This window comes from Nonomuraea rosea (assembly GCF_039539705.1).
Lineage (GTDB): Bacteria > Actinomycetota > Actinomycetes > Streptosporangiales > Streptosporangiaceae > Nonomuraea > Nonomuraea rosea.
Window position 1 is genome coordinate 1 of the sequence record NZ_BAABDQ010000014.1, and the last position, 56,736, is coordinate 56,736.

Below are 56,736 nucleotides of genomic sequence, written 5' to 3' on the forward strand. Positions count from 1 at the left end.
AGCGCGTTCGCAACCTCACCCCTGGTGAGGGCCTGAACGCCGCCACCGGCGAGTACGTCAACATGTTCGAAGCCGGCATCCTCGACCCGGCCAAGGTGACGCGCTCGGCGCTGCAGAACGCCGCTTCCATCGCGGCGCTCTTCCTCACCACCGAGGCCGTCATCGCCGAGAAGCCCGAGAAGAACCCCGCTGCTCCGGCCATGCCGGGCGGCGGCGACATGGACTTCTAGGTCTTTTCTACGCCGTTGACACGAAGGGCGGCCCGGTTTTCCGGGTCGCCCTTGTTTTCGTTTCCGAGCCATTACGTTTCATAATTGATCCGCTACTTGGAGTGAGGAAAGGTGGGGGCCACACACCTCTCACCCAAAGGAGTAGTGGATGTTTTCCCGCACCAAGCGCATTTTCGGCATCGCCGCATTGACCATGGTCGCCGCGGGTGCCGCGACGGCCGTGGCCGCCCCCGCGCACGCCGGCGATGAATATTCGTTCGAATTGCAGCTGCTGCGCGAGCTGGAAGGCCCGTTCTGCCTGCCCAGCAGCGGCATCGGGATTCCGATCGTGGACGCGGTGCTCCCGCAGCTCATGGCGTGCGCCAGCGCGTCGTTCCTCGACTGAGTCACGCGGGCCCCGATTCGGCGGCGCCCTGCCCTCAGTGAGTGGGGCGCCTTTCGCCGGTCATTTCACCCGGGTTCTTTCCTTTGTGCCGCCCGGGTACTTTCACGTGGCCTTTTGCCGGGAGGGCGTGCCGCGCGCACGCCCTCCGGCTTGGACCGCGGAATCCGGGGCGTCAGACGCCGTAGTAGGCGACGATGTGGCCGCGGGCGAGCGTGTTGGCGGTGATGTTGAAGCCCACCACCGCCGGGCTCGCGCCGCCGTCCACGCCCAGCTTGTCGACGCCCAGCGCGTGGACGGTGAAGACGTAGCGGTGCGGGTCGCCGGGTGGCGGGGCCGCGCCGCCGTACTCCTTGGTCCCGTAGTCGTTGCGCGCGTGCACCGCGCCCGCGGGCAGGCCCTTGAAGTCGGGGGCCGTGCCCGCGCCCGCGGGCAGCTCCGTCACGGAGGCCGGGAGGTCGAACAGCACCCAGTGCCAGAACCCGCTGCCCGTGGGGGCGTCGGGGTCGTAGCAGGTGACGGCGTAGCCGCGGGTCCCGGCGGGCGCGCCGGACCAGCGGAGCTGGGGTGAGCGGTTCTGGCCCTTCATCCCCCAGTCGTTGAAGACGTGCAGGTCGCTGAGCGTCTGGCCGTCCTGGATGTCGTCACTCTCGACCACGAGCGCGGGGACCGACGGCAGGTGTTCATGTGGCAGCGGGGCTGGCACGGCATCCTCCTAGGTTGAGAGCATCTTCCGCCATCCTAGAAGCGGCCGTGCCCGCCGCCCCGTCAGAGCGCGAGCTGGGGTGGCAGCGCCTTGTCGTGCAGCACCGTGAGCGAGGTGACGGCTCGGGTCAGCACCACGTACAGCCTGGCCAGGCCCCTGGGTTCGGCGGCCACGATGTCCGCGGGCTCGACCACCACGACGTGGTCGTACTCCAGGCCCTTGGCCAGGGTCGCGGGGACGATCAGCAGGCGGTGGTCCTCGGCGGAGTCCGGGTCGAGCACGGCGTGGGGGAGGCCGGTCAGTGACCTGGAGACGTCCTCGACCATCGCGTCGGGGACGATGACGCCGATCGAGCCCTCCTTCGTGAGGGCCTCCCTGGCGGCGTCCGCGACGGCGCCGCCGCCGCGGACGGTGAGGGAGCCGAGGCCGGGGCGCAGAGACCGCGGCGCGGCCAGGTCGGGCGCGATGGAGGGCAGCAGGCGGGCGGCGAAGTCGAGGACCTCCCTCGGGACGCGGAAGCCGAGCGTCAGCTCCGTCACCTCCCCTTCGCGCTGCCCCAGGTGCTTGAGCACCGACGTCCACGAGCTGGTCGACCACGGGGTGGTGCCCTGGGCCAGGTCGCCGAGCACGGTGGCCGAGCCGTTGCGGCAGCGCCGGCCGAGCGCTCTGAGCTGCATCTCGGACAGGTCCTGGGCCTCGTCCACCACCAGGTGGCCGATGGAGGGGGTGCGCTCCATCAGGTCGTGGAGCTCGTCGAGGAGCGCGGCGTCCGCGGCGCTCCACTTCGCGGACTTCCAGCCCCGGTACGGCTTCCGCCAAAGCAGCATTTCTTGCTCTTCGGGCGACAAATCGGATTTGGCGGCCTTAGCGAGAAATTCCGGATCTGCGAGGAGGCGGAACAGGACCTGCTCGGGCGTCAGCTTGGGCCAGACCGCGTCCACGAGCTGCTTGACCGGCTTCGACCTGGCCACCGCGTCCTGAACCCGGTCGTCGGGCGACTCGCCGCGCTGCTCCATGCGTACGAGCACCATGTGGGCCAGCCGCTGCGCCAGCGCGGCCCGTCCCGGGTTGTACCGCGTGGTGCCGCGCAGCGAGGCCACGATCTCGCGCACCTCGTAGTCGGCGACCCGGAAGCGGTAGGCGCCCTTGGTGAACACCACGCCCTCCTCCGGCTTGACGATGTGCAGCCAGAGCGCGCGTTCGAGCACCGCGGCCATCCTGGCGTCGCCCTTCGCCGCCGCGACCATCGGGTCCTCGGGGGTGGCGTGCTCGCCGAGCAGCCCGGCCATGGTCGTCTGGTCGACCTTGATCTCGCCGAGCGCGGGCAGGACCGAGGAGATGTAGGACAGGAAGGCCCGGTTGGGCCCGACGATCATGACGCCGGACCTGGCCAGCCGCTCCCGGTGGGTGAACAGCAGATAGGCCGCCCGGTGCAGGCCCACAGCGGTCTTCCCGGTGCCGGGGGCGCCCTGCACGCAGACCGTCTGGGTCAGGGTGGAGCGGACGATCTCGTCCTGGTCGGGCTGGATCGTGGCGACGATGTCACGCATCGGGCCCGTGCGCGGTCGCTCGATCTCCTCGGTGAGGATCTTCGAGGGGCCGATCTCGCCGCCCTCGGCGAGCGGCTCGTCCTCGAACGCGGTCAGCGCGCCGCCGTGGTAGCCGAAGCGGCGCCGGCGTACGACGCCCATGGGGTCGCCGGGACTGGCCTGGTAGAACGCCCGGGACACCGGCGCGCGCCAGTCGATGACCAGCGGCCGGCTGGTGCCGTCGTGCACGTGGCGGCGGCCGACGTAGATCGTGCCGGGCAGGTCATCGCCACCTACGCGGTCGAGACGCCCGAAGAACAATGGCGTGTCCGGATGGTCGGCCAGCGCGGCCACCCGCTGGTCGAGCAGCGACTGGAGGATCTGCTGCGACACCCAGTCGCCCGCCGCGTCCGAGGACAGCGACTGGGCGTGGGCGCGCATGGCCTTGAGCGCGGCCCTGGACTCGGCCAGGTGGGCCTGCTCGGCGGAGAGCACGTCGGTGGGCACGTCGGGGGGTATGTCGGGGGCCAGTTGGTGTGCGGGCATGCGGAAATGCCTCCCATGGTGGAAAACGGAGGTGGTCAAGGCAGCGAATCAGCCAGCTTAACGGCGACTCCCGCATGCTTCCAAAACATTTATCGGTGGCCGCGCGGGTAGGGATAGGAGATGGCGCGGATCCAGGTCCAGTTCTCGCCGATCATCCCGACGATCGCGAGCTTCCTGCTGGCGGCGCTGTGGGGGTTGTCGGTGTTCGCGGGGTGGGGGCTGGAGGCGTTCTGCGCCGGCGGGGAGTCTGCCACCACGTGCTCGCAGCGGCTCGGCACGGTCTCCACGGTGTCGGGGCTGTTCGCCGCGCTCGCCGCCTGCAGCACGGCCGCCGCCTGGCTGCTGCCGTGGTCGCGGAACGACTCACGGACGTTCGGGCGGCTCATGGGCGCGGGCGTCGTCTCCTGGATCGTCGCCGAGGGCGTGCTGTTCCTCGGCGGCCTGCTCGTGCGCTGAGCACCGTAACGAACCCGGCGGAGTGCGCTTAGGTAACGAAGCTGTGAATCCCGAAAAATTGGGGCATTTCAGGTGGGTTTGTCGGATCATGGGGGTATGTCGCAGGCGGCGTGATAGTACGCAGGTGAGGGGGGTGGTTCGAATGTCTTCGGCCCGCGGAGTCTCGTGGACGTGACACAGCGACAATGCCTGGCCGCTCGGGCGAGCGGCCGGGCATTACTTCTCTTCAGACCCCGCCCAGCACGTCGTCGGCGTCGATGATCTGGTACGCGTACCCCTGCTCGGCCAGGAACCGCTGCCGGTGCGCCGCGAACTCCTGATCCACCGTGTCCCTGCTGACCACCGAGTAGAACCGGGCGCCCCCGCCGTCGGCCTTGGGCCGTAGCACCCGCCCGAGCCGCTGGGCCTCCTCCTGACGCGAGCCGAACGTCCCCGACACCTGGATCGCGACCGCCGCCTCCGGCAGGTCGATGGAGAAGTTGGCCACCTTCGACACCACCAGCACCTGGATCTCCTTGTCGCGGAAGGCCTGGTAGAGGCGCTCGCGCTCCTTGACCCTGGTCTCGCCCTTGATGACCGGCGCGTTGAGGTGCTCGCCGAGCTCGTCGAGCTGGTCGATGTACTGGCCGATGACCAGCACCTGCTCGCCCAGATGGCGGCGGACCAGCGCCTCGGTCACCACGGTCTTGGACGGCGTGGTGGCGCAGTAGCGGTAGCGCTCCTCCGACTCGGCCATCGCGTACGCCAGCCGCTCCTGATCCGTCAGCGTGACGCGTACTTCGACGCAGTCGGCGGGCGCGATCCAGCCCTGGTTCTCCATCTCCTTCCACGGCGCGTCGTAGCGCTTGGGACCGATCAGCGAGAACACGTCGCCTTCGCGCCCGTCCTCGCGCACCAGCGTCGCGGTGAGCCCGACCCGCCTGCGGGCCTGCAGGTCGGCGGTCATCCTGAAGATCGGCGCGGGCAGCAGGTGGACCTCGTCGTAGACGATCAGGCCCCAGTCGCGGGCGTCGAACAGCTCCAGATGGCTGTAGACGCCCTTCCGCCTGGTGGTCATCACCTGGTAGGTGGCGATGGTGACCGGGCGGATCTCCTTCTTCGTGCCGGAGTATTCGCCGATCTCGTCCTCGGTCAGCGTCGTGCGCTTGAGCAGCTCGGTCTTCCACTGGTGGGCGGAGACCGTGTTCGTCACCAGGATCAGCGTGGTGGCCCCGGCGCGCGCCATGGCCGCCGCGCCGACGATGGTCTTGCCCGCGCCACAGGGGAGCACGACCACGCCGGAGCCGCCGTACCAGAAGGCGTCGGCCGCCTCCTTCTGGTAGGAGCGCAGCGTCCAGCCGTCCTCCAGCAGCTTGATCGGATGCTGCTCGCCGTCCACGTAGCCGGCCAGGTCTTCGGCGGGCCAGCCCAGCTTGAGCAGGGCCTGCTTGACGTTGCCGCGGTCGCTCGGGTGCACGACGACCGAGTCGGGGGTCAGGCGCTCGCCCAGCATCGGCTGGATCTTCTTGGAGCGCAGCACCTCTTCGAGCACCGCGCGGTCGGTGGAGGTCAGGACCAGGCCGTTGGCCGGGTCCTTCTCCAGCCGCAACCGGCCGTAGCGGGCCATGGTCTCGGCGATGTCGACGAGCAGCGCGTGCGGCACCGGGTAGCGGCTGAAGCCGATCAGCGAGTCGACGACCTGCTCGGCGTCGTGTCCCGCGGCGCGGGCGTTCCACAGCGCCAGCGGGGTGACGCGGTAGGTGTGCACGTGTTCTGGAGCACGCTCGAGCTCGGCGAACGGCGCGATCGCCTTACGGCACGCGTCCGCTTTCTCGTGGTCGACCTCAAGCAGCAACGTCTTGTCCGACTGGACGATCAACGGTCCATCGCTCACTGGCATGTCTCCGTGGGGTTTCGGGGCCTGGCGCAACAGGACCATCGTCTCCTGATCCCGGCTCGGCCGCTCCGAGTGTCCAACAACGGACACGCCTGGATTAGTCCGTAGCGAGGTCAGGAGGCAATCGGCGGCTCAGTCGTCGAAGTAGCCGTTGAACCCCAGGAAGAGGAAGGTGCCGACGGTCAGCACGAAACCGAGCCCGAACAGGATCCAGCTCCAGAGCACCATCGTGCGGGCGCTCCGCGGCTCGGTGCGTGCCTTGCTCAGCGCCAGGCCGGCCAGGATCGCGCCGCCGATGCCCAGGATGTTGCAGCAGGAGACGATCGAGAGGAGGTTGAGCACGAGCGAGACGATCGCGTTGGCGCTGGGACCCTCGTTGCGCGGGGGCGGCGGATAGCCGTAGCCGTAGCCGTACTGCGGGGGTGGTTGCTGACCGTAGGGAGCCCCATAAGGTTGGTACGGATATCCCGGCGGATCTTCCTGACTCATGTTCACCTCCAGACACGTCAACACTTATCACGGAATCGACATGCGTCCGCCCGAGAGCAGGATCTCGCGACGGCCCCCCTGCTGTCAGCCCAATCGGGTCCGCAGCGCCTTCCTGTCGAGCTTGAGCACGCTCGTCACCGGCACCGAGTCGACGAACCGCACCTCGCGCGGATACTTCACCCGGCCGACCCGGTCGCGGGCCCACTCGATCAGGTCCTCGGCCGTCGCCGTGCCACCCTGCCTGAGCTGGACGAACGCCACGACCTCCTCGCCCACCCGCGGGTCCGGCCGGCCCACGACGCCCGAGATGACCACGTCGGGGTGCTGGTTGAGCGCGTCCTCGACGTCGCGCGGGAAGACGTTGAAGCCGCCGCGGATGATCAGGTCCTTCTTCCTGTCCACGATGAAGAGGTAGCCGTCGTCGTCCACGCAGCCGATGTCGCCGGTCCGCAGCTCGCCGCCGATCAGCGCGGTGCCCTCGGGGTCGGGCTCCTGCTCGCCCCAGTAGCCGAGCATCAGCGACTCGCCCGAGACGCAGATCTCCCCGACGTCGCCCATCTCCATCGCCTCGCCTGAGCTGTCGCGGATGGTGATCGAGTAGCCGGGCAGCGGCAGGCCGACGCTGCCGATCCGGCGCCGGCCCGGCGGGTTGAACGTGGTGACCGCGCTGGTCTCGGTCAGGCCGTAGCCCTCCAGGACCTGCACGCCCGGCATCCTGCGCTCGAACTCCGCCAGCGTCTCCCTGCCCAGCGGCGCCGCCCCGCAGGTGAGGTAGGCCAGGTCGGGCAGCGGGTGCGATTCGAGCGGTTCCGCGAGGAGCAGCTGGATCATGGAGGGCACGACGCTGCCGTACTCGACGTGCTGCTCGGCGGCCAGCTTCAGGAACGCCTCCGGCTCGAACCAGCGCATCAGCACCGCCTGCTGCGGCTCGACCGTGTGCATGGCGGCGACCGAGACGATCAGGCCGTATGCGTGCGAGAGCGGTACGGGGACCAGCGCCCGGTTCTTCCCTTCCTGGTGGGACATGTCGTAGGCGTCCTTGGCCACCCGCCACAGGCCGCCGTGGCTCAGCATGACGCCCTTGGCCTTGCCCGTGGTGCCGCCGGTGTACATGAGGGCGGCCAGGTCGCCCGCGTCCCTGCTGACGGGCCCGCGTTCGGCGGCCTGCTCCAGCTCGGCGGTGTCCACGAAGACGGGCAGTCCGGCCGCGGCGGCGCGGACGGTGCCGGCCAGCTCGGGTGAGGTGACGATCGCGGACGCGCCGCTGTCGGCGAGGATGTGCCGAAGCTCGTCCGCCCCCACCAGGAACACCACCGGCGTCACCACCGCGCCCGCGGCCCACAGCGCCTGGTAGATGAGCGGCACCTCGGGAGAGTTCGCCATCATCACGACCACGCGGTCGCCCGGCCCTATCCCCGCGGCGGCGAATCCGCCGCACATCCGGCGGGCCCGTTCGGCGAGTGCGTGACTGCGGTGCCAGACGCCTTCGTAGAACACCGAGTCGTAGTCGTCGAACCGGCTCCAGGACTCCTCGGCCAGCAGGCCCAGCGTTTGCTCGGTCACATGCACAACCTGATGCGATCGAGGTTGCGCAGTCAAGCCTTGGGGGCGCGAAGTCGCCCTTGACTAGTCATTGTGGACGGTGCTCTCATACACGGTAAATAGGCATTAATCTCCCTCTATGGCCATTCGCGTTTTCTCTCTGGCCTAGATCGTGTAATGGTGGGAGATCTAGTGGCCATCGGGCCTGCCGGGAGCAATGGAGAGCATGATCGACATGTCCGCGTCAGCGGCGTCGGCCGCGAACTTCCTGAGAAATGCCAGGTCGGGACGGCATTATGACGCTCTGTAATGGCTCGGTATTAAGCGAAGAAACTCGTTGTTCGTCGATATTTTCTGTAGAAAAGTTTCCAGTTAAGACCGAGGTGACTTCGTGACCGACACGCCTGAACCGGGCGAGATCGACCTCGACGACATAACGCTCAGTCAGAGCGTCATAACGGTGAACGAACGGCTGCGCGCGGTGGCCGTACCGATCCCGAGAGACCTCAACAGGCGGGAGGCCGACACGCTGCTGCGCTCGTACCTGGAGCCGGGCTGTTTTCCTGAGGCGGTGCGCCGGCTGAGCATGCGCCACCTGCTCGTCCTCGTGGGCGCGGAGGAGGTCGGCAAGCGATTAGGGGCCATCGCGCTGCTCTCCAGGATGTCGCTGGCCGAGGGCACGATCACGGTCCTGTCCCCGGCCGGGACCGCCGCCGACCTGCTGTCCAGGACCGAGTACGAGCCGGGGCGGGCCTATCTGCTGCACGACTGGATCGCCGAGAGCACCGATCGGATCGAGCTGGTCAACCTGGCGCGCAAGCTGGCCGAGCTGGGGTCGTACCTGGTCGTCACCAGGAACGGCGTGCCGTCGCAGGCCGTCGAGGTGGAGCACCCGTGGGCCGCGCCCGATCCGGGGGAGCTGTTCGACCTGTGCCTCAGGACGTTCCCGCTGCGGGCGGGGCGGGGCGGCGACGAGCTCGGCCGTGCGCGGTACCTGGCGCTCAGCCTGACGACGCCCGCCGAGGTGGTGCGCCTGGCCGCGCGCATGTCGCCAAGCGACCCGTCGGCCGGTGATTGGGGCGGCGGTCCGGTGGACGAGGAGGTCGCCGCCTGGTTCGACACGAAGCCGCCCATGCGGGAGGTGCTGGTCGTGGCGGCGCTGGCGTTCCTGCACGGGCTGGCCGAGCCGGACTTCGAGGTGCGGCTCGGGCGGCTGGAGCGGCTCTGCCATGAGAGCGGGCGCCGGCCCTACGGCGGCTCGCTGATCGCGGCCTCCGGAGAGGTCGCCGGGCTCCGCGTGCCGCGTCATCGCGGACAGGTGCTGGGGGAGCTGGTCGGACGGTACGGGTTCTGGCTCTGGCAGCCGCTGCGCGAATGGGTGCGTTCGCTGGCGGGCGAAGGGCCGGAGATCCAGGTACGGGCGGCCGAAGGGGTGGCGTTGCTGGCGGCGTACTCGGTGAAGGAGGTCCAGCACGAGTTCCTGGAGGTCTGGGCGCGCGGGACCGCGGCCGAGCGGGTGGCGGCAGCGCACGTGCTGTCGTACATGTGCGCCGACGAGGCTCTTGCTCCCGGGGCGCTCAGGCTGGCGCTGGAGTGGACGGCCGATCCCGGGCACGTCCGGGCGACGGCGGCGGCCGTGGCGCTGGGCGGCGGGCTCGCCCTCCGGTTCCCCGCCGACTCGGTGCGGGCGTTGTGGCGGCTCGGGGCCGGTACCGGCCCTGCGGCCACGGTGGCGGCGCGGTCGCTGGCGCTGCTGCTCAGGCAGGCGGGCGAACGCGACGACGACCGCTCCCGCGAGCTGACCGCCCTCGCGGCCGCACTCCGCACGGAGTGACCGGCCCGGGGGTCAGAGGCCGGCGACGCCGGTGATGCGGTGGAGGGCGAAGCGGTGGACGGCGGCCCTGGTCTCGTCGTACGCGGTCAGGTAGCCGCCCTCCATCCTGGCCGGCTCCAGGATGCGCGAGGTCGCGTTGCCCTGCGAGTCGAGGTAGCCGATCCACACGCGTATGCCCTGCTTGATCGCGTCCTGGAGGGCCGAGATCGTGGCGGTGGCGGGCCCGCGCGGCACCTGGCCGCCGGGCGCGGCGGAGGGCTCGCGCCGGCTCAGGTGCGCCGCGTCCCCCGCCCGCAGCGCGCGCACGGCCGCGGTGATCACCTCAGGATCGAGGCCGTTGGCCGACGAGGCGACCCGGGCCGGGGCCGGCCCTTCGGTACGGCGGCTGTCGAGCTGCGAGATGATCACGTCGCCGTCGAGCGACTCGGCGACGGGGGCGTACCCCATGGCCCGCAGCGAGTCGACCAGCGCCGCCCTGGAGGAGCGGGAGGCGATGACGGTGGGAGCCAGCCTGCGCAGCCGCAGCGCGGCCGCGCGCCGGTCGGCGGTGATCTGGTCGAGGAGCGCGGGGTCGTCGCAGCGGATGTACGCGCTGGCCGTCCCGACCCGGATGCGGCCGTGCCGCCTGGCCACATCGGTCACCAGGTACGACAGCGCCTGCGGCACCGGCGTGGCCGAATGGCGGGCCAGCATCGAGACCAGCTCCTCGCCACCGTGCCCCGCGTCGAGCGCGCGCCGGATCGAGCCCTCGCTGAACCGGTAGACCGTGGCCCCGCCCTTCGACTCCACATCGGCGGTGAGCGTCATCCAGCGGTTGAGCTCGCTCGTGAGCGGCCCCGGCGCGACGGCCGTGAGGTCGGCCTGGAGCAGCACGTGATCGACGGGCTCCGGCAGCAGCGGCGCGAGCACCCGCGCGGCGTCGGAGCCGTCGATCAGCGCCCGTCCGTGCCCCGACAGCGCGCCCAGCCCGGTCACGCCGATCTGCTCGGCCTCCCGCAACGCGAACTCGGTGAGCTGCTCGCGCAGCGGCCCCCGCCTGCGGGGCTGCTCCCAGGCGAGCCGCCCGAGCACGGAGTCGCGATCGGGCGCGAGGCCGGGCGCCGCGGCGAGCACGCTCAGCGTGGCCGCCCTGACGCCGGGCGCGGACGCGCGGCGCAGGTCGGCGTGCAGGGCGTTGAGCGGCCTGTCGCGCTCGTCCCGCTCGCCGACCAGCCCCGGCAGCCGGTCCATGTGCAGCCACGTGACCGCCAGCGTCACCCAGCGCTCGGCGGTCGCCCTGACCCGCCACAGGTCGTAGCCGGAGGTCGGCAGCCATTCGCCGTCCACGCCGCCGCCCGCAGCGATCAGCCCGGCGGCGTGCGCCACCTCGACGACCAGCGCCGCCACCCACTCGGGCAGGTCCAGGTCGGTCGCCGTACGTTTCAGATCGCGTACGCCCAGCCCGCCGGTACGCAGCACGCCGGGCGGCTCGGCGCTCCACCGCTCGCACAGCTCCTCGACCGACCTGACGAACGAGAACGCCTGCCCCGCCGCCGTCCGGTCGGCCAGGTCGCGGTCACGCGAAGCGCCTTCGAGCGGCGGCGGCACGGCCATGAGGTCGCGGTGCACCCGGCCGCCGCGCAGGTGGAGCCCCACCTCGCGGGGCAGGGCCACGCTTTCCTCACCGGTGGCCGCCAGCAGCCCGCGGGCGAGCAGCTCTTCGATGGGCGAGCGCGCGGACGCCACGCGTACCTCACGCCTGGCGTTGGGCACCCGCCCGGTCGGCGGGCCCCAGACGAGCTGGTCGAGCGCGCCCCTGGCCTCGGCGGAGACCGCCTCGATCAGCGCGGCGGGCTCGGTCAGCGCGGTCGCCAGCCGTTCCTTGCCGGAGCCCTGGGTGCCCGGGGCGATGTCGTCGGCCATCTCGTCGAGCAGCTCGGGAGCGTGATGCCGGAACACGTCGACCGCCTTCGGGCCCAGCCCGGCCGGGTCCTCCAGCACCTTGCGCACGCCGGGGCCCAGGTCGAGCGCGTCGTCGGGCCCGTAGACCAGCGCCAGCTCGGCCAGCCTGCCGAGCGCCGCCGTCAGCGCCGGGTCGGGGTCGCCGGCCCGCGGCGTACGGCTGCGCCCATTCCGCCCATTCCGGGCTGAGGACGTGGCGGCCCGGGGGGCGTCGGCTGCGGGCGTGCCGGTCCGCGGCGCGGCGCCCGGTGGCGTGCCGCCGGGGCCGTCGGTCGCGAGGGCCGCGCCGATGAGGTCGCTCAGCGCCTGCTTCGACACCGGCCCGTCCTGTACGGCCAGCGTCTCGACGACGGCCAGCGTGAACCGGTCGAGCCGGTCGAGCACCCTGCCGATCGCCGAAGGACTACCCGCTCGCGACGCGAGGCCCTCCAGGTGCGCGGGCACCGGAGTGATCAGCTCGGGACGCGCGGCGACGAGCGCCCGCAGCTGTTCGTCGGTGCGCCCCCTGATCCACTCCGTGAACTCCATCGTTGCCATGGTATGTCCACCCTGATTGGGGCAGCATTGCTAGGCGTGATAGAGCGCGCGGACCAGCTGGTGCTCAACTACGTCTCCAAGGCGGCGGACGCGGCCCACGGCGTGCTCAGGGCCGACCAGCGGCTCGATTTCGCCAGGCGGCTGCGGGCCAGGATCGAGGACGAGCGGCAGGGGAGCCAGAACGCGCGCCAGGTGTCGAAGGTGCTGGCCAGGTTCGGCGACCCGGTCGCGCTGGTCGAGCGGGAGGCGCGCCGGCTGGCCGACGCGGCCGCGACCGCCCGGCGCGACGCCGGTGAGACGAGCCCCGATGCCGCTCCTTCCGGTGGCGAGGGCGACGGCAGGAAAGGCGCGGGGCCGCAGGGCCGGGGCGCGACGCTGCGCTTCCCCGCCATCGCCGACGACCGGGGCGCGCCGCCCGCCATCGCCGACGACCGGGGCGTGCCGCCCGCCATCGCCGACGACCGGGGCGCGCCGCCCGGCGTCGGCGACGACGGGGGCGCGCCGCCCGGCGTCCAGGCGCACCGCAAGATAGCCCGGCAACGGGTCAACCGGCCGCAGGGACGTGCCCTGCCGTTCGCGGGCCTGCGCAGGGCTGCCATGTCCAGCGCGAACCCGATGGCCACCGGCGGCAGGGACGCCAGGACCATCGTCAAGGAGCATCCGCGCGACACGGCCGCACTGGTGTTGTTGCTGGTGGCGGCGCTGCTGGTGCCGTTCGACCTGCCGCCCGTGGCGATCTTCGAGGTCCCGGTGCTGGTGTGGGCGGCGGGCGGCGCACTGGTGCTGCTCAGCAGCAGCTGGAGCGTGCGCGACAGGCTGCTCGGGGCCGGCGCGCCGCTGCTCGGCTACTCGGTGGGCGGGGTGGTCATCGGCGGGTTGCGGGTGGGGACCGAGCAGGGGGTTCAGGCGTTCTTCACGCAGTTCTTCGACGTCAGCGGGACGATGTTCATGATCGGGACCGGGCTGGGCGTGGTCTGGCTGGCCTACCGGCTGCTCGACCGCAGCTGACGGGCGTGAGACTCGCTGACGGGCCTGAGACTCGGCTGATGGGCGTGAGGCTCAGCTGACGGGCGTGAGGCTCAGCTGATGGGCCTGAGGCTCAGCTGACGGCGCGCGGCTCAGCTGACGGGCGCCGGGCTGGGCAGGAGGCCGACGGCCAGGCGCACCCACGCGGCGACGAACTGGTCCTTCTCCGCATGTCCCGGCAGCTCGCCCACGGTCTCCTGGAAGAGCCGGTAGTGCACGACGGAGCCGCCGAGCACCGCCGCGATGCCCGTCCAGTCGAGCTTGGCGTCGTTGTACTCCGGCTGCGCCTGGAACCAGGTGACGATCGCGTCGAACATGGGCTGCAGCAGCCCCTCGCGTACGACGGCGACCAGCTCGGGGAACTGGCTCAGGTCACGGAAGAAGACCCGGGTCAGCTCGGACTCCTCGCGTACTTTGGCCAGGCCGGCGCGGCACAGGTGGGACAGGCGCTCCTCCAGGTCCACGGAGGTCTCCATGCTGCTCAGCTCGGCCAGGCTGCCGGCGACCTGGCTCCTGGTACGGGTGGCGTGCTCGTTGATCGCCGCGGCGAGCACCTCGTACTTGGACTTGAAGTGCCTGTAGAGCCCTCCCGCGCCGGGGGAGAGCCCTGAGGCGGCCTCGATCTCGGCCACGGACGTGGCCGAGTAGCCACGCTCGGCGAACAGCCGCAGAGCCTCGTCGATGATCCGCTCACGGGTCGATCTGGTCATATCTATCCTGATACCTCCGTAAGGAGCGTAGTCGTTGAGGCCGACCGCGTTGGGCGGCCCTCCTCAACTGGCGGAATCTTACGGAGCGGCGCGCCGGATGAGGCCCGCCAGGGCGGAGCCCGCGATCAGCCAGACGATCGCGGCGAGCCCGTAGTTGACCAGCGTCGTCCACCGGGGGTCGGCGAGCTGGAACAGGTTCGCCAGCCCCAGGGACAACCAGGAGGCCAGCGACTCGACGAACTGGTACCAGATGTTGGCCGGGTTCGCCCGGAACACCGAGAAGAGCGCGTAGAGCACCACGGTCAGCGCGGCCACCCTGGAGGCGACCTTCACCGCGTAGGCGAGCGCGGAGACGATCCGGTGCCACGTCGTCACCGGGGCGCCGCCCGGCCTGGCCGGCCTGTGGGGCCGGGGTGGAGCGGAGGACGCCACGAGCCGGTCTCCGGCCTGTGGCGGTCTGGGGGTCTCGGCCATCGGCCGCTCCTCTCCGATAAGTAATTCCTTTCTTCCCATTCCTGCGGTCGCAGAACAAGGGCCGTTACGCGGGGTAGAGCACTGTTTGGCATCCTGCACATGTGACGACTTCCGTGGGATTCGACCTTGACATGACTTTGGCGGACACGCGATCGGGGATCGCGGCTGTTTACGACGAGCTGTCCGTGCGTTTGGGCGTGCGCATGGATAGCGCGGCTATCGTGCGAAGGCTGGGGCCGCCGCTGGAGATGGAGCTGGCGAACTGGCTGCCGGCTGAGGAGGTCGCCGCGGCCGCTGACCTTTATCGAGAGATATATCCGGAGATGGGGGTTCCGGTTCACACGGCCATGGCGGGCGCGTACGAGGCGATCGAGGCCGTACGCGCCGGCGGCGGCCGGGTCATCGTGGTCACCGGCAAGAACGTCCGTGACGCGATCGGCACGGTCAAGGTGCTGGGGCTCACCGTGGACGAGGTGGTCGGCTCGGTGTTCGGGGCGGCCAAAGGATCGGCACTCGCGCGCTTCGGCGCGGCGGCTTATGTTGGTGACCATGTCGCGGACATCGAGGCGGCGCGCGCGGGCGGCGCCGTGAGCGTGACGGTCGCGACCGGCCCCTACACGGTGGGAGAGCTGCGTGATCACGGAGCCGATGTGACGCTGGGGGACCTCACCGAATTCGCCACCTGGTTCGCCGATTGGCGCAGACGTGACGAACTCGAATAATTGCCCGCCTTTTACCCGGTCGCCCTGGCGCTCTGCGGGGCATAACCTACATCCATCCATCATCATTTCGACTGTTTGAACGAGGTCCCCTGTGCCGAGTGGCAAGGTCAAGTGGTACGACGCCGACAAGGGTTTCGGCTTCCTCACCCGTGACGACGGCGGTGAGGTCTTCGTGCATTCCTCCGCGCTCCCCACTGGCGCAGGCCCGCTCAAGCCCGGCCAGAAGGTGGAGTTCGGTGTGGCCGAGGGCCGCCGCGGCCAGCAGGCCCTGTCGGTGCGGATCCTGGACCAGCCGCCCACGCTGGCCAAGCCCAAGCCGAAGGCCAAGCGCAAGAAGCCGGACGAGATGGTGGTCATCGTCGAGGACCTGATCAAGCTGCTCGACGACGTCTCGACCTCCTACCAGCGGGGCAAGCATCCCGACGCGGCGCACGCCAAGAAGATCGCGCAGGTGCTCAGGGCCGTCGCGGACGACCTCGACGCCTGAGCCGCCCGCGCCCGCCGCCGGTCAGGCGTTGGGGTTGGTCAGCGGCTTGGTCGGATCGATCTTGTCCGCCCGCGGCTCACCGGCCCGATGATCGGTGCGGCGGCCGGCTCGATCGTCGGCCCAATCGTCGGTGCGGCGGCCGGCTCGATCGTCGGCCCAATCGTCGGTGGGGTCGTCCGCCCAGTCGGCCCGGTCGGCGGCGTAGTGAGCGGTCGTCGCCTCGGCCGGCTGCGCGTCAGGCCGGGCGGGCCGATCATTGGGCCGATCATTGGGCCGATCATCCGGCCGCCGGCCGTCGGGCCGATTACCCGGCCGCTCCGCCGGCCGGCCGGCCGCTTCCGCGCGTTGCGCGCGCAGCTCGGCGTCGGTCGCGCGGACGCGTTTCCGCCTGGCGACCAGCAGCCAGAGGAGTGCGACGGTCAGCACGACCGACAGCGTGACCAGCCCGGCCGCGCTGCTCTGGGTGAGTGAGAGCACCAGCCCGACCAGCCCGCCGAACACCCACGCGAGCTGCAGCATCGCCTCGACCACGCCGAACGTGGACGAGCGCACCTCCTCGCCGATCTCCCGCTGCACGATGGAGTCGAGCGCGAGCTTGCCCAGCTCCTGCGCGAAGGCCGTGACCAGCGAGATCGCCAGGGCGGCCCACAGCCCGAAGAAGACCGCGGTCACGATGCTGGTCAGGCTGGTCACCGCCAGCGTCACGAGCACGATGAGCTGCGGCGAGCGGTTGCGCGTCCAGTTCGCGACGGCAGCGCCGGCCAGGCCGCCCACCCCGGCCGCGGCCGCGAGCAGCGCGATCGTCTTGGGGATGTCGAAGAACGGGTCCTGCGCCCACGGCTCCGTCACCGCCAGCCACGGCACGGCCTTGTCCTGGACCAGGAACAGCAGGAAGAACAGCAGGAACCCGGAGAAGATCCGGATGGCCACGTTCGCCCAGACGGCCTCGGCGACCGTGGGGCCCACCTTGAGCAGCGTCCGCCAGCGGGGCGGCCCGCCCTCCTCCTCCAGCTCGGGGGAGTCGACGTGCCGCGGCAGGCGTACGGCGACGACGCCGAGCAGCAGGAAGGCCACCATCGCGACCCGCAGCACGGTGGCGCTGCCCAGCCAGGCGGTCAGCCCGGCGCCGACCGGCACCCCGACGCCGGCGGCCACCAGCGTGAACAGCGCGACCCGCGCGTTCGCGGACACCAGCGTGATGTCGGCGGGCAGCACGTTCGGCATGATCGCCGCCCGCGACACGTTGAACGCCTTCGACAGCACCAGCACGCCCAACGCCCCGATGAACAGCGTCGGCAGGTCGCCCGGCCCCACCGCGGCCGCCATCGCGAAGCACAGCAGGCCCCGCCCGAACAGCGTGCCCGCCATCACGTAGCGGCGCCCCGACCTGAGCCGGTCGAGGATCGGCCCCACGAACGGCGCCAGCAACCCGAACGGCAGCATCGTGATGACCAGGTAAAGGGCCACGGAGCCGCGCGCCTCGCCGACGGGCACGCCGAAGAACACCGTGCTCGCCAGCGCCACCGTGACCATCGCGTCGCTCGCGCTGTTGCCCGCCGACAGCTCGATCAGGCGGCCGAGCCCGGTGCGGCCCGCGCCGTTGGCGTACGTGAGGCGCCGTGTGGCCTTTCCTACCTTTTGCGCGCCTTTTGCGGTGGCCTTGCTCGCCCGGGCGGTGCCGCTCGCCGTGGCCTTGCTCGCGCGCGCGGTCGCACGGCTCGCGCCGGCGACTCCGCGCCCGACGCGCCGCGAAATCTCGCGCGCTCGCTCCCAGGCTCCCTCCACGCCTACCAGTCTTACCCGATTCATGTGCTATCTCAGCGCCGGATCGGTGGTTGTGGGACTTCCGGGTCCGGCCATGGGTGAGAATGAAGTGTGAGCGAACAGCACCTTTCGGCGGAGGCGGCCCGATGAGCCGCACCAGGGCCCGCGTCTCCGCTCCCGACCAGGCCTGTGCCGCCGCGGTCGATCTGGCGCGCGCCGCGGCCGAGGAGCTGGCGCGGCCGGGCGAGCCCGGAGACCACCTCGGCTACGAAGCCGAGGGCGACCGCATCGTCACCCACTACTTCGTCTGTCTCGACCGGGCCTATCGCGGCTGGCGCTGGGCCATCACCGTCACGCGTGCCTCGCGTGCGAAGAAGGTCACGGTCAGCGAGGCCGTCCTGCTGCCCGGCGCGGGAGCGTTGCTGGCGCCCGAGTGGCTGCCGTGGAGCGAACGGCTGCGCCCCGGCGACCTCGGCGTGGGCGACCTGCTGCCGACTTCGGACGACGACGACAGGCTGGCGCCAGGTTTCACCGAGACCGACGAAGACTCCGACCGCCAGATGGTTTTCGAATACGGCCTGGGCCGAGCACGTGTGCTCTCGGCCATCGGCAGAGACCTGGCTGCCAGACGCTGGCACGCGGGCGAGCACGGGCCGCACACTCCGATCGCACACGCCGCTCCCGCGCAGTGCTCCACCTGCGGCTTCTACTGGTTGCTTTCGGGTGAGCTCCGGCTGTCGTTCGGGGTGTGCGCCAACGAGTACGCGCCGGACGACGGGAAGGTCGTCGCCGCCGACCACGGCTGCGGCGCTCATTCCGAGGCCGCCGTGCTGCCGCCGACGGTGGAGCAGGCCATCCCCATCCTCGATGACCTCGGGTTCGACCTGATCGAGGAAGAGGCGGGCTCGGTCGACGAAACCGCCTCGGAGGAGCTCGGCCACTCCTGATCGTGAGAGCCTGACCGGGAGTGTCGGTGAAGGCCGCTAACCTACGGTGGCCCCCTACCCTCAACCAGGATCGTGATCGATGACCGCAAGCTTTGGCTGTGACCGGATGCGAGCCGCCGTCCTCGCCGCGTGGACGGCCTCACCGGCCAGGTTCCGTGAGGATGCCAACGCCGAAGAGGACTTCGCGCTCGGCGGCTACCGCGACCGGCTGATCGTCGAGCTCGCGCAGAACGCCGCCGACGCGGCGCTCCGCGCGGGTGTGCCGGGCGCGCTGCGGCTCTCGCTCCAGGGCGACGTGCTGACGGCCGCCAACACCGGCGCCGCGCTCGACGCCACCGGCGTGGAGGGCCTGTCCACGCTGCGCGTCTCGGGCAAGCGGGACGAGATCGGCGCGGCGGGCCGGTTCGGAGTGGGATTCGCGGCGGTCGTCTCCGTCTGCGACGAGCCTGCCATCGGCTCGCGCGAGAGCGGCGCGGTCCGCTGGTCGCGCACCGAGACCACGGCCGCGGTGGCGGAGATCCCATCGCTCGCGGGCGAGCTGGCCGGCCGCTCGGGTCACGTGCCGCTGCTGCGGCTGCCGTTCGACGCGCCGCCGCTCGACATCCCCGACGGGTTCGACACGCTCGTCCGTCTGCCGCTGCGCGACCAGGGCGTGGTCACGGTGGTCCGCCGCCTGCTGGCCGAGACCAGCCCCGCGCTGCTGCTCGGGCTGCCCGCGCTGGAGGCCATCGAGATCGAGCTCGACGGCTCGATCCGCACGGTGGAGGCCGACGGCTGGCACGTGGTGTCGGAGTCCGGCGAGTTCACTCCCGAGGAGGTGGCCGCGCTCTTCGCCGACCGGCCCACCGAGGAGCGGGCCCGCCCCTACTGGGCGCTGCGCTGGGCGGTGCCCGTCACGGGCACGGGCGAGCCGGGGCCGCTGCCCGCCGCCGTGCCGCCCGTCGTGCACGCGCCCACGCCCAGCGACGAGCCGCTCGACCTGCCCGCGCTGCTGATCGCCTCGTTCCCGATGGCCACCGACCGGCGCCACGTCGCCAAGGGGCCGCTGGCCGACTTCCTGGTCGAACGGGTGGCCGACGCCTACGTCCGGCTGCTCGGGGAGCTGCCGCGCACCTCCAAGCTGCTCGACCTGGTGCCCTCCCTCATGGGCAAGGGCGAGCTCGACGCCCGGATCCGCCGCGCGGTGCTGGCCAGGCTGCCGGCGATGCCGCTGCTCCCGGCGCTGTCCGCGCCCACCCCCGCCGTGCAGACGCCGTCGTTCGCCGACGCGGAGGTCTACGAGCCCGACGCGGAGTGGCAGGTCGAGCACCCGGCACGCGAGCCGGGGAGCGACGGATGGGTGGTCGCCGGCCGCGAGGCCGCGGTGATCCCGTCGGCGTCGGGCGAGCTGCTCGCGACGGTCGCCGACTTCGTCCCCGGGCTGCTGCCCGCCGGGTGGCCCGCCAGGCATCCCGCCATGGTCGCGCTCGGCGTGCGCAAAGTGGAGCTGGCCGACGTGGTCGACCTGCTGTCGGGCGAGGCCGTAGAGGCCCGTGAGCCCTCGTGGTGGCGCGCTCTCTACGCGGTGCTGCCCGTGGACGACCCCGAGTCGCTGGGCGCGCTGCCGGTGCCGCTGACCGACGGCCGCGTGGTGCGCGGGCCGCGCGGGACGCTGATCCTCACCGACGGCGGCGCCGACCTCGATCTGACGCCGCTCGGGCTGCGCATCGTGCATCCGGAGGCCGCCGATCCCGCGCTGCTCAGGCTGGGCGCGGCCGAGGCCACGCCCAGGACCGTGCTCGACGACCCGCTGACCAAGGCCGCCGTCGCGCAGTCGCTCGACAATCCCGACCCCGAGCCCGTGGCTCGGGCCGTGCTCTCCCTGGTGGAGGCGTCGGGGCTGGCGCCCGGCGAGGCGCCGTGGCTGGCCGAGCTGGCCCTGCGCGGCGCCGACGGCGAGCTCTACCCGGCCGGTGAGCTGATGCTGGCCGACGGGGCGCTGGCCGGGCTGCTGGAGCCCGGCACGCATCTCGGGGTGGCCGCCGCCGAGCTGACGGAGACCTACGGCTCCCGAGTGCTGGCCGCGGCGGGGGTGCTCGACGGGTTCGCCGTGGTGCACGAGTCCGACGTGCTGCTCGACCAGGATGATTGCGAGCACGACCTCGACGGCGAGGACGACTGGCTCGACCACGTTCTCGACCTGCTGCCCGAGCTGGCGGTGCCGCCGCTGGTGCCGGAGTTCCTGGCCGTGCGCGACCTGGAGCTGGTGGCCGGCTGGCCGGCCGCGCTCACGCTGCTGACCAGGCCGCCGCTGCGGGCCGCGCTGCACCCGCTGCGCGTGGACGGGGTGGAGGTGCCCTCCTACACGGCCTGGTGGCTGGCCAACCATCCGGTGCTCGACGGCCGCAAGCCGCTGGAGCTGCGCCTCCCCGGCGCCGATCCGCTGCTCCAGGGCCTCTACGCCGACGCGCCCGCAGGGCTCGACGAGGCGGCGCTGTCGATGCTCGGCGTCCGCACCACGCTGGCCGAGCTGCTGGCCTCGCACGGCGGGCCGGAGGAGCTCCTGGACCTGATGGCCGATCCGTCGGTCACGGTGGACCGGGCCCAGCTGCGCGCCCTGTGGATCGCGCTGGGCGCCGTCGAGCCCTCCAGGGTCGCGCCGCCTTCCCGGGTGCGCGCGGTGCTCGGCGGCTCGATCGTGGTGGCCGCGGCCGAGGACGCCGTGGTGGTCGAGGCGCCCGACCTGCTGCAGCTCGTCACCGACCGGCCCCTGGTGCTGGCCCCCTACGACCTGGCCGAGTCGCTGTCGGAGCTGCTCGACCTGCCGCTGGCCGGTGAGCTCACCTCGGGCGAGGTCACCTCGCAGGGAGAGGTCCGGGACGTGCCCCCCGCGGTGCGGTCGCTGCTGCCCGCCGCGCCCGCGACGTACGTGGAGCACGAGAAGCTGCTGGTCGACGGGGTGGAGTGCGCGTGGCGCTTCTTCGAGGGGGCGGTCCACTGCACCGGCGTCGACGGGCTGGCCAGAGGGCTGGCCTGGGCCACGGGGCAGTGGAACGACCGGCTCGCGGTGGCCGCGCTGCTGCGTGACCCGGACGCGGTGCCGCTCCTGCTGGCGGAGGCCGACCTGTCCTGACGCACTGTCCTGGGAGGCGCCCCCGCGGCGCCTCCCAGGTCCGCACGCGCGGGGTCAGGCGGTGCAGCTGGTGCCCTTGGCGGGCACCTTCCCCTTGAGCACGTACGCGTCCACCGTGTTCATGACGCACCCGTTGCCGCTCAGGTACGCCCCATGGCCCTCACCCTCATAGGTGACCAGGACGCCCGTCTTGAGCTGGTCCGTGAGCTTCGTGGCCCACTGGTACGGCGTCGCCGGGTCGCCCTTGCCGCCGATCACCACGATCGGCGCGGACCCCGTGGCGTCGATGCGCCTGGCCGCGTCGTCCCCCTTCACCGGCCAGTGGACGCAGGGCCGGCCCGAGCCGTCGACCGACAGGATCGGGAAGATCCGCTTCACCCGGTCGTTGACCGCGGCGCCCTCGGCGGCGGTCGGGCGTTCGGCGTAGTCCGCGCAGTTGATCGCATGCAGGCTCGTCATCATCGTCGAGTACGTCCCGTCGGGCTTGCGCCCGGTGTAGGCGTCGGCCAGGGCGAGCAGCGTGGCGCCGTTCCCCTTGATCGCCGCGGCGGCGCCCTTTTCGAGCACCGGCCAGGTCGACTTGGCGTACAGCGGGGTGATGACGGCGAGCTGGCCCAGGCCGTAGGTCAGCTCGCGGTCGCCGACCTTGAGCGGCTTCGTCTTCAGCCCGTTGAGCAGCGTCTCGACCGTTTGCTCGACGGCGGCGGGGTCGGCTCCCAGCTCACAGCTCTGCGCCACGCAGTCCTTGGCGAACGCCTCGAAGGCGTGGTCGAACCCCGTCGCCTGGATCACCGCCCGCTCCTCGAAGGTGACCGTCGGGTCGAAGGCGCCGTCCAGGACGAAGCGGCCGACGTTCTTGGGGAAGTGGGTGGCGTACACACCGCCGAGGTGGGTGCCGTACGAGATGCCGAAGTAGTTGAGCCGCGCGTCCCCGAGTGCGGCCCTGATCAGGTCGAGGTCCTTGGCGGCGTTCACGGTGCCGACGTACGGCAGGACCTTGCCCGAGTCCCGCTCGCAGGCCGCCGCGAACTCCTTGGCCGCCTTGTCCCCGGGGGACACGCCGCCGGAATCGAGCAGCTTTTCCAGCTGGCCGCCGCACTTGACGCCGGCGCTGCGGTCGACGCCGCGCGGGTCGAAGCCGACCAGGTCGTAACGGCTGCCCAGGCCCGCGAACGCGGGGGCCGCCAGCGCCAGGGTGTCCACGCCCGACGCGCCGGGGCCGCCGAAGTTGAAGACCAGCGAGCCGAGTCGGTCGCCGGTGGCCTTGACGCGGATGAGCGCGAGATCGATCTTCGCCCCGCCGGGCTTGGCGTGGTCGAGCGGCACCTGGACCGTGCCGCACTCCGTGCCGGGGGCGGGGGAGGCGGGCTTGCCGTCCGGGTTGGTCAGGTCGGTGCACTGCCTCCAGGTGACGCTCCCCGTCTCCGCTCCGGTGTCGCGCCGGCCTGGGGCGCCGCAGGCGGAGAGGGCCACGGCGCCGAGGAGCAGGGTCACAAGGGGCTTCTTCATGCTTATAAGCATGGTTGGCGGGGCCTATGCCGATGTAGTGGGCGGAAACACCACTTCCAGGTGACTTCGGCGAACGGCCGGGGATGACGAATGTCAGCTCGCGCGCAGGACGCGCGTCAACCCCGCGGCCGGCGGACGAACCACATGCCGAACAGGCCGAACCCGACCCCGGTCACGCAGGTCCAGATCCACCACGTGTTCTCCGGAGCGGGACGGAAGATCAGCAGGACGACCAGAGCGACGGCCCACAGGGCGGTGCCCGCGCCGACTGCGGCCGTGTCGTTGGTCTTGATCGGCTCGGGGTCGGGATGCCACTGCTGCTTCACGTTGTCCAGCCTAGCTTCCAATCGGGTCTCGATCTCATCACCGACTCTTTTCGCAGTTCACCGCGACTGTCACTGTTCGCGTCGTGAGTGACACACGTAACGCGATAGACAATTTCTTCGCAATCTCCGCACGAGGCTCAACAGTCTCCCGTGAAGTACGGGGCGGGCTGGCCACGTTCTTCACCATGGCGTACATCGTGGTGCTGAACCCGATCATCATTGCCAACGGCACCGACGTGGAAGGCCAGGTCATCGGTGACGGCACGACGCCCAACGTGGCGCTCGTGGCGGCCGGGACCGCGTTCGTGGCCGGTGTGCTGACGATCCTCATGGGGGTCGTCGCCCGTGTGCCCTTCGCGATGGCGGCCGGTCTTGGGCTGAACGCCTTCGTCACCTTCACCGTCGCCAGAGTGATGTCGTGGGAGGAGGCCATGGGCCTGGTCTTCCTCGAAGGCGTCATCATCGCGGTCCTGGTGCTGACCGGGCTCAGGACGGCCGTGTTCCATGCCATCCCGGCCCAGCTCAAGACCGCCATCAGCGTCGGCATCGGGCTGTTCATCGCGCTGATCGGCTTCGTGGACGCGGGCTTCGTGCGCCGCGTCGCCGCCGGCCCGCCGCTGGAGATGGGCATCGCCGGCACTCTGACCTCGTGGCCCATCTTCGTGTTCGTGGTGGGCCTGCTCGCCACGGCGGCGATGGTCGCGCGCAAGGTCAAGGGCGCGATCCTGATCGGCATCGTGGGCACCACGGTGCTGGCGATCATCGTGGAGTCGCTCGCCAAGTCCGGCGCGGTCTCGGCCAAGAACCCCGGCGGCTGGCAGCTGAACGTTCCCACCGTGCCCGAGACGATCTTCGGCTTCCACAATCCGCTGGTCCTGTTCACGGAGTTCGACCCGTTCGGTGCCTTCAGCCGGGTCTCGGTGCTGCTGGCGGTGCTGCTCGTCTTCACGCTGCTGATCACGGACTTCTTCGACACCATGGGCACGATCGTGGGCGTCGGCCGCCAGGCGAACCTGATCCAGGAGGACGGGACGCTGCCGCGTACCAGGGAGATCCTGCTCGTCGACTCGATCGGCGCGGCGGCGGGCGGCGCGGGCTCCGTGTCCTCGAACACCACCTACATCGAGTCGGCCGCCGGTGTCGGCGAGGGCGCGCGCACCGGGCTGGCCAGCGTCGTCACCGGGCTGCTGTTCCTGGTGGCGATCTTCTTCGCGCCGCTCGTCACGGTCGTGCCGTACGAGGCGGCGGCGCCGGCGCTGATCGTCGTCGGGTTCCTGATGATGACCGCGATCCGCGACATCGACTGGAACGACTACGAGATCGCCATCCCGGCGTTCCTCACCATCGTGGTCATGCCGTTCACGTACTCGATCTCGAACGGGATCGGCGCCGGCTTCATCACCTACGTGCTGATCAAGGCGGTCCGCGGCAAGGTTCGCGAGATCCACCCGCTGCTGTGGGGCGTGACGATCTTGTTCGTCGTCTACTTCGCGATCGGCCCGATCCGGGCCCTGTTCGGAGTCTGAGTACGCAGGCCGGGGCCGCTCCGCGCGCGTGGGGCGGCTCCGAGGTACCAAGGTGTGAGATGCCTCATTTGGGGAAATATCCTGCCTTCACCTATAGTTAGCAAAGGTAATGACTCATGCTAACCAAAACCCAGCCCAAGATGGACCTGCGCAGCGACGCAGGCCTGGCTTCAGCCCTGCGCGTGTCGATGGCAAGGCTGACCAGGCGCCTACGACGACAGGCGGCAGCGCACTCGCTGACTCCCACGCAGTTCGCGACGCTCGCCGCGGTGGAACGGCATTCCGGGATAACCCCCGGCGAATTGGCCGAGCTCGAGAAGGTGCAGCCCCCCTCGATGACGCGCGTGATCGCCAAGCTCGAGGAACGCGGCCTGGTCGCGCGCACCCCGCATCCGACCGACCGGCGGCAGGTGGCCGTGAACGTGACCGAGGCCGCTCAGAAGTTGCTGAAGGAGGAGCGGCGCCGCAAGGAAGCGTGGCTGAGCCAGCAGCTGAAGGGGCTCTCGCCGGACGAGAGGTCGATACTCAGGCAGGCGGCGCCGATCCTGGAGAAGCTCAGCAGGATATAGAGCCCGAAGAACCCAGGACCGGGATGTTCCGGTCACTCAGGGTGCACAACTATCGCATGTTCGCAGCCGGTGGCACCGTCTCCAACGTCGGCACCTGGCTGCAGCGCACCGCCCAGGACTGGCTGGTGCTCGACCTGACCCACGGCAGCGCGGCGGCGCTCGGAACGGCGACCGCGCTGCAGTTCCTGCCGATGCTGCTGTTCGGGATGTTCGGCGGCGTGCTCGCCGACCGCTACCCCAAGCGCCCCATCCTCATCGGCGCCCAGGTGCTGATGGCCACGCTGGCGCTCACCATCGGCGTGCTGACGATGACCGGCTCGGCCCAGGTCTGGCACGTGTACGTGATGGCGTTCCTGCTCGGCATGATCTCCTGCGTGGAGGTGCCGACGCGGCAGGCGTTCGTGGTCGAGATGGTCGGCCGCCAGGACCTGCCCAACGCGATCGCACTGAACAGCTCCATCTTCAACCTGGCCCGCGTGGTCGGCCCGGCGCTCGCCGGACTGCTGATCTACGTGTTCGGCGGCACCGGACCGATCTTCCTGATCAACGCGCTGACGTTCGGCGGAGTGATCTCCAGCCTGATCTTCATGCGGAAGTCCGAGCTGAACACCGCCGCGCCGGTGCCCAGGGCCAAGGGCCAGCTCCGCGAGGGTCTGCGTTACGTGATCCAGCGCGAAGAGCTGCTCATGCCCGTGCTGCTGATCGGGTTCGTGTCGATGTTCTCGCAGTCGTTCTCGATGTCGATCGCGCTCATGGCGCGTGAGGTGTTCAAGGCGGGGGCCTCCTCGTTCGGGCTGGCCTCCAGCATGTTCGCGGTGGGAGCGCTCGGTGGGGCGCTGCTCGCGGCGCGCCGGGCCCGGTTGTCGCGGAAGGTGCTGATCGCGGGGGCGATCGGGTTCGGGCTGTTCCAGATCGCCACCGGGCTGGCCCCGTTCTATCCCGTTTACCTGCTGCTGCTGATCCCGACCGGGATCGCGCTGATCACGATCAACACGGCCGCGAACGCCAGCGTCCAGATCGCCACCTCCCCGGACATGCGGGGCCGGGTCATGGGCATCTACATGCTGGTGTTCACCGGCGGGGCTCCCGTGGGGGCGCCGCTGATCGGCTGGCTGTCGGAGCTGGGCGGGCCGCGGGCGGGCGTGATCCTGTCCGGCGTGCTGGTCCTGGTCGGGACCGGGCTGGCGATCCTGGTGACGCGGCTGATCACGGCCAGAGTGGGCAGATCGGTGCTCGCGGTGGCATGAGTCTGTACGGCGCCGCTCCCGGGCCCCTCCAGGGGGCGGCGGCCGCTCGGGGGAGAATCGGGTGCCATGAGGCTTTTCGCGGCTCTGGTGCCGCCTGAGGACGTGCTGGACGAGATCTCACACGCGATCGCCCCGCACGTCGGGCAGGTCCCGGGGCTGCGCTGGCCCGACCGGGCCACCTGGCACATCACACTGGCCTTCTTCGGCGAGGTGCCCGAGACGGTGCTGCCCGAGCTGGAAGTTCGCCTGGCCCGCGCCGTACGCCGCCACCGCGTCCTCGACCTGGCCTTCGCCGGTTTCGGGGCCTTCTCGTCCGCCCGCAGGGCCAGAGTCCTCTGGGCCGGCGTCACCGGCGATTCGATGATCAGGCTGGCCGAATCGGTCCAGGCGGGCGGGCGGCGGGCCGGAGCCGTGCAGACGGATGACAAACGCTTCCACCCGCACCTGACGCTGGCCCGCGCCAAAGCCGAGACGGACCTCCGCCCGCTGGTGGAGTCGCTGTCCGAGTTCAGCGGCTCGCCGTGGCGGGCGGAAAGTGTCCGTCTTGTCCGCAGTCACATGGGGCCTCAGATGAGGTACGAGTCACTCGCGGAATGGGCGCTGGCACCCTCCGGGCAGGGCTAGGCTCCAGGTCGTGGATCGCCCTCGCTCCTGGCTGCTGCCCGTCGTGCTCGGCCTGCTCCTGCTGATCGTCGTGCTCGGCGCCCTGCTGACCTGAGCCTGAGCCTGAGCCGCCCAGGCCCTAGGACCCGAGACGCAGGACGGCCTGCTACCAGGCGTAGTCCTCGGGCGCGGTGCGGTGGCCGGGGAAGATCTCGTCCAGGCGGGCCAGGGCGGCCTCGTCCAGCTTGATCTCCAGGACGCGCATGGTCCCGTCGACCTGCTCCATCGTGCGCGGGCCGATGATCGGCGCGGTGACCGCACGCTGCTTGAGCAGCCAGGCCAGGGCGACGTTCGCCGGGTCCTCGCCGAGCTCGTCGCAGAACTTCTCGTACTGCTCGATCTTGTCGCGGTGCTTGTCGAGCTGCTTGACCATGTGCTCGGCGGCCGAGCGGCCCTTGTCGATCTTGCGCAGCACGCCGCCGAGCAGGCCGCCGGCCAGCGGGCTCCACGGGATCACGCCGATGCCGTAGTCCTCGCACGCGGGCAGCACTTCCAGCTCGGGTGCGCGGGTGAGCAGGTTGTAGTGGGACTGCTCGCTGACCAGCCCGGTGAAGTTGCGCCGGGCTGCGGTCTCCTGGGCCTTGGCGATGTGCCAGCCCGCGAAGTTCGACGAGCCGACGTAGAGGATCTTGCCCTGCTGGCGCAGGACCTCCATCGCCTCCCAGAACTCGTCGAACGGGGTGTTCCTGTCGACGTGGTGTGCCTGATAGATGTCGATGTAGTCGGTCTGCAGCCGCTTCAGCGAGGCGTCGGCGGCCCTGCGGATGTTGAGCGCGGACAGCTTGCTCTCGTTGGGCCAGTCGCCCATGTCACCGTAGACCTTGGTCGCGATGACCGTCCGCTCCCGGCGCCCGCCGCCCTGGGCGAACCACCGGCCGAGAATGTTCTCTGTGATGCCCTCGCCTTTCTGGCCGCCATAGACATTCGCGCTGTCGAAGAAGTTCAGCCCCAGCTCGTGAGCCCTGTCCATGATCGCGAAGGAGTCTTCCTCCGTGGTCCGCGGGCCGAAGTTCATGGTGCCGAGGCAGAGCGGACTCACCTGGAGGCCGCTGCGTCCGAGGTTGACGTATTCCATGACTCAACCCTAAATACCTGGAGTGCACTCCAGGCCAGCGACTAATTCCAGGAGGCGGAATCGCACGGCGGCGCGTGGGGCATGATGGCGGCGTGGGGGATGTCGTGATCAGAGTGCTCGCCGTCGTGGCGGCGAGCTGTCTACTGACCGCCGCGCCGGCCTATGCGGCGGCGCCGGATGACGGGACGGAGAAGCTTTTCACCTTCAAGGATCCGGCGATCACCGAGTCGAGCGGGCTGGGCGTGTCGCCGACCCATCAGGGCGTCTATTACACGCACAACGACAGCGCGGCCACGCCGACCTTCTACGCCGTGGACGCGCGGGGGCGCACGCGGGCGACGTTCCAGGTGCAGGGGGCGCAGGCGCGCGACTGGGAGGCGATGGCGGTCACCAAGGACCCGGCGACGGGCCGGGGCGTGCTGTGGTTCGCCGACATCGGCGACAACCTGGACGGGGCCTGGCCGAACGTCTCCATCTACAAGGTGATGGAGCCGCAGACGCTCAGGAACGCGGCGCTGCCCGCGACCCGCTACCGGTTCCGCTACGCCGACGGCGGACGCAACGCCGAAGGCCTCATGATCAACCCGCGGACCGGCCGCCTGTACGTGGTGTCCAAGGAGTTCGCGGCAGGCGTCTACGCCGCGCCGAAGAAGCTGCGCTCCGACAAGACGAACGTCCTGCGCAAGGTCGCCTCCGCCCCGCTCATGGCCACGGACGCCGCCTACGCGCCCGACGGCTCCTCGTACGTCATCCGCACCTACTTCTCCGCCACCCTCTACAAGCCCTCCGGCGAGACGATCACGAGGGTGTCGATGCCGGAGCTGAAGCAGGCCGAGTCGATCACGTACACGCCCGACGGCCGGGCCCTGCTCGCGGGTTCTGAAGGGCCGAAGAGCCCGGTGTACCGGGTCCCGGTTCCCGAAAGCGCCCTGCCTGCCGCCACGCCGAGCCCGTCGGCCCCGTCGTCGTCATTGTCGTCGGCGTCCAGCGACGGGACGGCGGCGACGACGGCCGCCGCCGAAACGGACGGTGACGGGTTAGCGCTCAAGGACGTCCTCATCTGGCTGGCCGCCGCCGCGATGGCGGTCGGCGTGATCACCTTCCTGGCCCGCCGTACCCGCTGAGCCGGGCGTCGCCGCCTCAGCGGAAGTTGCGCATGGTCGCCGTGAACATGTCGCCGCGCAGGGCCTGCTCGACGACGGCGATGGAACGGGTCAGGCGGACCAGGCGCGGGCCCTCCTCGCGATAGACGTCGAGCACCGCCTCGACGGCATGCGGAGGGAGATGACCTTTGAGATCCACCGCGGCGCTCCGGTATCCCGCCCTGGCGGCCTCGACCGCCGTGTTCGCGTGGGCGACGGCCATCCTGGCCAGGGCGATCGGATGGCGTCTCAGCACTTCGTAGGCCCTGTAGTCGGGGGGCACGGTGTCGAGCAGCCAGGCCACGGCCGAGGTCTCCCAATCGGGCACGCTGGGTGGGCGGACCTCGGGCGGCCACTCCGGCGGCAGATACATGAGTCCATCGTACTCACGTTCGATTCCGAGGTCATGAGGCCGCCCCGCCACGTTCGGCAACAGGGCGCCGCCCGCCTCACGCCGGCACCCGTACCGTCACTGCTGGTGTGACGCCCGGCCGCTCTGCGCAGCAGTCGCCCGCAGGCGCAGCGCGGAGACCAGGAAGAGGATGCCGCCGACGACGGCGTAGCCGGCGAGGATCATCAGCGTGGGGGCCTCGGCCGAGGCCATGACGATGAAGGAGCTTCCGGCCAGGACGGAGCCGGCGCCGCTGAGGATGAGCGCGATCTGGCCGCCCATGCCGCGGCGCAGCACCGCGACGACGAGCTGGAGCAGCCCCGCGACGACGGCCCAGGCTCCCCAGACCCGCAGCGCCGCGGGAACGCCGGACTGGGCCGCCACCGCCAGCCCGACGGCGGCCAGGGTGCTGGTCAGGATGGTGCCGTACACGCCGAAGCGGGCGGGAGCGGCAGCCGTGACGCGTGACTCCACGATCGCGGCGGCGACATCGACCGCGGGATAGACGACGAGCAGGACGGCCGCGGCGACGCCCGGGCCGGGCATGGTGAACGCGAGCAGGGCCGCCCAGACCACGGCGAAGCCGAACCGGGCGAAGTAGAGCCGGCGAAGCGTCAACTCAGGAGTCATTGCTTTTCCTCATCATCAGGACCGGTCGCGCTAGGGATCGGCTTCTGGGAGACAGAACGTTCTGTCTCCATCGGATGACATGGTAGACAGACCGTTCTGTTAACGTCAAGGCATGGTGTCCGAGCATCCAGCGTCCTCAACCTCTCTGTCCGGTCCTCGCGCAGACGTCCCGGCCGGCCGATCGCCCGCCCGCGAGCGGCTGCTGCAGACCGCGACCAGGCTGTTCTACGGGCAGGGCATCCAGTCGGTCGGTGTCGATCGGCTGGTGGCGGAGTCCGAGGTGACCAAGGCGACCTTCTACCGCCACTTCTCCAGCAAGGACGACCTCGTCCGTGCCTACATCGAGCGGCTCGACCAGGAGATCCGCGCCGCCGCCGACGTTCTGGCCCGTCAGGTCGGCGACCCGGCGGACGTGCTCACCGCACTCGTCGCCCAGATCGGTCACCAGGTGTGCACCCCGGGATTTCGCGGGTGCGCCTTCATCAGTGCCGCGGTCGAGTTCCCCGATCCCGAGCACCCGGTCCGCCGCGCCGTGGCCGGGCATCGGCGCTGGTTCCGCGACCTCCTGACCCGGCTGCTGCGCGACACCGGTCACCCGCAGCCGGAGGCGGCGGCGCAGACCCTGGTCATGGTCCGCGACGGCGCCATGATGGGCGGCTATCTGGACGATCCCGCCCAGCTGCCGGCCGGTCTCCGTGCCGCCATCGACACCCTGCTGCCGACCGGCTCGCCCTGACTTACGGGACGTGCGTTATGGCATCGTACTCATGTTCGATTCGTCCGGATATGGCGGGGACGGCCGCTAAGTCGGAAAATCGACGTGTGACGGAGAAGATCGGGATCGTGGGCGCGGGCATCGTGGGGCTGGCCGTGGCGCGCGAACTGGCCCAGTCCAGAGGCGCCGAAGTGACCGTGCTGGAGAAGGAGGGCCGCGTCGGCGCCCACCAGACCGGGCACAACAGCGGCGTCGTGCACGCGGGCATCTACTACCCGCCGGGCTCGCTCAAGGCCAGGCTCTGCCGCGAGGGCGTGGCGCTGCTCAAGGCGTACTGCGCCGCGCATGCGCTGCCCTACGAGGAGGTCGGCAAGCTGGTCGTGGCCAGTACCAGCGCGGAGCGGCCGCTGCTGAGCGCGCTGGCCGAGCGGGCGCGCGCCAACGGCGTGCCGGACATCGCCGAGCTGGACGGCCTGGGCCTGCGCGAGATCGAGCCGCACGCGGTCGGCGTCGGCGCGATCCACTCGCCGCACACCGCCATCGCCGACTTCCCCGCCGTCGCACGCAGGCTCGCGCTCGACGTGGCCGAGCTGGGCGGGTCCGTACGCCTCTCACACCCCGTACGCGCCATCAAGGAGCGCCCAGGAGGCGTGGCGGTGCTGGCGGGCCGGCGCAGGTTCACCTTCGACCGCCTGGTCGTGTGCGGCGGCCTGAGCACCGACACGTTGGCGAAGATGGCGGGATATCCGGGAGATGTCAGGATCGTCCCGTTCAGGGGTGAGTACTACGGGCTCAACGGATCGGCCAGAGACCTCGTCCGCGGCCTGATCTATCCGGTGCCGGATCCGCGCTATCCGTTCCTGGGCGTCCATCTGACGCGGCACATCGACGGCGAGGTGCTGGTGGGCCCGAATGCGGTGCTCGCCATGGCCTACGAAGGCTACAGATGGCGAAATATGCGAAATTTCGGTCAAATTCTGAGCTGGCCGGGGACCCTGCGCATGGCCAGGACCCATTGGCGTACCGGGATCAAGGAAGTCCACGGATCCATCGTCAAGGGCGCGTTCCTCAAGGCCGCCCGCCGCTACGTCCCCGCCCTCACCGCCTCCGACCTCGAAAGAACCCACGGCGGCGTACGCGCGCAGGCCGTCGCCAGAGACGGCCGCCTGGTCGACGACTTCGTGGTGGACGTGCAGGGGAACGTGGTCCTGGTGCGCAACGCGCCCTCTCCGGCGGCCACATCGAGTCTGGCCATTGCCCGGCACATTGCCGGAATTGTCCCAGCACTCGTCCGATGAGTGCATCCTTGGATGTGATGGAATCACGCCTGCTGATAGTCGAGGACGATCCGAACATCCTCGAGCTCCTCGCCGCGAGCCTGAGGTTCGCGGGTTTCGAGGTGACCACGGCCAAGAGCGGCCTCGACGCCGTGACCGCCGTGCAACGACACCGCCCGGACCTCGTCGTGCTCGACGTCATGCTGCCCGACCTGGACGGTTTCGAGATCGTCAGGCGGATGCGCAGCGGCGGATTGCACACGCCCGTGGTGTTCCTCACCGCCCGTGACGAGACCGAGGACAAGATCCGCGGGCTCACGATCGGCGGCGACGACTACGTCACCAAGCCGTTCAGCCTGGAGGAGGTGGTCGCCAGGATCCACGCCGTGCTCCGCCGTACGAGCGGGGACGCGCAGGCGGCCCCGCCCCGGCTGACGTTCGCCGACATCGAGCTGGACGAGGAGAGCCACGAGGTGTGGCGCGGAGGCAACGCGGTCGCGCTGTCGCCGACCGAGTTCAAGCTCCTGCGCTACTTCATGACGAACGCCGGCCGGGTCCTGTCCAAGCCGCAGATCCTCGACCACGTGTGGGACTACGACTTCAGGGGCGAGGTGGGCATCGTCGAGTCGTACGTGTCCGTGCTGCGCCGCAAGATCGACAACCGCAGTCCCCGGCTCATCCACACCCTGCGCGGTGTCGGATACGTCCTTCGCCTGCCGCCGAGTCCCTAATGAGCGGCCTGCCGCTGAGAATCAAGCTGATGGCGTCGATGCTGGCGCTCCTCGGCTTCGGCATGACCTTCATCGGCCTGGTCAGCGTCTCAGTGCTGCACGGTTACCTGCTCGACCGGGTGGACAGCCAGCTCCACCTGCTCAGCGCGCGCATGGACAAGAAGGTCAAGAGCGACTGGCGCAAGGACAGGGAGACCACCGACCGGCCGATCCTCATCGAGTCCGACGCGATCGCCCTGGTCAGAGAGCCTGGCGGCGAGTTCGTACCGATGCTGACCGATCGCGACGTGGACACCAAGCCGAAACCGGTGCTGTCGCCGGCGCCCGGCCCCGACGTCTACACCGCGCCCGCCGTGCGGGGCGACGGCGAGTGGCGGGTGCTGGAGAGCGTGGTCCAGCGGCGCACGCTCGTCGTCGCGGTCGACCTGGAGGAGGTCGACGCGATCACCAGGCGGCTCATCCTCATCGAGCTGCTCGGCGGCGGTGGCATCCTGCTCATCCTGGCCGTGGTCGGCGTCACGATCGTCCGGCGCAGCATGCGCCCGCTCGGCCAGATCGAGCGCACGGCCGAGGCCATCGCCGCGGGCGAGCTGGGCCGGCGGGTCCCCGACGGCGACCCGCGTACCGAGGTGGGCCGCCTGGCCAGGTCGCTGAACGGGATGCTGGCCCAGATCGAGACCGCGTTCGCCGCCAGGTCGGCGTCGGAGGCGGCGGCCCGGCGCTCCGAGGACCGCATGCGCGAGTTCGTCGGCGACGCCTCGCACGAGCTGCGCACCCCGCTGACCTCGATCCGCGGCTTCGCCGAGTACGCCAGGCAGAACACCGGCGCCGACCCCGCCGAGCTGATGCAGCGCGTGGAGAAGGCGGCCGGCCGGATGAGCCTGCTGGTCGACGACCTGCTGCTGCTGGCCAGGGTGGACCAGCAGCGGCCGCTGCAGATGCGCCCGGTGGACATGCTGGCCCTGGCGGCGGACGCCGTACAGGATGCCAGGATCCTCGCGCCCGACCGGATCGTGAAGCTGGACGTGGTCGGCGGTGCGGCCCTGATCGTCTCCGGCGACGAGGTACGCCTGCGCCAGGTCATCAGCAACCTCGTCACCAACGCGATCATCCACACCGAGCCAGGCTCGCCCATCATCGTGCGGGCCGGGGCGGGCAAAGACACGCTGTTCCTCGAGGTCGTCGACAACGGGCCCGGACTCACCCCCGAGCAGGTCGAGCGGGTCTTCGAGCGCTTCTACCGCGCCGACTCCGCCCGGTCCCGCCGCCGCTCGGGCGAGGACCGCGGCAGCGGGCTGGGCCTGGCCATCGTGCGGGCGCTCGTGACCGCCCACGGCGGCACGGTGACCCTGGACAGCTCGCCGGAAGGCGGCTCCACCTTCCGCGTGGAGCTCCCGCTGGCTCTGGACTGACCTTCCGCGCGAAGCTCACCCTGGACTGATCTTCTGGGCGGAACTCCCACTCGCCTTGGAGTGTGCCTTCAGCTAACCCTCAGGTGCCTGAGTCACTCTAAGTAGGTGACGAAACCCGAGGCGCTGATCATGGTGGTGGACGACGAGCCCAGCATCAGGGATCTGCTCTCCGCCAGCCTGCGCTTCTCCGGGTTCGAGGTGCTGACCGCAGCCGACGGGCAGGAGGCCGTGGAGGTCGCCGAGCGGGCCACGCCCGACCTGGTGGTGCTCGACGTGATGCTGCCCGATCTGGATGGGTTCGAGGTGGCCAAGCGCATCGACGCGCCCGTGCTGTTCCTGACCGCGCGGGACGCCACCGAGGACAAGATCACCGGACTGCGGGTCGGCGACGACTACGTGACCAAGCCGTTCAGCCTGGAAGAGGTGCAGGCCAGGATCCGGGCGGTGCTGCGGCGTACCCGTGGGGAGAACGCGCCCGCCAGCAAGCTGAAGGTCGCCGACCTGGAGCTGGACGAGGACGCCCGCGAGGTCACGCGGGCCGGGCGGCAGGTACGCCTGTCGCCGACGGAGTTCAAGCTGCTGCACTACTTCATGGTCAACGCCGGGCGCGTGCTGTCGAAGGCGCAGATCCTCGACCACGTGTGGAACTACGACTTCGGCGGCGACGCGGGCGTGGTCGAGTCGTACGTGTCCTATCTCAGGCGCAAGGTGGACGACGTGGAGCCGCGGCTGATCCACACCCTCCGTAGCGTCGGCTACGTGCTGCGGGAGCCACCGGCGGGATAGCCGCGAAACACCGCTGCTCGCGCCGGACCCCGCCGGGCGGCCTGCCGCAGGTAGCGTGGGCGGTATGGATCTGCTGGGCGCGTTGGAGGCGTTGCGCAGGCCGCTGGACGGCGAGCTGTTCCCGCTGTCCGTCGGCGAGGCCGCGAACGACAGACGCGCGCTCCGGGAGCTGACCGGGCAGCTCGACGACTACCTGCTGCCCCGGCTGCGCGCTCTCGACGCCCCGCTGCTCGCCGTCGTCGGCGGGTCCACCGGGGCGGGCAAGTCCACGCTGGTCAACTCGCTGGTCGGCGCCGACGTGGCCGAGCCGGGCGTGCTGCGGCCGACGACGCTGGTGCCCACCCTCGTGGTCAGCCCGGCCGACCGCGACTGGTTCATGGGCCAGAACGTGCTCCCGGGCCTGTCCCGCGCCACCGGCGACGGACCTGGAGCGCTGCGCGTGGTGACCTCGGACGCGCTCGGCGCCGGGCTCGCGCTGCTCGACGCGCCCGACATCGACTCCGTGGTCACCGCGAACCGGGAGCTGGCCGCGCAGCTGCTGGCCGCCGCCGACCTGTGGCTGTTCGTCACGACCGCCGCCCGGTACGCCGACGAGGTCCCCTGGAGCTTCCTGCGCTCGGCCCGCGAACGCAGCACCGCCCTGGCCATCGTGCTCGACCGGGTGCCCGAGGACGCCGTCGAGCCGGTCTCGCGCGACCTGTCCCGCCTCCTCGTCGAGAACGGGCTGGAGGGCACCAGGCTGTTCACCGTCCCCGAGGCCGCGCTGCCGGACGAGAAGGCCCGGCTGCCCGTCCCCTACGTGCGGCCCATCGTCTCCTGGCTCACCGGCCTGGCCACCGACGCGGCGGAGCGGGCCAGGGTCGTCCGCCAGACGCTGTCGGGGGCGCTCGACAGCCTCGCCACCCGGGTGCCCTCGCTGGCCACGGCCGTCGAACGCCAGCAGTCCGCCTTCGACGGCCTGCGCTCGATCGTGTCGGGCGCGTACGCGGGCGGGCTGGCCGACTTCGACGCGGGCATGCGTGACGGGTCGCTGCTGCGCGGCGAGGTGCTGGCCCGCTGGCAGGACTTCATCGGCACCGGCGACCTCATGCGCTCCCTGGAGAGCCGGGTGGGGTGGCTGCGTGACAGGATCGTCGGCTTCTTCACGGGACGGGTGCCGGAGACCCAGCTCAGGGACGCTCTGGAGAGCGGGGTCGAGGCGCTGATCAGAGGGGCCGCCGACGGGTCCGCGGAGCGGGCGCTCGAAGGCTGGTCGGCCGCGCCCGGCGGGCCCGGCCTGCTCGAACGGCTCGGCGCCGTCGAGTCCGCCAGGCTCGGCCGGGCCTCGCCCGATCTGGGCAAGCGGGCGGAGGCGGCGGTTCGCGGGTGGCAGGAATACGTGCTCGACCTCGTACGCGAGGAAGGGGCGGAGAAGCGGACCACCGCCAGGGTGGCGTCGTTCGGGGTGAACGGGGCAGGGGTGCTGCTCATGCTGGCCGTGTTCGCCTCCACCGGGGGGCTGACCGGGATCGAGGTGGGGATCGCGGGCGGGACGAGCGTGCTGTCGCAGAAGCTGCTGGAGGCGGTCTTCGGCGACCAGGCCGTCCGTACGCTGACCGTGCGGGCGCGCGACGACCTGCGTGACCGGGTGCGAGGGCTGCTGGCGGAGGAGTCGGGGCGGTTCACGGACCGGCTGGCGGCGGTGGAGCCGCCGCGTGGCACAGCGGACGTTTTGCGCGCGGCGGACGCCCGGGTCCGCGACCACCGCGCCGAGCTGCCCGCCGCCGGCTCCCCGACCCTGGAGCTCCCTGCCGCCCAGCCGGCCGGTACGCATACCCGCGAGCTGCCGCGGCCGGACACCGGAGCCGGGTCGGATGAGCCGCGTGCCCGCGAGAGACCGGAGGCCGGAGACGAGTCCGGTGAGCCGCGTGCCCGCGAGCTGCCGCGGCCGGAGGCCGGCGGTCGGCCGGGAGGCGAGTCCGGGGGCGCCGATGGTGTGGAGGAGAGGCCGTGAAGCTGCTGCGCCGTAAGGAGGGGCCGTCCCTCGATTCCAGGCTGGCGGCCCTGCTGGAGGCGGCCACGCTGGGTGAGGGGCGGCTCTCCGTGCAGGCGGTGTCCGGCGCGCGGGCGGTCGCGGAACGGGCCGGGGTACGCCGCAGCCTCTCGATCGACCACACCGTGGCCGCGCTGGCGGGGGCGACGGGCAGCGGCAAGTCCTCGCTCTACAACGCCCTGGCCGGCGAGGAGCTGGCGGACGTGGGCGTGACCAGGCCGACGACCTCGACCGCGCAGGCGGCACTCTGGGACGGGGAGGGCTCCGGGCCGCTGCTGGACTGGCTGGAGGTCCCGCAGCGCCACTCCACCACCACGAACCCCGATTTTTCGGGACTCGTCCTGCTGGACCTCCCCGACCATGACTCCATCCGGCTCTCCCACCGCCTGGAGGTGGATCGCCTGGTGGAGCTGGTCGATCTGCTCGTCTGGGTGGTGGACCCGCAGAAGTACGCCGACGCCGCACTCCATGAGCGCTACCTGCGTCCGCTGGCCGGGCATCGCGACGTGATGCTGGTGGTGCTCAACCAGGTGGACCGCCTGCCCCCGCAGGCCGTCGAGCGCTGCCTTCGCGACCTGCGCCGGCTGCTGGACGAGGACGGGCTGACGGGCGTGCCGGTGCTCGCCGTCTCCGCCAGGACCGGCACGGGCCTGAACGAGCTGCGTACGCTCCTCGGCGATCGCGTCTCGGAACGCAAGTCGTGGTCCGCCCGCCTGGCCGCCGACATCACCTCCGCCGCCGGCCACCTCGCCACCGCCGGCCCGGCCACAGAGACCGCCCATGAGCCGGACGGACAGGCCGCCGCCATGCCGGATACGCCGGTTTCCGGCGACCTGGTCCCCGGGATTGAGGCTGGCAGGGCTGAGGTCGGTGTGGTGGCGGCCAACAGGTCTGCGGTGGGCGGGGCGGAGGCCGGCGGGGCTGCGGTCGATGGGGTGGGGAGCCGGAGCTTGGAGCGGGCCGGGAAGGGGTCTGCGGGCTGGGATCGGGCGCTCACGGGCGCGCTCTGCGCGGCGGCCGGGGTGCCGGTGGTCGTGGAGGCGGTGGCCAAGGGGCACCGGCATCGGGCCGTCGTCGCCACCGGATGGCCGCTCACGCGATGGCTCAGGAGGTTCAGGCCCGATCCGTTGCGCAGGCTGCGCATCGGCGGCGTCGCTCAGCCGGGCAGGCCGGACAGGGAGCTCGTCGGCCGTACCTCGGTTCCGGGGGCGTCGGCCGTACAGCGGGCTCAGGTCGAGACGGCGATCAGGGACGTCGGCGCGACGGCCGCGTCCGGGCTGCCGGGGCCGTGGGCGGCGGCGGTGCGGCAGGCGGCGCGCTCCCGCTCGGACGAGCTGGCCGACGCGGTGGACCGGGCGGTGGCCAAGACGTCCGTCGGCGCGACGCGGCGCCCTCGGTGGTGGCGGGCCGTGAACGTCCTGCAGTGGCTGGTGTTCGCGACCATGCTGGCCGGTGCGTTGTGGCTGGGCGTGCTGTTCGGGATGGACTATCTCCGGCTGCCCCAGCCGCCGCTCCCGACCGTCGGCGTGGTGCCGTGGCCGACCGTGCTGCTGCTCGGCGGGGCGCTCGCGGGGGTGCTGATCGCGCTGCTGTCCAGGCTGGCCGCGTGGGCGGGCGGCCGGCGCAGAGCCCGCCGTACGGCCAAGGCCCTGCGTGCCGCCATCGGCCGGGTCGGTCAGGCGTACGTGCTGGAGCCCGTGGAAGCGGAGCTGGACCGGCACGCCCGCTTCGCCGAGGCACTCGACCTGGCCCGAGCCTGACACGCGGTCAGGCGGGGCTGCGGCGTAGGAGCGCGCCGGCCAGGGCCGCCCCCAGCAACGCCGACACGGACGCCGCCAGGAAGGGCGCGGAGGCCCCGAAGTGCTGGCCGACGACCCCGGCCGCCCCCGATCCGGCCGCGGCGCCCATCCCGATGGCCGTGGAGATCCACCCGAACGCCTCCGCCTGCGCCCCCGGCGCGTACTCGTCCACCAGCAGCGACGACGTGGTCAGCGCGGGATTGAACACCAGCCCCCCGGCCAGCACCACCGCCCAGAACACCGGCAGCGCCTCGATCACCACCAGCGACGCCAGCACGATCCCGAGCACCAGCATGAGCGCCACCAGCCGGGCCTGGACACGGGAGCCCCACGAGCGGGAGCCGTAGATCGCGGCCCCCGCGATCCCGCCCACCGACAGGGCCGCCACCAGCAGCCCCGTCGCCGCGGGCGCGTCCCTGGCGATCGCGAGCGCGGGCAACCCCACCTGCAAGGCCCCGAGCGCGCCGCCGAGCAGCAGCACGACGGCCAGCAGCACCGGCATCCGGCGGTCGGCGAACACCCGCCCCCGCTCCGGCGGCGGGGCGGCCGAGCCCACCCGTAACGCCCGCGAGAAGGCCAGCGTCCCGGCCCCCGCCGCCACGGCCACCAGGCCCAGCGCCAGCGAGGCCGAGGCCATCGCGATCATCAGCCCGAACGCCAGCGGCCCGATGAGCATGGCCAGCTCCTGCACGAGGTACACGAGGCTGTAGGCGGCGGTACGCCCCTCGCCAGGTAAGCGGCGGCCCCATTCGATCCGCATGCTGACGGAGATCGGCGGCAGCCCGAGCCCGGCCACCCAGGCCAGCGCCACCACGCACCACCAGGGCCACCCGCCCACCGCGCAGGCCACCAGCGCCACCAGCCCCGCGACGTGCAGCAGCGCGGTGACGGCCAGCACCGGGCGGGCTCCTCGCCGGTCCATGACACGCCCTTGCACCGGCCTGCCCATGCCCGCCCCGACGGAGAACGCCGCCGCCGTCGCCCCCGCCAGCGCCAGCGACCCGCTCTCCTGCTGCACGACGAGCACGGTCCCGACGGGCGCGACCTGCTGCGTGAGCTGCGCCAGGAACCCGAGCACGCCCTGCGCCGCCACCCCGGGAACGCGGAGCAATCGGTGGTACGGCACGCTCGCTCCCATACGCCGCACGCTACCCCCAGAGATCAGGACGCGGGGCAGCCGTTGCGCCGGTCGACGATCTTCTGAGGCGTCACTCGGTTCCGAGGGAGTCCGCGACCGTGCGCAGGGCCGACAGGAGCGGGCGCAGGAGGGGGTGGGCGTCGGCGCCGCGGCGTACGGCGGCGAAGACGCGGCGTTCGGGGCCCGGCGTGTGGCGGATCGCGACCCCGGGCAGCGCCATGTCGCGCAGCGCCAGACGGGGGACGAGCGCCACCCCCACGCCCGCCCCCACCAGGGCGACCACGGCGCGGAAGTCGTCGGAGCAGTGGGCCAGGTTGGGGGTGAACCCCGCCTGCTGGCAGGCGAACGTGATCATGTCGTGCACCGGATTGCCGGGATAGGGGCCGATCCAGGTCTCGGCGGCCAGCGACACCAGGGTGGCCGACGCGGCCGACGGATGGTCGCGGGGGAGCACCAGGTCGAACGGCTCGGCGTAAAGGGGCAGGCGCGACAGGCGGCGGTCGGCGGCGTCGGGCGCGCCCCGGTACTCGACGGTGATCGCCAGGTCGGCCTCGCCGTCGAGCAGCTTGGCCAGGCTGTGGTCGCCCTCGGCGTCCAGCACCCGGACGTGCAGCCCGGGTGCGGTGGCGCGCAGGGCGGTGATGGCGGGGGAGAGCACGGCGCTGATCGCGGTGGCGAAGCAGGCCACGGTGACCTCGCCCGCCTCGCCCGTCGCGTACGCGGCCACCTCGGCCTCGGCGCGTTCGAGCTGGGCGAGGACCTCGTTGGCGTGGCCGAGCATGATCTTGCCGACTGCGGTGAGGTGGACGCCGCGCCCGTCACGGGTGAACAGCCGGTGGCCCACCTCGTGCTCCAGCGCGACGAGCTGCTGGGACACGGCGGAGGGGGTGAGGTGCAGCGCCGCCGCGGCGGCGGTGACCGTGCCGTGGTCGGCCACCGCGCGCAGCGTGCGCAGCCGCCGCGTGTCTATCACGCTGCGAGAATACTCACCCCTGAACGCTCACGAGCCACGCCCTGGACGCTCACGACCCGAGCTCCGGATCGCCGCGCCCCGGACGCTTACGAGCGAGCCGCACCCCGGACGGTCGTGGCGCGTGCGGCGCGCGGGCGTGCGGTGGGTCAGCCGCGGGCCTGGATGAACGCCTGCACCGCGCGCTCGACGTCCTCGGCCGAGTGCGCGGCGGAGAGCTGGACGCGGATCCTGGCCTGCCCGTGCGGCACGACCGGGTAGGAGAAGCCGATGACGTAGATGCCGAGGTCGAGCAGCCGGTCGGCCATGGCCCCGGCCTCGGCGGCGTCGCCGATCATCACGGGCACGATCGGATGCTCGCCGGGCAGGACGTCGAACCCGGCCTCGGTCATCGCCGCGCGGAAGGACGCGGTGTTCGAGCGGAGCCGTTCGCGGGCCTCGCTGGAGGTCTCCAGCAGGTCGAGGATGCGCAGCGACGCGGAGGCGATGACCGGGGCCAGGGAGTTGGAGAACAGGTAGGGGCGCGAGCGCTGCCGCAGCAGCTCGCAGATCTCCTTGCGGGCCGAGACGTAGCCGCCGCTGGCCCCGCCGAGCGCCTTGCCCAGCGTGCCGGTGACGATGTCGATCCGGTCGGTGACGCCGTGCAGCTCGGGCGTGCCGCGGCCGGTCGGGCCGACGAAGCCGACGGCGTGGGAGTCGTCGACCATGACCATGGCGTCGTACTGGTCGGCCAGGTCGCAGATCTCCCGCAACGGCGCGAAATATCCGTCCATGGAGAACACGCCGTCGGTCACGATCAGCCGCCGCCGGGCATCCGCCGACTCCTTCAGCCTGGCCTCCAGCTCGGCCATGTCGCGGTTGGCGTAGCGGAAGCGCTGCGCCTTGGACAGCCTGATGCCGTCGATGATGCTGGCGTGGTTGAGCGCGTCGGAGATCACCGCGTCCTGGGCGTCGAGGATGGTCTCGAACACGCCGCCGTTCGCGTCGAAGCACGAGCTGTAGAGGACGGTGTCCTCCATGCCCAGGAAGTCCGACAGGCGGCCTTCGAGCTCCTTGTGCACCTCCTGGGTGCCGCAGATGAACCGTACGGAGGCCATGCCGAACCCCCACCGGTCGAGCGCCTGCTTGGCCGCCTCCACCACGGCCGGGTCGTCGGCCAGGCCCAGGTAGTTGTTGGCGCAGAAGTTCAGCACCTCGCGCCCGGCCACGCTCACCTGGGAGCTCTGCGGGGTGGTGATCACCCGCTCGGGCTTGAGCAGCCCGGCCTCGGTGATCTCGTCGAGCGTCGTACGCAGCTGCTCGCGCACGTTTGTGAACATCAAGCGCTCCTGTTCATGGTCGCGGCCGCTTCGGCCCTCGTTGGCTCGTTCCTCGCTCTCTCGGACCGAGCTCCTCCGCTCCAATCCAGAATGACTTTGCCCGTGCGGCCGCTCGCGGCGGTGTCGAAGGCGTCGTCGAAGTCTCGGTACGAGAACCGGTCGGTGATCACCGGGGCGAGATCGAGACCCTTCTCCAGCAGGACGGACATGTTGTACCAGGTCTCGAACATCTCTCGCCCGTAGACGCCCTTGATGGTGATCATCGACGTCACGATCGTGGCCCAGTCGACGGCGAACTCCTCGGCGGGCAGCCCGAGCATCGCGATCTTGCCGCCGTGGGTCATGTTCGCGATCATGTCTCGCATGGCCCCCGGGTTGCCGGACATCTCCAGCCCCACGTCGAAGCCCTCGCGCATGTGGAGCTGCCGCATGCCCTCGGCGATCGAGGCCCTGGAGACGTTCAGGGCGAGGGAGACGCCGAGCTTGCCGGCCAGGTCGAGCCGTTCGTCGCTGACGTCGGTGATCATCACGTTGCGCGCGCCGACGTGCGTGGCCACGGCCGCCGCCATGAGCCCGATCGGCCCCGCGCCGGTGATCAGCACGTCCTCGCCGACCAGGGGAAAGGACAACGCGGTGTGTACGGCGTTGCCGAACGGATCGAAGATGGCCGCCACATCGGGATGGACCGGGACCCGGTGCACCCAGACGTTGGTCGCGGGCAGCGTGACGAACTCGGCGAAGGCGCCGTTCCTGTTGACCCCGAGCCCGATCGTGTTGCGGCACAGGTGCCTGCGGCCCGCCATGCAGTTGCGGCACTTGCCGCAGACGATGTGCCCCTCGCCGCTGACGAGGTCGCCGACGGAGATGTCCTCGACGCCCGGCGCCACCTCGACCACGTGCCCGGAGAACTCATGTCCCACGATGAGCGGGAGCTTCAGAGTATGCCGCGCCCAATCATCAAATTTCCGGATATGCAGGTCTGTGCCACAAATGCCGGTACGCAGAACCCTGACCTTGACCTCACCCGGGCCCACCTCGGGCTCGGGCACCTCCACCAGCCGGAGTCCAGGCTCGGGCTTCTCCTTGACCAGCGCTTTCATGGCTCCATCCCCCTAGGTCCGAACCTAACGCACTGTGCCCGCTCCCCTTCGAGCATGTCCATCGACGGATTCTTAAGTGCCCCCACAGCTCAGCTTCACGCGGCGGCCGACCAGCACCAATTACGCAAGGTATTTGACTTAGTAGGATGGCGGGGACTAGACCCCTGGAGGATTCGGTGCGACAGCAGAGCGGCGACGCCTCCCTTCTGCGCAGGCTCAACTCGGCGGCCATCCTCCGCATCCTGCGCGAGTCCGGCATGGCCACGCTGTCGGAGCTGGCCAGGGCGGCCCGCGTGTCCAGGCCGACGGCCGAGGTCATCGTGGAGGACCTGCTCGCGGACGGCTGGGCCGAGGAGTGCGAAGAGGAGCAGGGCGACCGGCAGCGCGGGCGGCCGGCCAGGCGGTTCAGGTTCCGCGCCGCGTCGGGGCACGTGATCGGCGTCGGCATCGGCGCCTCCAGGCTGCGGGCGATGGTCGCCGACCTCAATGGCGCGATCGTGGCCACCCACCGCGTGCCCAACCACCGCGACATGCCCGCGGAAGAGCGGCTGGAGGCCGTCGCCGGCCTCGTCGCCACGGTCGCCGCCCAGGCCGGGCTGTCCGTCGCGGACGCCGCCGCCGTCGGCGTGGGCACCACGGGCACCGTGGACGGCGCGGGCCGGGTGGTCAAGAGCATCGCGCTGTCCGGCTGGACCGGCCTCGACCTGCAGGGCGAGCTGCGCCGCAGGATCCCGGCCCCCGTGCTGGTGGAGAACGACATGCGGCTCGCGGTCCTGGCCGAGCACTGGCGCGGCGCCGCCCAGGGCCGCGACGACGTGGTCTATCTCTTCACCGGCGACAGGATCGGCATGGGCCTGCTCATCGGCGGCCGCCCGCACCGGGGCGCGCACGCGGCCTCCGGCGAGATCGGCGCCCAGCCGCACGAGAACTGGGGCGCCTTCCGGCACGTCATGGACTACGCGATGGCGATCGAGCCGGGCGAGCTGCGCTCCAGCAGGCAGAGCGCCGAGTTCGCCATCGCCAGGGCGCGGGACGGCGAGGAGAAGGCCGGGCGGGCGGTCAGGGAGTTCGCGCGCGGCCTGGCCGCCGGGCTGATCACCGTGGTCAACCCGCTCGACCCCGACCTGGTCGTGGTCGGCGGCAGCCTGTCCGCGGCCGGCGACCTGCTGGTGGCGCCGATCAGGGAGCTGTTCGAGGAGTACTGCCTCTACCCGCCCGAGGTCGTGGCCTCGGGGCTGGGCAGCGAGTGCATCACGCTCGGAGCGGTGCGTCTCGCTCTCGATCATGCCGACCGGCTGCTGTTTACTCAACCAGCTTAGATAACTATCCCGTCACGAGGGCCGCATCCTGCGGCTCCTCTGCAGCGCTGTGCGCGGAGTTGCTCGATTAACACTAGTTATTTGCATAAATAGCCGCTAATCTCCAGCCCATGCTTGAGCGCCTGAGACGCGACTGGACGCTGCTGGCGTTGTGCTTGCCAGGTGTCCTCTACTTCGTGACGTTCTTCTACGTTCCCCTGCTGGGCAACGTGATCGCCTTCAAGGACTACGCGCCGTTCCTCGGCATCTCGGGCAGCCCGTGGGTGGGCCTGGAGAACTTCGTGACCCTCCTGGAGGAGCCGGAGTTCTGGAGCGCGGTCGGCAACACCCTGCAGATCACCGCACTGCAGCTCGTCCTGTACTTCCCGGCGCCGATCGCGCTCGCGCTCCTGCTGAACTCCCTGGTCGGCCACCGGATCAAGCGCTTCGTCCAGAGCGTCGTCTACCTGCCGCACTTCCTGTCGTGGGTGGTCGTGGTCGCGATGTTCCAGCAGGTCATCGGCGGCGCGGGCACGGTGAGCACGTTCCTGAACTCCCACGGCGTCACCATCGGCAACCTGATGTCGAACGCGGACACGTTCAAGCTGCTCGTGACCGCGCAGGTGATCTGGAAGGACTGCGGGTGGGGGACGATCATCTTCCTCGCCGCGATCACCGCCATCGACATGAGCCAGTACGAGGCGGCCGCCATCGACGGCGCCGACTGGAAGCGCCGCCTGTGGCACGTGACGCTGCCCGGCATCCGCTCGGTGATCCTCATGATGCTCATCCTGCGGCTGGGCGACATCCTGTCCGTCGGGTTCGAGCAGATGGTCCTGCAACGCGACGCCGTGGGCGCGGGAGCGGCCGAGGTGATCGACACCTACGTCTACTACCACGGCATCCGCGACGGCGACTGGGGGATGAGCACCGCGGCGGGGCTCATGAAGGGGCTCATCGGAGCGGCGCTGATCTACGCGGCCAACAAGCTCGCACACCGCTTCGGAGAGCAGGGGATCTACCGATGAGACCGCCGTGGATGGAGCGCCCGACCATGGCGGGGCGCACGCTCAAGTTCGTCGTGCTGACCGCGATCACCCTGGTCGTGCTGTATCCGTTCGGGCTGGCGGTGGGCACGAGCCTGATGGGCCGCGCGGAGAGCATCGCCAACGGCGGCAGCTACGTGCTCTGGCCGTCGCACCCCACCTTCGAGGCGTACGAGCTGATCCTGTCCGGCGGCTCCGCCACCAGATCGGTGCTGATCAGCATCGGCATCACCCTCACGGGCACCGCGCTGAGCCTGATCTGCACGGTCTTCCTCGGGTACGCGCTGTCGCGCCGCGGCATGCTCGGCGGCAAGCCGATCCTGCTGATGGTGCTGGCCACGTTCCTGTTCACGCCGGGCATGATCCCGAGCTACCTCATGGTCAAAGAGCTCGGGATGATCGACACCTACCAGTCGCTCATCGTGCCGGTGCTCGTCAACGCGTTCAACGTGGTCGTCGTCAGGTCGTTCTTCCAGAACCTGCCGGAGGAGCTGTTCGAGGCCGCGCGCATGGACGGGTGCGGCGACTTCCGGATGATGTGGCGGATCGCGCTTCCGCTGTCCAAGGCGGTGATCGCGGTGGTCGGCCTGTTCTACGCGGTCTCGTACTGGAACACGTTCTTCACCGCGATCCTCTACATCAACGACCAGACCAAGCATCCGATCCAGGTCGTGCTGCGGCAGTACATCTTCCGCGGCACCGCGGCCACCGGCTCGGACGTCGCGATCGTGCGGGACCTGCCCGCCTCGTCGGTGCAGATGGCGGTGCTGATCACCGCGCTCGTGCCGATCCTGCTCGCCTACCCCTTCCTCCAGAAGTACTTCACCAAGGGCGTCCTGACCGGCGCCATCAAGGGCTGAACCCCCCCCGGTTTTGCAGGGAGAGACCATGTCATCAACCATGTCCCGTCGCGGATTCCTCGGACTCGCGCTGGCCGGCGCCACGGTCGCCGGGCTCGCCGCCTGCGGGGGTGAGGGCGGCGGCGCGGCCGGCGTGCGGAAGGGCGGCGCGGAGCTGTCCAAGAAGCTGGCCCTGCCCGCGTACACCGCGGCCAAGATCCCCACGCCTGACCTGCCGATCGACGCGGGCCAGGATCCCGCGTACCTGAAGTACCCGGCCGAGCTGGTCAAGTCGGTCGCCGCCCCGCCCGGCGACGGCAAGAAGATCACCTCGCTCACCCAGACGTGGGACGTCGCGCCGCCCGCGCCCGGCCAGAACGCCTACCTCCAGGAGCTGAGCAAGGCCCTGGGCTCCGAGTGGAGCATGAACATCGTGGTCGGCGACGGCTACCCGGACAAGTTCAACGCGATCATCGCCAGCGACGACCTGCCCGACCTGGTGTGGTTCCCGCCGAACCAAGGGCTGCAGCGGGTCCCCGAGCTGCTGGAGGCCAAGTTCCACGACCTGACCTCGCACCTGAGCGGGGATGCGATCAAGAAATATCCGAACCTGGCCAACCTGGGCGACGTGACCTGGAAGTCCGCCGTCACCGACGGGAAACTGTTCGGCGTGGCGGTCGCCTACAGCCGGTTCGGGCAGGTGTACCTGGTGGACCAGGACTACTGGGAGCCGGTCGGCGGCACGGCCTTCGCCTCCGCCGACGACTTCCTGGCCAAGGCCAAGCAGCTGCTCGACGTGAAGAAGAACAAGTACCCGCTCGAACCGTCGTACTACAACCACGTGCACATGTTCAGCCACTGGTACGGCGCCCCGAACACGTGGAAGCTGGCCGGCGGCAAACTCACCCACCAGTTCGAGACGCCCGAATACCAGGCCGCGCTGGAGCTCGCGGTCAAGTGCTTCAAGGCGAACCTGTTCTGGCCCGACCCCGCCCTGGCCACCATCAAGGACAAGGTCGCCAACGGCCAGATCGGCGCGTACATCGAGTCGTTCCCCGGTTTCCTCAACGACGCCAAGACCCAGAAGTACAACCTCGGCGCCATCGTGCCCTTCGCCGCGACGCCCGGCTCCAAGCCCGTCTACAACGCCGGTCTCGGCTCGGTAGGCTTCACCTCGATCAGCAAGAAGGTGCCCGCCGAGCGCGTCGAGACCCTGCTCAAGGTGCTCGACTATCTCGCGGCCCCGTTCGGCACGGAGGAATACCAGCTCGTCAATTTCGGCATCGAGGGCACCCACTTCACCAAGAAGGACGGCGACCTGGCCTTCACCGGCAAGGGCGCGGCCGAGGTGCCCACCACGCAGCAGCCCATCTCGTTCGTGATCGGGTCGCCCTCCGCGCTCTTCCTGCCCGGCCAGCCCGAGCGCACCAAGCTCATTCACGACTTCGAGACCAAGGTCGCGCCGATGCTGCAGGAACGCGTCACGACGGGCCACTTCTCCGACACCTACACGCAGAAGAACGGCGAGCTCAGCACCATGGGCTCGGACATGGTCGTGGACATCGTCACCGGCCGCAAGCCGCTGTCGGACTGGCCCGGCTTCGTCAAGAAGTGGCTGGGCAAGGGCGGCGAGGCGATGCGGGCCGAGTACGAGGCCTCGATCGCCAAGGGTTGATCGTTTTATTGAGAGGACACCAGTGGAAGACCTGCGCATCGGAGTCATCGGCCTCGGCCTGCGGACGAGCCTGGCCCTCGCGGCGCACCGCCCGGGGAAAGGCGCGGTCGTGGCCGCGCTGTGCGACTCCGACCCGGCAGTGCTCAAAAGGCAGGCCGGGAGGTTCGAGGCGGAGCTTCTGACCGAGGACTACCGCGAGCTGCTCGACCGGCGTGATCTCGACGCCATCGTGGTGAACACGCCGGACGACACGCACGAGCGGCTGGCCATCGACTGCCTGGAGGCGGGCAAGGCCGTCTACCTGGAGAAGCCGATGGCCATCACCGTGGAGGGCTGCGACAACATCCTGCGCGCCGCCCGCCGGACCGGCACCAAACTGTACGTCGGGCACAACATGCGGCACATGGGCGTGGTCCGCCTCATGCGGGACATCATCCAGAAGGGCGTCATCGGCGAGCCGAAGACCGTCTGGGCGCGGCACTTCGTGTCCTACGGCGGCGACTACTACTTCAAGGACTGGCACGCCGACCGCACCCGGACGACCGGGCTGCTGCTGCAGAAGGCGGCGCACGACCTCGACGTGATCCACTGGCTCGCGGCCGGCTACACCACCAGGGTGAACGCGTTCGGCGACCTCATGGTCTACGGCGACCTGCCGCGCCGCGAGCCGGGCACGCCGCGGCCCGAGGGCTGGCTCAAGGAGTTCGACTGGCCGCCCACGGCACGCCGGGACCTGCACCACGTCGTGGACGTGGAGGACGTGTCGGTGATGAACATGCGGCTGGACAACGGTGTCATCGCCGCCTACCAGCAGTGCCACTTCACCCCCGACTACGTGCGCAACTACACGGTCATCGGCACCGAGGGGCGGCTGGAGAACTTCGGCGACGGGCCAGGGGACGCGGTCAAGGTGTGGAACACCGGGCCCGCCGGGTATCGGGGCGACGGCGACATCACGTACAAGGTGCCTGCGGCGCAGGGGTCGCACGGGGGCGCGGACATGGAGATCGTGGGGGAGTTCGTCAGGTTCGTCAGGGACGGCGGCGTGACGGACACCTCTCCGGTGGCGGCGCGGATGAGCGTGGCGGCCGGCTACATGGCCACGATGTCGCTGCGTGACGGAGGCATGCCGTACGACGTGCCGGCCCTCGATCCGGAGCTGGCCGCGTACTTCGACGGCGGGCAGGGCTGATACTCGCCGGAACCCGGGGTGAGGCGGTGCCGGACTTCGCCGACGACGTCGTGGGCCGCATCGATGACGCCGACTGGCCGCCGTTCGCCAGGCGTACGTGCGGCTGCGGCGGCAGGAGCAGGACGTGTTCGCGCTATGCGTCTGGGCGCGACTGCGAGCTCGGGGACACCACGGACGCGCCGCTTTCGCACTGATTTCAGGGGAACGATGCCCGCCGCGCACTCTGCGCGGCGGGCATCGTCGTGCATTAGTGGGGGCTCCAAGGTGGGAGATGCCGTTCTAACCGTGCAACACTGTTGCAAGGTTGCTACATGGTTGGTCGAGGAAGACATCAGTACAACGAGATCAATGCCACGATCAAAGCGCTTCGCAGCGTCAGCGCGGCATTCTCCGTTGTCGAGGATCACAATGGACACCGATGGGGGTGGATCATTTGCACGTGTGGCAGCAGTCCGTTTTCGGTCAACTGCACGCCCCGCAACCCTGGCGTTCACGCGAAGCAGATTCGCAGATGGGCGCTCACCCACTCCGGGTGTGGCGGCAACGAAAAAGAGGAGACCTCATGACTGTCTGGGATTTCCGGGTCATGCTCAACCGGGAGCCGGACACCGACGAGTTCAACCGGCTCTTCGAGGCGGGCCTGGACGACTGCGCCCTGGTGGGCGGCACGCAGCCGTACTTCATGTGCGACCGTGAAGGCGGGACGCTGCTCGATGCGATCGCGTCCGTGCTGGTCCAGATCCGGAAGATCGAAGGACTCTGGGCCATCGGCATCGGGCACGACGACGGCGTGACGCTGGGCGACGCGGCGCGCCGGCACGGCGGCCGGACACAGGCCAGTCTGCGACAGCTCTCCAGCGGGCAGCGCGGTCCTGGCGGTTTTCCCGAGCCGGTCATGGCGACCGACAACATCAACATCTACTCCTGGGCGGAGGTCTCCGACTGGCTGCGGGTCAAGATGGGCGATGACATCCCGCGGGTGCCGCGTGACATCGCGCTGGCCGACGCGGCGGTCAAGCTCGCCTGCCGGGCCAGGGCCGCCCACCAGGAAACGCAGGTCCTCCACCTGGTCGACGTCGCCTGAGCCGCCGGCCGGACATGGCCGCCGGAAGGTGCCCGCCATAACGGCAGGCACCTCCACCCGATCCGGGACTCACCCCTCACGGTCCCGTGAGCGTCAAGGGCTCACCCCTCAGCCCTAGGGAGCTCGGGACTCGGCTCCGCCCCGGGGGGCAGGGTCAGTGTTCGGCTTCTTTGGGCTTGCGGCCCAGGTCGGCCAGTGGGTCGGGGTCGTTGACGCCCTTCGTGATCTGGCGCGGCCCGTTGACGGACTCCGCGTCCTGGGCGTCCGCCACCGCTTCGGCCGCCGCCTGCGCGGCCTTGGCCACCTCCTCGTCCAGCTCCTCCGACGTCGCGGGCGCCTCTTCCCTGGTGGCCGCCGACCGGGGCAGGGCCTCCGTGAACGCCTTCGAGACGCCCTGCAGCGCCGAGGTGACCTCGCTCGGGATCACCCAGAACGTGTTGTTCTCGCCCTGGGCGAGCTGCGGCAGCATCTGCAGGTATTGGTAGGCCAGCAGCTTCGGGTCGGGGTCGTTGCGATGGACCGCCTGGAAGACCTGGTCGATGGCCCGCGACTGGCCCTCGGCCTCCAGGATGGCCGCCGCGCGCCCGCCCTCGGCGCGCAGGATGGCGCTCTGCTTGTCACCTTCAGCCGTGAGGATCTGCGACTGGCGCTGCCCCTCGGCGTTGAGGATCGCGGCCCGCTTGTCGCGCTCGGCCCGCATCTGCTTCTCCATCGCGTCCTTGATGGTCTTGGGCGGATCGATGGCCTTGACCTCGACGCGGTTGACGCGCAGCCCCCACTTCCCGGTGGCCTCGTCGAGCACGCCGCGTAGCTGGCTGTTGACGGTGTCGCGCGAGGTCAGCGTCTTTTCCAGGTCCATGGAGCCGACGACGTTACGCAACGTGGTGACCGTGAGCTGCTCGACGCCCTGGATGTAGTTGGCGATCTCGTACGCCGCCGCGCGCGGGTCGGTGACCTGGAAGTAGAGGACCGTGTCGATCTCGACGACCAGGTTGTCCTCGGTGATGACGGGCTGGGGGCGGAAGGAGACGACCTGCTCGCGGAGGTCGATCATGGGGTAGACGCGGTCGATGTAGGGGATGACGAAGTTGAGGCCCGGCTTGAGCGTGCGGTGATAGCGGCCGAGGCGCTCCAGGTTGCGCGCCCGTGCCTGGGGGACGATCCGGACGGCCTTGAGCACCGTGAAGACCGCGAAAAGTATGATGAGCAGTCCGACCAGCAACAGCGGATCCATGAGTCACTCCCGGGGATATACGAGGGCTGTCGCTCCCTCGATCTCGATGATGTCGACGGTCGCCCCCGCGGGGATCACCAGGGTCTCGTCGTAGGCCCGAGCCGACCACTCCTCGCCGCCGATCCGCACCCGTCCCTCGCGGCCCGTGACCTCAGAGGTCACGTAAGCGGGCTTGCCGACGAGCGCCTCCACGCCGAACCGTTGCAGGGGCGGCTGCCTGACGTGGCGCATCGCGATCGGCCTGATCACCGCGATGCCCGCTGCCGAGGAGATGGCGAAGAAGAGTAACTGCAGGGGAACGGGCAGCCCTATTGCGGCGGTCGCGGCAGTCAGGAGCGCGGCCACGCCCAGAAGTCCCAGCGAAGCCGTGAGCGTGAAGATCTCGGCCACGCCCAAGACGACTGCGAGGATTACCCAGATGATCCATTCATCCATGTCCGGCCCTCCATATGGGACAACGGGCCTGTAGTCGTGAGTGGTTCCCCCCTTCTCTACCGTAATCCGGAATCAGCGCTCCGGCATCCATCCACCTGGGGCATCGGAGTCGCGCAGGGCGCTTCCCAGCCGCCATTTCTCCCACGGGAGCTGCCAGAAACCCCATCCGTTGTCCCATTCGAGCTCGCGGCTGGTGCCGGTGATCGTGATGGGATCGCCGCGCAGCGAGCTGTCGTAGAACCAGGCCGCCTGGTCAGGGCGCGAATTGATGCAGCCGTGGCTGACATTTTCCCGGCCCTGCGCCCACACGTTGTCCTTGGCGTGCACATATTCGCCGCTGTTGGAAATACGCACAGCGTGGCCGATCATCACGTCGTAAAAACCGGGATCGTCTTTTTCCCGGCCGGGGGAGATCATGCGGACCGGGTTGCCCTTGTCCATCGTCAGGTGGACGCCGCTGGTCGTGGTGTATTCGCGGGTGGTCGCCATGCCCGCGCTGATGGCCATCTGCTGCACCACCGCGCCGTCGCGCTGGACGACCATCTGGTGCGTCTCGGTGTCGACCGAGCTGGTCTGCTTGCGGCCGACGGTGAAGGAGAAGGTGGAGTCGGTGGCGCCGTAGAGGCCCTCGGCCGCGCGTACGCCCGCCAGATGCGCGGTGACCGTGACCTGCTGCCTGGGCGCCCAGAACCGCTTGGTGCGGTAGATCACCCGGGTGTCACCGAGCCACCGCCACGCGCCCTCGACCGGGATGTCGGAGGTGACCTCAAGTGCCCGCTCGACGGCGGCTTTGTCCGCCACCGACGTGTCGAAGTCGATGATGACCGGCATGCCGGTGCCGACCGTCTCCCCAGGCAGCGGCGCGGTGGCGGCCACCTGGAACGTCCTGGCGGCGGCCCGCGTGCGGAAGCGGCCCATCGCCACCGTGGCGGGACCGCCGGGGCCCGCGGCCGTCGCGGTCACCGTGTATTCGGCCCCGGGCTTGAGCGTCCAGTCGGAGCGCCAGGTCGTGCGGGAGCCGTCGAGCCGGCCGGGCACGCCCTCGCCGCTCTCGTAGACGAGGACCTTGCTCAGCGTGCCACCCTGCGCCGTGACCACGAGGCCGCGGTCGGGCCTGGCGCGCTTGGCGTCGAAAGCGGGCGAGACCTGCACGACGGGCGGCGCGGCCGGGGGCTCGGCCGGTGCGGAGGCGCAGCCGCAGACCAGGAGAAAAGCGACACAGAACGTCGCGACACGCCGCATGTGACTCCTGCTTTCCGAGGGAAGGGTGACCCCAGGGTAGCGGCGAGTCAGGGTTCAAGCACGCTGAGTAATCTATCCGACAGTTCCGGAAACCTCCCCCAAAGTCAGGGCGCCGGCGGTGGCCCGGATCGTCACAGTGTCGCCGTCCTGCAGGAACGAGCGCGTCTCACCGCCCGACAGCTTGATCGGATCGGTCCCGTTCCAGGTCAGCTCGATGAGGGAGCCGCGCTCCTCGCGCTCGGGCCCGGAGATTGTGCCGCTGGCGAACAGGTCGCCCGTACGCAGGGAGGCGCCGTTCACCGTCATGTGCGCGAGCATCTGGTCCGGCGTCCAGTACATGCTCGAGTACGGGGGCCGCGCCACGACCTCACCGTTGAGCAGCACTTCGAGGGTGATGTCGAGCCCCCAGTCGCCCTGCCTGCGCAGGTAGGAGGCCGGCTCGGGATCCTGGGCCCGTCCGGGGATCCTGGGCAGCGCCTCCAGCGGCGTGATCCACGGCGAGATCGAAGTGGCGAACGACTTGGCGAGGAAGGGCCCGAGCGGCACGTACTCCCACGCCTGGATGTCGCGGGCGCTCCAGTCGTTGACCAGCGTCACCCCGAACACGTGCTCCTCGAACGCGCCGGCGGGAGAGCCCATCGCGGTCGGCACCCCGACCACGAACCCGAGCTCGGCCTCGATGTCGAGCTTCTCGCACGGCCCGAACACCCCGGCCTTGAGCTGCCCCTGCGGGCGCCTCACCGGCGTGCCGGACCTGACGATCGTCCCCGACCTGCCGTGGTATCCGACGGGCAGGTGCCGCCAGTTCGGCAGCAGCGGCTCGGAGCCGGGGCGGAAGATCTTGCCGATGTTGCTCGCGTGATCGAGCGAGCAGTAGAAGTCGACGTAGTCGGCCACCTCGAACGGCAGGTGCAGCTCCACCCGCGACAGCGGGATCAGGTGCCGCTCGGTGACGGAGAGGTCGGAGGTGAGCTTGTTCTGGATCAGGGCCCTGGTGTCGTGCCAGGCCGCGCGGCCACGGGCCATGAACGGGTTGAGCGCCGGGGCGGCGAACACCTCGTCGTGCAGCGCGGGCGCCAGGTCGAGCACCTTGTCGCCGTACCGCACGCCTACCCTGGGCGCCTGCCCCGGGCACGAGAACACGCCGTACGGCAGGTTGTCCACACCCCAGCCGCTTCGCTCACTCACGTTTCCTCCTCGATCAGGCCGAGAGTGCGCAGGTCGTCGAGCGGGGTGCTGGTGCTGCACGAGCCGTAGCTCACCAGCAGCCGCCGTGCCCGCTTCGCGGTGTCCTCGGGTACGTCCCGCGCGAGCCGTACGAGATGGCCCACGTCGGTCGCGCGCAGCACGGGTGCGGGATCGCGCCCCTCCACAGCCTCGCAGACCGCGAGCACCAGGTTCAGGAAGCCGTGCCGGTCCACGCCGAGCGTGGGGTCGAAGTGGCGTACGGCGTGGTGCAGCCCGGCCGTGGCCTTGAACGGGATGTCATGCTCGACGCAGAACTTGATGAACTGCCCGAGATGCTCCACCGGCGGGAACGCCTCGGGCGACGCCCCGCCGCAGCGCACCTTCAGCCCCACCCCGCCGGGCACCTCGATGGCCATCTTCCGCGGCGTCGGCGTCACCTCCGCGAACAGCCGTACGTGGCCGGGCAGCCCCGCCCCGGTCACCAGCTCCTCGACCGACGAGTCGGGCGGTAGCCGCATCTCGACGAAGTCCACGGGCAGGTCGCCGAAGTCGGGCATCTTCACCGTGTCCACGATCAGCCCGATCCGCCGCGGCCGGTACGCGATGCCGCGCAGCCGGTCGATCCGGCTGGCCGGGCACAGGAACCGGTGCGTGAGCACGTCGCCGCCCTTGGCCAGGTCCCGCTCGTTGCGGGAGAGTGCCTCGTCCATGTGCAATGAGGTCGGCGGGAACAGGCCCGCGTCGTCGACCAGTGCCGTGAATACGCTCATCGTGCCCAGGTCCATGCGTAGCCGGGATCCTCGCAGGACAGGGCGCCCTGGCCGAGGTCGAGCGGGCGGAACGTGTCGATCATCACGGCCATCTCGCTCGTGGTCGTGACGCCGCGCGAGACCGCGTCGATCACCGCTTCCACCGCCCCCGGCTGCGGCCCGTGCGTGAACCCGGCGGGGTGCAGCGAGATCGAGCCGACGTCGATGCCCGAGCCCTTGCGCGCGGAGTAGTCGCCGCCCACGTAGAACATGAACTCGTCGGAGTCCACGTTGTGGTGGTTGTAGGGGATCGGTACGGAGTCGGGGTGGAAGTCGAGCGGCCGCGGGCAGAACGAGCACACCACGAACCCCGGCCCCTCGAACGTCTGGTGCACGGGCGGCGGCGCGTGCGTCCTCTTCACGATCGGCTCGAAGTCGTTGATGTTGAACGCGAACGGATAGAGACAGCCGTCCCAGCCGACCACGTCGAACGGGTGGTCGCGGTAGACGAGCCTGGTCAGCCCGCCGCGCGTGCGGACCAGGACCGGCACCTCCGCGCCCTCCGCGAGCAGCGGCTCGGCCGGGCTGCGCAGGTCGCGCTCGCAGTAGGGCGCGTGCTCCAGGAACTGCCCGTACTGGGACAGGTAGCGCTTGGGCGGCCTGATGTGCCCGGACGCCTCGATGGCCAGCACGTTGACCTGGCCGTCCGGCACCCAGCGATGGATCGTTCCCGTCGGCACGATCACATAGTCGCCCGCACCGGCCTCGATCACGCCATAGGTGGACTCGAACCGGACGTTGCCGCGCTGGACGTAGACGCACTCGGCGCCCATGGAGTTGCGGTAGAGCTCGCTCGGCCGGTCGCTGGTGGCGTACGACAACCGGACGTCGCCGTTGCCCGCCAGCAGCATGCGGCCGCTGATCAGGTCGCCTGTGGGAGACAGCTCCTGCGTGCGGAAATGGCGTGGTGAGAGCGGCAGGTTGGGCTCCAGGCGCGTGCCGGGCGGGGGCGTGACGGCCTCCGCCTTGACGATCGCGGTGGGCAAGTGGCGGTGGTAGAGGAGTGAGGAGTCGGAGGAGAACCCCT

General features: G+C 70.5%; 52 protein-coding genes (1 of these 52 only partly in view). 28 read left to right on the plus strand and 24 right to left on the minus strand.

What is annotated here, in order from left to right; all coding sequences use genetic code 11:
- Together ABEA43_RS29540 and ABEA43_RS29545 are read left to right on the plus strand one after the other, a co-directional pair.
- Positions 1 to 230 (plus strand): TCP-1/cpn60 chaperonin family protein (locus tag ABEA43_RS29540; RefSeq protein ID WP_345566830.1); only part of this gene is annotated, 230 nt, incomplete at its 5' end.
- A 148-nt stretch (positions 231 to 378) separates the two neighbouring features.
- The gene (locus ABEA43_RS29545) at positions 379 to 615 is read left to right on the plus strand and encodes a hypothetical protein (RefSeq protein WP_345566831.1); all 237 of its coding nucleotides are present in this window, start codon (positions 379 to 381) and stop codon (positions 613 to 615) included.
- A gap of 172 nt (positions 616 to 787) precedes the next feature.
- Here ABEA43_RS29545 and ABEA43_RS29550 read toward each other — a convergent pair whose 3' ends face one another.
- Complete coding sequence (locus tag ABEA43_RS29550; protein ID WP_345566832.1) at positions 788 to 1,318, minus strand: YbhB/YbcL family Raf kinase inhibitor-like protein; 531 nt, start codon at positions 1,316 to 1,318, stop codon at positions 788 to 790.
- 62 nt (positions 1,319 to 1,380) lie between these two features.
- On the minus strand, positions 1,381 to 3,393 hold the full coding sequence (locus ABEA43_RS29555; protein ID WP_345566834.1) for a HelD family protein: 2,013 nt from the start codon (positions 3,391 to 3,393) through the stop codon (positions 1,381 to 1,383).
- A 120-nt stretch (positions 3,394 to 3,513) separates the two neighbouring features.
- Between ABEA43_RS29555 and ABEA43_RS29560 the strand changes: the two genes are divergently transcribed.
- A complete protein-coding gene (locus ABEA43_RS29560) occupies positions 3,514 to 3,849 on the plus strand; it encodes a hypothetical protein (protein WP_345566835.1) in 336 nt (111 codons plus the stop codon).
- Between the two features lie 226 nt (positions 3,850 to 4,075).
- Here ABEA43_RS29560 and ABEA43_RS29565 read toward each other — a convergent pair whose 3' ends face one another.
- The 3 genes from ABEA43_RS29565 to ABEA43_RS29575 all read right to left on the minus strand — a co-directional run bounded on the left by ABEA43_RS29565 (position 4,076) and on the right by ABEA43_RS29575 (position 7,777).
- On the minus strand, positions 4,076 to 5,728 hold the full coding sequence (locus ABEA43_RS29565) for a DNA repair helicase XPB (RefSeq protein WP_345566837.1): 1,653 nt from the start codon (positions 5,726 to 5,728) through the stop codon (positions 4,076 to 4,078).
- Between the two features lie 129 nt (positions 5,729 to 5,857).
- The gene (locus tag ABEA43_RS29570; RefSeq protein ID WP_345566839.1) at positions 5,858 to 6,214 is read right to left on the minus strand and encodes a DUF4190 domain-containing protein; all 357 of its coding nucleotides are present in this window, start codon (positions 6,212 to 6,214) and stop codon (positions 5,858 to 5,860) included.
- Positions 6,215 to 6,298: 84 nt separating this feature from the next.
- Complete coding sequence (locus ABEA43_RS29575; protein WP_345566841.1) at positions 6,299 to 7,777, minus strand: class I adenylate-forming enzyme family protein; 1,479 nt, start codon at positions 7,775 to 7,777, stop codon at positions 6,299 to 6,301.
- Between the two features lie 370 nt (positions 7,778 to 8,147).
- Here ABEA43_RS29575 and ABEA43_RS29580 point away from each other — a divergent pair, with 370 nt between their 5' ends.
- Complete coding sequence (locus ABEA43_RS29580) at positions 8,148 to 9,590, plus strand: hypothetical protein (RefSeq protein ID WP_345566843.1); 1,443 nt, start codon at positions 8,148 to 8,150, stop codon at positions 9,588 to 9,590.
- Between the two features lie 12 nt (positions 9,591 to 9,602).
- On the opposite strand, the gene ABEA43_RS29585 is transcribed toward ABEA43_RS29580, so the two are convergent.
- Entirely contained in the window at positions 9,603 to 12,059 is a 2,457-nt protein-coding gene (locus ABEA43_RS29585) for a helicase-associated domain-containing protein (protein WP_345566844.1), read from the minus strand.
- Positions 12,060 to 12,104: 45 nt separating this feature from the next.
- Between ABEA43_RS29585 and ABEA43_RS29590 the strand changes: the two genes are divergently transcribed.
- Positions 12,105 to 13,076 (plus strand): hypothetical protein, encoded by a 972-nt coding sequence (locus ABEA43_RS29590; RefSeq protein WP_345566845.1) that lies wholly within the window; start codon positions 12,105 to 12,107, stop codon positions 13,074 to 13,076.
- Positions 13,077 to 13,186: 110 nt separating this feature from the next.
- Here the strand turns inward: ABEA43_RS29590 and ABEA43_RS29595 are convergent, their stop codons facing one another.
- Together ABEA43_RS29595 and ABEA43_RS29600 are read right to left on the minus strand one after the other, a co-directional pair.
- On the minus strand, positions 13,187 to 13,804 hold the full coding sequence (locus tag ABEA43_RS29595) for a TetR/AcrR family transcriptional regulator (RefSeq protein ID WP_345566847.1): 618 nt from the start codon (positions 13,802 to 13,804) through the stop codon (positions 13,187 to 13,189).
- A 78-nt stretch (positions 13,805 to 13,882) separates the two neighbouring features.
- Positions 13,883 to 14,278 carry a hypothetical protein gene (locus tag ABEA43_RS29600; RefSeq protein ID WP_345566848.1) on the minus strand — a complete coding sequence of 132 codons (396 nt, stop codon included), beginning with the start codon at positions 14,276 to 14,278 and terminating at the stop codon, positions 13,883 to 13,885.
- Positions 14,279 to 14,391: 113 nt separating this feature from the next.
- On the opposite strand from ABEA43_RS29600, the gene ABEA43_RS29605 reads away from it, so the two are divergent.
- A complete protein-coding gene (locus ABEA43_RS29605) occupies positions 14,392 to 15,000 on the plus strand; it encodes an HAD family hydrolase (RefSeq protein ID WP_345567227.1) in 609 nt (202 codons plus the stop codon).
- 91 nt (positions 15,001 to 15,091) lie between these two features.
- On the plus strand, positions 15,092 to 15,487 hold the full coding sequence (locus ABEA43_RS29610; RefSeq protein WP_345566850.1) for a cold-shock protein: 396 nt from the start codon (positions 15,092 to 15,094) through the stop codon (positions 15,485 to 15,487).
- A 21-nt stretch (positions 15,488 to 15,508) separates the two neighbouring features.
- Here ABEA43_RS29610 and ABEA43_RS29615 read toward each other — a convergent pair whose 3' ends face one another.
- A complete protein-coding gene (locus ABEA43_RS29615; RefSeq protein WP_345566852.1) occupies positions 15,509 to 17,272 on the minus strand; it encodes an MFS transporter in 1,764 nt (587 codons plus the stop codon).
- A gap of 125 nt (positions 17,273 to 17,397) precedes the next feature.
- Between ABEA43_RS29615 and ABEA43_RS29620 the strand changes: the two genes are divergently transcribed.
- Positions 17,398 to 18,198, plus strand: a complete 801-nt coding sequence (locus ABEA43_RS29620) for a DUF3027 domain-containing protein (protein WP_345566854.1) — start codon at positions 17,398 to 17,400, stop codon at positions 18,196 to 18,198.
- Between the two features lie 79 nt (positions 18,199 to 18,277).
- Complete coding sequence (locus ABEA43_RS29625; RefSeq protein WP_345566855.1) at positions 18,278 to 21,310, plus strand: sacsin N-terminal ATP-binding-like domain-containing protein; 3,033 nt, start codon at positions 18,278 to 18,280, stop codon at positions 21,308 to 21,310.
- Positions 21,311 to 21,364: 54 nt separating this feature from the next.
- Here the strand turns inward: ABEA43_RS29625 and ABEA43_RS29630 are convergent, their stop codons facing one another.
- Positions 21,365 to 22,819, minus strand: a complete 1,455-nt coding sequence (locus tag ABEA43_RS29630; RefSeq protein WP_345566857.1) for an alpha/beta hydrolase — start codon at positions 22,817 to 22,819, stop codon at positions 21,365 to 21,367.
- Positions 22,820 to 22,935: 116 nt separating this feature from the next.
- Entirely contained in the window at positions 22,936 to 23,145 is a 210-nt protein-coding gene (locus ABEA43_RS29635) for a DUF2530 domain-containing protein (protein WP_240779747.1), read from the minus strand.
- Positions 23,146 to 23,228: 83 nt separating this feature from the next.
- Between ABEA43_RS29635 and ABEA43_RS29640 the strand changes: the two genes are divergently transcribed.
- The 4 genes from ABEA43_RS29640 (at position 23,229) to thpR (ending at position 27,111) form a co-directional block, all read left to right on the plus strand.
- Positions 23,229 to 24,671 (plus strand): NCS2 family permease, encoded by a 1,443-nt coding sequence (locus tag ABEA43_RS29640; protein WP_345566859.1) that lies wholly within the window; start codon positions 23,229 to 23,231, stop codon positions 24,669 to 24,671.
- Between the two features lie 116 nt (positions 24,672 to 24,787).
- A complete protein-coding gene (locus ABEA43_RS29645) occupies positions 24,788 to 25,240 on the plus strand; it encodes a MarR family winged helix-turn-helix transcriptional regulator (protein ID WP_345566861.1) in 453 nt (150 codons plus the stop codon).
- A gap of 23 nt (positions 25,241 to 25,263) precedes the next feature.
- Positions 25,264 to 26,487, plus strand: a complete 1,224-nt coding sequence (locus ABEA43_RS29650; RefSeq protein ID WP_345566862.1) for an MFS transporter — start codon at positions 25,264 to 25,266, stop codon at positions 26,485 to 26,487.
- Between the two features lie 66 nt (positions 26,488 to 26,553).
- Positions 26,554 to 27,111 carry an RNA 2',3'-cyclic phosphodiesterase gene (gene thpR, locus ABEA43_RS29655; RefSeq protein ID WP_345566864.1) on the plus strand — a complete coding sequence of 186 codons (558 nt, stop codon included), beginning with the start codon at positions 26,554 to 26,556 and terminating at the stop codon, positions 27,109 to 27,111.
- Between the two features lie 145 nt (positions 27,112 to 27,256).
- On the opposite strand, the gene ABEA43_RS29660 is transcribed toward thpR, so the two are convergent.
- Complete coding sequence (locus ABEA43_RS29660) at positions 27,257 to 28,225, minus strand: aldo/keto reductase (RefSeq protein WP_345566866.1); 969 nt, start codon at positions 28,223 to 28,225, stop codon at positions 27,257 to 27,259.
- Between the two features lie 92 nt (positions 28,226 to 28,317).
- Here ABEA43_RS29660 and ABEA43_RS29665 point away from each other — a divergent pair, with 92 nt between their 5' ends.
- A complete protein-coding gene (locus ABEA43_RS29665; RefSeq protein ID WP_345566867.1) occupies positions 28,318 to 29,349 on the plus strand; it encodes a hypothetical protein in 1,032 nt (343 codons plus the stop codon).
- Between the two features lie 16 nt (positions 29,350 to 29,365).
- Here the strand turns inward: ABEA43_RS29665 and ABEA43_RS29670 are convergent, their stop codons facing one another.
- Both ABEA43_RS29670 and ABEA43_RS29675 read right to left on the minus strand, forming a co-directional pair.
- Positions 29,366 to 29,740 (minus strand): hypothetical protein, encoded by a 375-nt coding sequence (locus ABEA43_RS29670; protein WP_345566870.1) that lies wholly within the window; start codon positions 29,738 to 29,740, stop codon positions 29,366 to 29,368.
- A 96-nt stretch (positions 29,741 to 29,836) separates the two neighbouring features.
- Positions 29,837 to 30,388, minus strand: a complete 552-nt coding sequence (locus ABEA43_RS29675) for a hypothetical protein (protein WP_345566872.1) — start codon at positions 30,386 to 30,388, stop codon at positions 29,837 to 29,839.
- Between the two features lie 112 nt (positions 30,389 to 30,500).
- Between ABEA43_RS29675 and ABEA43_RS29680 the strand changes: the two genes are divergently transcribed.
- The 7 genes from ABEA43_RS29680 to ABEA43_RS29710 all read left to right on the plus strand — a co-directional run bounded on the left by ABEA43_RS29680 (position 30,501) and on the right by ABEA43_RS29710 (position 39,101).
- Complete coding sequence (locus ABEA43_RS29680) at positions 30,501 to 31,124, plus strand: TetR/AcrR family transcriptional regulator (protein WP_345566874.1); 624 nt, start codon at positions 30,501 to 30,503, stop codon at positions 31,122 to 31,124.
- A 50-nt stretch (positions 31,125 to 31,174) separates the two neighbouring features.
- Positions 31,175 to 32,401, plus strand: a complete 1,227-nt coding sequence (lhgO, locus tag ABEA43_RS29685) for an L-2-hydroxyglutarate oxidase (RefSeq protein WP_345566875.1) — start codon at positions 31,175 to 31,177, stop codon at positions 32,399 to 32,401.
- A 17-nt stretch (positions 32,402 to 32,418) separates the two neighbouring features.
- A complete protein-coding gene (locus tag ABEA43_RS29690; protein WP_345566877.1) occupies positions 32,419 to 33,111 on the plus strand; it encodes a response regulator transcription factor in 693 nt (230 codons plus the stop codon).
- Positions 33,112 to 33,140: 29 nt separating this feature from the next.
- Complete coding sequence (locus ABEA43_RS29695; protein WP_345566879.1) at positions 33,141 to 34,523, plus strand: sensor histidine kinase; 1,383 nt, start codon at positions 33,141 to 33,143, stop codon at positions 34,521 to 34,523.
- Between the two features lie 129 nt (positions 34,524 to 34,652).
- Positions 34,653 to 35,309, plus strand: coding sequence for a response regulator transcription factor (locus ABEA43_RS29700; protein ID WP_345567229.1), 657 nt, complete (start codon positions 34,653 to 34,655; stop codon positions 35,307 to 35,309).
- Positions 35,310 to 35,373: 64 nt separating this feature from the next.
- Positions 35,374 to 37,302, plus strand: coding sequence for a GTPase domain-containing protein (locus ABEA43_RS29705; RefSeq protein WP_345566880.1), 1,929 nt, complete (start codon positions 35,374 to 35,376; stop codon positions 37,300 to 37,302).
- Positions 37,299 to 39,101, plus strand: coding sequence for a YfjP family GTPase (locus ABEA43_RS29710; protein WP_345566881.1), 1,803 nt, complete (start codon positions 37,299 to 37,301; stop codon positions 39,099 to 39,101). Before ABEA43_RS29705 ends, ABEA43_RS29710 begins: the two co-directional genes overlap by 4 nt.
- Before the next feature lie 7 nt (positions 39,102 to 39,108).
- Here the strand turns inward: ABEA43_RS29710 and ABEA43_RS29715 are convergent, their stop codons facing one another.
- From ABEA43_RS29715 to tdh, 4 genes are all read right to left on the minus strand, one after another.
- Positions 39,109 to 40,278, minus strand: a complete 1,170-nt coding sequence (locus ABEA43_RS29715; RefSeq protein ID WP_345566882.1) for an MFS transporter — start codon at positions 40,276 to 40,278, stop codon at positions 39,109 to 39,111.
- A gap of 70 nt (positions 40,279 to 40,348) precedes the next feature.
- Positions 40,349 to 41,251 carry a LysR family transcriptional regulator gene (locus tag ABEA43_RS29720; protein ID WP_345566884.1) on the minus strand — a complete coding sequence of 301 codons (903 nt, stop codon included), beginning with the start codon at positions 41,249 to 41,251 and terminating at the stop codon, positions 40,349 to 40,351.
- A gap of 146 nt (positions 41,252 to 41,397) precedes the next feature.
- On the minus strand, positions 41,398 to 42,567 hold the full coding sequence (locus ABEA43_RS29725; protein WP_345566886.1) for a glycine C-acetyltransferase: 1,170 nt from the start codon (positions 42,565 to 42,567) through the stop codon (positions 41,398 to 41,400).
- Entirely contained in the window at positions 42,567 to 43,667 is a 1,101-nt protein-coding gene (gene tdh / locus ABEA43_RS29730; RefSeq protein WP_345566888.1) for an L-threonine 3-dehydrogenase, read from the minus strand. Before tdh ends, ABEA43_RS29725 begins: the two co-directional genes overlap by 1 nt.
- Positions 43,668 to 43,843: 176 nt before the next feature.
- Between tdh and ABEA43_RS29735 the strand changes: the two genes are divergently transcribed.
- The 7 genes from ABEA43_RS29735 (at position 43,844) to ABEA43_RS29765 (ending at position 50,801) form a co-directional block, all read left to right on the plus strand.
- The gene (locus ABEA43_RS29735; RefSeq protein ID WP_345566889.1) at positions 43,844 to 44,986 is read left to right on the plus strand and encodes an ROK family transcriptional regulator; all 1,143 of its coding nucleotides are present in this window, start codon (positions 43,844 to 43,846) and stop codon (positions 44,984 to 44,986) included.
- 110 nt (positions 44,987 to 45,096) lie between these two features.
- Positions 45,097 to 45,993, plus strand: coding sequence for an ABC transporter permease (locus tag ABEA43_RS29740; protein WP_345566890.1), 897 nt, complete (start codon positions 45,097 to 45,099; stop codon positions 45,991 to 45,993).
- On the plus strand, positions 45,990 to 46,871 hold the full coding sequence (locus tag ABEA43_RS29745) for a carbohydrate ABC transporter permease (protein WP_345566892.1): 882 nt from the start codon (positions 45,990 to 45,992) through the stop codon (positions 46,869 to 46,871). The genes ABEA43_RS29740 and ABEA43_RS29745 overlap by 4 nt, the downstream gene beginning before the upstream one ends.
- Positions 46,872 to 46,899: 28 nt before the next feature.
- On the plus strand, positions 46,900 to 48,525 hold the full coding sequence (locus ABEA43_RS29750; protein WP_345566893.1) for a type 2 periplasmic-binding domain-containing protein: 1,626 nt from the start codon (positions 46,900 to 46,902) through the stop codon (positions 48,523 to 48,525).
- A gap of 22 nt (positions 48,526 to 48,547) precedes the next feature.
- On the plus strand, positions 48,548 to 49,717 hold the full coding sequence (locus ABEA43_RS29755) for a Gfo/Idh/MocA family protein (protein WP_345566894.1): 1,170 nt from the start codon (positions 48,548 to 48,550) through the stop codon (positions 49,715 to 49,717).
- Positions 49,718 to 49,743: 26 nt separating this feature from the next.
- Positions 49,744 to 49,911, plus strand: a complete 168-nt coding sequence (locus ABEA43_RS29760) for a hypothetical protein (protein WP_345566895.1) — start codon at positions 49,744 to 49,746, stop codon at positions 49,909 to 49,911.
- 368 nt (positions 49,912 to 50,279) lie between these two features.
- Complete coding sequence (locus ABEA43_RS29765) at positions 50,280 to 50,801, plus strand: hypothetical protein (RefSeq protein ID WP_345566897.1); 522 nt, start codon at positions 50,280 to 50,282, stop codon at positions 50,799 to 50,801.
- A 154-nt stretch (positions 50,802 to 50,955) separates the two neighbouring features.
- On the opposite strand, the gene ABEA43_RS29770 is transcribed toward ABEA43_RS29765, so the two are convergent.
- The 6 genes from ABEA43_RS29770 to ABEA43_RS29795 all read right to left on the minus strand — a co-directional run.
- On the minus strand, positions 50,956 to 52,035 hold the full coding sequence (locus tag ABEA43_RS29770; protein WP_345566899.1) for an SPFH domain-containing protein: 1,080 nt from the start codon (positions 52,033 to 52,035) through the stop codon (positions 50,956 to 50,958).
- Positions 52,036 to 52,038: 3 nt separating this feature from the next.
- Positions 52,039 to 52,470, minus strand: a complete 432-nt coding sequence (locus ABEA43_RS29775) for an NfeD family protein (protein ID WP_345566901.1) — start codon at positions 52,468 to 52,470, stop codon at positions 52,039 to 52,041.
- A 72-nt stretch (positions 52,471 to 52,542) separates the two neighbouring features.
- Complete coding sequence (locus tag ABEA43_RS29780; RefSeq protein WP_345566903.1) at positions 52,543 to 53,712, minus strand: L,D-transpeptidase; 1,170 nt, start codon at positions 53,710 to 53,712, stop codon at positions 52,543 to 52,545.
- Between the two features lie 72 nt (positions 53,713 to 53,784).
- Positions 53,785 to 54,900 (minus strand): fumarylacetoacetase, encoded by a 1,116-nt coding sequence (gene fahA, locus ABEA43_RS29785; protein ID WP_345566904.1) that lies wholly within the window; start codon positions 54,898 to 54,900, stop codon positions 53,785 to 53,787.
- Positions 54,897 to 55,670 carry a hypothetical protein gene (locus ABEA43_RS29790; RefSeq protein ID WP_345566906.1) on the minus strand — a complete coding sequence of 258 codons (774 nt, stop codon included), beginning with the start codon at positions 55,668 to 55,670 and terminating at the stop codon, positions 54,897 to 54,899. The genes fahA and ABEA43_RS29790 overlap by 4 nt, the downstream gene beginning before the upstream one ends.
- On the minus strand, positions 55,667 to 56,736 hold the 3' portion of the coding sequence (locus ABEA43_RS29795; protein ID WP_345566907.1) for a homogentisate 1,2-dioxygenase. Its footprint extends 100 nt past the window's final position; the window shows 1,070 of its 1,170 coding nt (coding positions 101-1,170); its start codon lies beyond the right edge, outside the window — the gene reads right to left on this strand; it ends in the stop codon at positions 55,667 to 55,669. Before ABEA43_RS29795 ends, ABEA43_RS29790 begins: the two co-directional genes overlap by 4 nt.

Bases quoted from the DNA above. Each gene is read 5' to 3' on its own strand.
- ABEA43_RS29715 (WP_345566882.1), bottom strand. From the start codon at position 40,278: ATGGGAGCGAGCGTGCCGTACCACCGATTGCTCCGCGTTCCCGGGGTG.
- ABEA43_RS29765 (WP_345566897.1), top strand. From the start codon at position 50,280: ATGACTGTCTGGGATTTCCGGGTCATGCTCAACCGGGAGCCGGACACC.
- ABEA43_RS29740 (WP_345566890.1), top strand. From the start codon at position 45,097: ATGCTTGAGCGCCTGAGACGCGACTGGACGCTGCTGGCGTTGTGCTTG.
- ABEA43_RS29770 (WP_345566899.1), bottom strand. From the start codon at position 52,035: ATGGATCCGCTGTTGCTGGTCGGACTGCTCATCATACTTTTCGCGGTC.
- ABEA43_RS29690 (WP_345566877.1), top strand. From the start codon at position 32,419: ATGGAATCACGCCTGCTGATAGTCGAGGACGATCCGAACATCCTCGAG.
- ABEA43_RS29750 (WP_345566893.1), top strand. From the start codon at position 46,900: ATGTCATCAACCATGTCCCGTCGCGGATTCCTCGGACTCGCGCTGGCC.
- ABEA43_RS29705 (WP_345566880.1), top strand. From the start codon at position 35,374: ATGGATCTGCTGGGCGCGTTGGAGGCGTTGCGCAGGCCGCTGGACGGC.
- ABEA43_RS29545 (WP_345566831.1), top strand. From the start codon at position 379: ATGTTTTCCCGCACCAAGCGCATTTTCGGCATCGCCGCATTGACCATG.
- lhgO (WP_345566875.1), top strand. From the start codon at position 31,175: ATGGCGGGGACGGCCGCTAAGTCGGAAAATCGACGTGTGACGGAGAAG.
- ABEA43_RS29680 (WP_345566874.1), top strand. From the start codon at position 30,501: ATGGTGTCCGAGCATCCAGCGTCCTCAACCTCTCTGTCCGGTCCTCGC.
- ABEA43_RS29675 (WP_345566872.1), bottom strand. From the start codon at position 30,388: ATGACTCCTGAGTTGACGCTTCGCCGGCTCTACTTCGCCCGGTTCGGC.
- ABEA43_RS29620 (WP_345566854.1), top strand. From the start codon at position 17,398: ATGAGCCGCACCAGGGCCCGCGTCTCCGCTCCCGACCAGGCCTGTGCC.
- ABEA43_RS29790 (WP_345566906.1), bottom strand. From the start codon at position 55,670: ATGAGCGTATTCACGGCACTGGTCGACGACGCGGGCCTGTTCCCGCCG.
- ABEA43_RS29645 (WP_345566861.1), top strand. From the start codon at position 24,788: ATGCTAACCAAAACCCAGCCCAAGATGGACCTGCGCAGCGACGCAGGC.
- ABEA43_RS29595 (WP_345566847.1), bottom strand. From the start codon at position 13,804: ATGACCAGATCGACCCGTGAGCGGATCATCGACGAGGCTCTGCGGCTG.
- thpR (WP_345566864.1), top strand. From the start codon at position 26,554: ATGAGGCTTTTCGCGGCTCTGGTGCCGCCTGAGGACGTGCTGGACGAG.
- ABEA43_RS29570 (WP_345566839.1), bottom strand. From the start codon at position 6,214: ATGAGTCAGGAAGATCCGCCGGGATATCCGTACCAACCTTATGGGGCT.
- ABEA43_RS29775 (WP_345566901.1), bottom strand. From the start codon at position 52,470: ATGGATGAATGGATCATCTGGGTAATCCTCGCAGTCGTCTTGGGCGTG.
- ABEA43_RS29585 (WP_345566844.1), bottom strand. From the start codon at position 12,059: ATGGAGTTCACGGAGTGGATCAGGGGGCGCACCGACGAACAGCTGCGG.
- ABEA43_RS29560 (WP_345566835.1), top strand. From the start codon at position 3,514: ATGGCGCGGATCCAGGTCCAGTTCTCGCCGATCATCCCGACGATCGCG.
- ABEA43_RS29725 (WP_345566886.1), bottom strand. From the start codon at position 42,567: ATGTTCACAAACGTGCGCGAGCAGCTGCGTACGACGCTCGACGAGATC.
- ABEA43_RS29660 (WP_345566866.1), bottom strand. From the start codon at position 28,225: ATGGAATACGTCAACCTCGGACGCAGCGGCCTCCAGGTGAGTCCGCTC.
- ABEA43_RS29555 (WP_345566834.1), bottom strand. From the start codon at position 3,393: ATGCCCGCACACCAACTGGCCCCCGACATACCCCCCGACGTGCCCACC.
- ABEA43_RS29625 (WP_345566855.1), top strand. From the start codon at position 18,278: ATGACCGCAAGCTTTGGCTGTGACCGGATGCGAGCCGCCGTCCTCGCC.
- ABEA43_RS29565 (WP_345566837.1), bottom strand. From the start codon at position 5,728: ATGCCAGTGAGCGATGGACCGTTGATCGTCCAGTCGGACAAGACGTTG.
- ABEA43_RS29630 (WP_345566857.1), bottom strand. From the start codon at position 22,819: ATGAAGAAGCCCCTTGTGACCCTGCTCCTCGGCGCCGTGGCCCTCTCC.
- ABEA43_RS29670 (WP_345566870.1), bottom strand. From the start codon at position 29,740: ATGTATCTGCCGCCGGAGTGGCCGCCCGAGGTCCGCCCACCCAGCGTG.
- ABEA43_RS29700 (WP_345567229.1), top strand. From the start codon at position 34,653: ATGGTGGTGGACGACGAGCCCAGCATCAGGGATCTGCTCTCCGCCAGC.
- tdh (WP_345566888.1), bottom strand. From the start codon at position 43,667: ATGAAAGCGCTGGTCAAGGAGAAGCCCGAGCCTGGACTCCGGCTGGTG.
- ABEA43_RS29695 (WP_345566879.1), top strand. From the start codon at position 33,141: ATGGCGTCGATGCTGGCGCTCCTCGGCTTCGGCATGACCTTCATCGGC.
- ABEA43_RS29780 (WP_345566903.1), bottom strand. From the start codon at position 53,712: ATGCGGCGTGTCGCGACGTTCTGTGTCGCTTTTCTCCTGGTCTGCGGC.
- ABEA43_RS29745 (WP_345566892.1), top strand. From the start codon at position 45,990: ATGAGACCGCCGTGGATGGAGCGCCCGACCATGGCGGGGCGCACGCTC.
- ABEA43_RS29650 (WP_345566862.1), top strand. From the start codon at position 25,264: ATGTTCCGGTCACTCAGGGTGCACAACTATCGCATGTTCGCAGCCGGT.
- ABEA43_RS29600 (WP_345566848.1), bottom strand. From the start codon at position 14,278: ATGGCCGAGACCCCCAGACCGCCACAGGCCGGAGACCGGCTCGTGGCG.